This window comes from Nostoc flagelliforme FACHB-838 (genome assembly GCF_014698065.1).
In the GTDB taxonomy this organism is placed as follows: Bacteria; Cyanobacteriota; Cyanobacteriia; order Cyanobacteriales; family Nostocaceae; genus Nostoc; species Nostoc flagelliforme_B.
In genome coordinates, this window is record NZ_JACJSI010000010.1 from 1 (window position 1) to 57,064 (window position 57,064).

Here is a 57,064-nt window from a genome sequence, read left to right on the forward strand (position 1 = left end):
CATCGAAGCAAAACACCCATTGGCATTCAGGTACTGTGGCGAGGCTGGTTAAAATTGCATGACCTCTGTGAAGGTTGGCAGCTTGCAAAAGAGACTTAACGGGAAAAGTCAGAAAGATGATGAGTTGCAAATTCTGCCTTTTGACGGATGTTTGAGCCTTCCACAGGCAAAAACATAGAATTTTCTCCAGGCATCAGCATATATCCAGGTGCAGCACCCAGAGCATTCTTTTTGTCTGCATTAACAACCATCCATTGCCGATTGCTTTTGAGATCCAAATCGCGCACAGCAGCCGTTTCTTTTGTGAGTGGGGTTTCTGTAATTGCGATCGCATTTCCTAAAGGATTTTTTTCATCCATCGGTAAAGCTTTCACATTCATTTCCATCACAGAATTAGCCTGACCATCGACATCTAAATCTAGGCGATAGTTGAAAAAGTGCTGGTGATTTACTCCGAAAATATTTTTAGCAATTAGCCGACCATAGGAATCATCCTCAGATTGATTTTGGGCAGCCGTTCCCTGCGCCAATACGATACCCGTTAATTCATTTTGGACTTCCAAAGTCCCATCCTGGTGAAAGATCCAATTGATGCTGTAATCATAGTTGTCAATAGCCACCGTCATCTTCATTACTAATTCTCGACTGCGACGGACATCATTACGCTGAGTATTATATTCATAATGCTTCCACAGCATTCCGTTATCGCGCTCGTAGATACCGATAAGCCCTGGTATTTTATAAGGTTCTCCCTGCTCATTAGCAAATACAGCATTTAGCAACACGCCATTTTCGGGAATTTCCTTACCTAATTCCATCGTATTTGCTAATACACCAATGTTATATTCTCCAACATCAAAGGCATTCCTAAATGACCAATTAGGCTCAGGATCGCCATAAGGTACTACCATTTCTGAGAGGCTAGCGCGATATAAAACTGGTCGAATATTTTCGCCGTCATTGTACGCTACTTGGTACAGCATTAATCCATTACGAGGATGCATTGAATAACGAAACTTCCAACCTTGCCAGCTAATTTCATTGTCTTGAATCTGGAAACTTTGACCATTAGGTTGGAGAATCTTTAATGCTTTCAGTGATGAAAGTAATTGGTCCAAGGATTTGACATCGTAGTTCCAATTTTCTTTAGAGAAAGGTACATTTTTGCTATCAACCAAGCTAGCAACTTTAGCCGTATTTAAATTGACTGTTGCTACCACTCCTTCAATCAGACTACCGTAATAGTTCCAGCCTTTACCTTTGTAGTAAAATAAGCCGCGACAAAGACGATTACCTGTTGCTTCTTCCTGCTGGCTCAAGATTCCTGATGTCCACCAACTAATTTTGACTTGATCAAAATCAGTAATTCCCCGCCTTTGCATCGCTTTTTGCCATCGGGAATCGGCTTTGACCACTTGAGTTGCTAGTTCATATTCTGAACTGACCATTGCAGGTTGAACTGACGGTATTTCTTTCCAAGAACTTAAGGTTTTGCTTCTAAGGTCAACGATACCTTCATAGGTTTTATTGAGCGATCGCTCATAGATTACCAAAAAAGCTTTTCGCCCGAAGGCTTTACCAGGTGTAAATTTCAAAACTTCTTGTTTATCTGGTTCTTGTAAGGTAATAAGTGGAAAAGCTGCCATTTTGCTCAAAGTTTTCTCACTTTTGATCGCTGAAACAGCTGTATTAATTTCTGCCTCGGTTAGCAAACTGAGAGGGTGGGGAATTGAAGGCTGTTGAGCCGTCAATTTTTCCATTAATCCGAGTGAGATAGAAATGATGAAAATAAGAGCAATAGCTATCCAACAAAAACGTAGCCTCTTAATCATCACTTTACATTATTCCAACAAACGTATAGTTATTTATTTCTAAGCAATAGCTCAGAAACCGATAAATTAATAAACTAATGCCAAATTAATTTTCTAACAGTATCCCCAATCATAAAACCCATCAATCTAATCAATTGTTAGGTTTACATTCAAACCTGGGAACACTGTATACAAGTATTTATAAAAAATTGGAGTACACTGTCATGCAGCAAGTAAATTCAAGTGTCGCATACCTTCTTTGGTGTTTATGCTTCTTTGGTATCTGTGGTGGTCAAAGATTCTACACCGGACGGATTGGTAGTGGTTTGATATATTTCTTCACTATTGGTTTTTTTGGGATTGGTCAACTGATCGATTTGGCTCTTATTCCTGGTATGGTTGACAATCGAAATCTTTATCTGCGTGGCTTACAGGGTACTGGAACTCCCAATGTCAATCAATCAATTACGGTAAACATTGGTGATATTCCCCAACTTCAACAGTTACAAGCGATACAGCCACCAAATTTATCTACAGCTAGTCCAATGCAGAAACTGCTCAAGGCTGCAAAGGAACATAATGGTGAACTTTCCATCGCTCAAGCGGCTATGTATACTGAGCTAGAATCAGAGCATCTGAAAGAGTTGCTTCTTGAAGCAACGAAGATAGGGTACGCTGAGGTCAAGAATGATCCAAATACTGGAGCTATCCGTTATCACTTCGATGTGTAAGGTTTAAAAATCAAGTACGAAATGCAGGGGCAATTCATGAATTGCCCCTATGGTAAATCAAGACCATAATCTTCTGTTCATAACTGATCAATTATGAACTGTTAGCAATTACGCAGAAACCAACCGACGTAAAGATTCAGCACGACGTTTAGCAATAGGGTTATTTGGAGCTAATTTGAGTGCTTCTTCGTAACTTTGTAACGCCTGAGCAGTTAATTTTTTCTTTTCGTAGGCGTGACCGAGATTATTTAATCCTGTCACGTAGTCTGGTTTAGATTTGAGAGCTTCTTTGTACTGACGAATTGCTAAGTCATATTGCTCTTGGGTAAAATAAATATAGCCCAGCCCGTTGTAAATGGGGGCGATATTTTCTTCTCCCTCTTCTTCGGCAGTTTTGAGAGCTTTTTGAAACAGCACGATCGCTTGGGAATACAGTTTTTTTTCTGAATAAATACTGCCTAACTCATAATATTCTTGAGTCGTACCCTTTTCTTTCTCTAACTTCTTTCGCAACTTTGCAAAAGAGCTTTCAACCTTGCGAGTTTTGAAAATCTGGCGAAACACAGCCACGGCTGCAATTGTGAGTACAATCACCAAAATTGAGAGATAAACAACGGCTAGATCATTATCCATTGCTGCAAAGACAGATATTATAAAGTTGCTTCTGTAATCTATTCTTAGTCTATTGTTATTTGTCCTTTGTCCTTTGTCCTTTGTCCTTGGTTATTCACTAATGACAAAGAATTAATGACTAATGACAAACTTACGGTAAACCCCAATATTGGGAGCGTTGCTGGAGCCAACCTTCTTCTAAGTAACGAGCGATCGCTTGATTAACGCTTCGTCTTAACTCATCATATTGCAATCCTTTGGGCATTACTACAGACAAGGGTTCAGTTGATAGCTTGGTTGGTAGTAGCCGATATTGGGGATATTGTTGCACCCAACCGCTCAAAACGCTTGCATCTGCGGCAAAGGCGACGACGGCATTATTTTCTATTCCCTCTCGCGCTTCTTCATAAGAATTAACGCCAACTAACTCGGCACTTGGCACATAGTACCGCACTTGAGCAATGGTGCTGGAATTGTTGAGTACGGCGATTTTTTGTTTTGCCAAATCACTCAACTTCTGCATAGAAGTATCTTTTGTAACTAATACAGTGCCATCCAAATAGTAGGGAACACCGAAACTAACTATACGAGCGCGTGACTCGGTTGCTGTGACTCTAGCGATCGCAAAATCAACTTTCTTGTCTAAGACTACAGACAGGCGATCGCGATTTGCTACAGGTTGGAATCTGACAGCCTCGGCTTTACCAACCAAGTCAACTGCCAAACGCTTTGCCAAGTCAATTTCTAAGCCTTGCAAATTACCTTTAGCATCTTTAAATCCCAAAGGACGCAAGTTATCTTTAACGGCAACAGTTAGATAGCCCCGCTGCTGAATTTCTGACATTTCGGCAGCAGATGCAGTTAATCCTGTCCCCACTATGGAACAGCAAAAAATCCAAAAAATAGTGGCGGATAATACCAGATGTAACCGAGTAATTACTTGCCATCTGTTACATCTGTTATACATCCCTTGCCACCTTTATCCTTTAGCTTGATTTGCGAGTTCAGCAACTTTACCAAAGCTAGCTGGATCGAGGACTGCCAATTGTGCCAACATCTTGCGATTTAGTTGGATATCAGCTTTTTTCAAGTTACCGATCAACTGGCTATAGCTCAAGCCGTGTTGCCTAGAAGCAGCGTTGATGCGGGTGATCCAGAGACGACGAAAATCGCGCTTTTTCTTTTTGCGATCGCGGTAGGCACTCCGTAGCGCCTTCATCACTTGTTGGTTGGCAGTTCTAAACAGAGTTGAATGGGAACCGCGAAAACCTTTAGCTAGTTTGAGAATTTTATTGCGGCGCTTCCGAGCTACATTACCGCGTTTTACCCGAGTCATAACTTATTTCCTTAAAGACTTACAAATATGGGAGCATCAAGCGCACGTTAAGTTCATCGCGTTCATGTACAAGCGCACTCTGACGCATGCTACGCTTTTTGTCAGAAGATTTGTGTTCTAAAAGGTGGCTTTTGAACGCTTTACGACGGACGATTTTGCCGGTACCGGTGGCACGGAATCGCTTTGCCGCGGCTTTACGAGTCTTTAGTTTAGGCATGGTCTAGCTTTGATTCGACACGATCCATTATTATATACTATTAAAATTGCTATAACTGCAATTAAATAAAAGCATTCTGAGTCAGCGAAACGTTACGAAGGTCTAAAACGCGATTTGCTGGCAAGTTTTCGGAGCGATCACGAAGCTTCTACCAATAGTAAAAATGACTCACACCGTGCTGTGATGGTCAAACCACGGTGTGAAAAGATGGGAAAAGCCAAAGCCATTGATTATTTAATTTTTCTTAATGACGGTGACTTTGGGATCTAAAACAATTTGTGAACCATCTTTATTGACATGGTAAGTCCAAAATTGGCCTTTAACCTTGACAATTACTTCCCAGCCCTCAATGGGGTCGAATATCTGGATGCAAACTTCACCAAAGCCAAATACGCAGGAATTTCCAAAGGTTCTTGGTGTAGCTTTAGTTATTGTTAAATCAGCAATTGCTACTCCAGAACGGTTTGAAGCATCGGTCAAAATTGCATAAGAGATCGTTTTCGGCAATATCTGTAAAGCGCTCACCTTAGGATCTAAAACAATTTGTTTTCCAGATTTATCTACATGGTAAGTCCACGAATCTTGCCGAACTCTGACAACTACTTTCCAACCCTCAATGGGGTTGTATTCCCTGGTGCAGATTTCGCCAAAATTGAACTCACAAGGATTACCAAAGGTTTTCGATACCACTTGGGTAATCTGTAATTCCCGTCTAGGTACGCCAGAACGCTTGGATGCATCCCGTAAAATTTTATGAGCGATTGCTCTCGGCAAGTTGCTTGATTGCGCCTGGAGTGTTTGGGACAATTGAGTGGTGTCTAAGCGAGAAACAGCCCCAGCAGAACTGTTTTCAGTAAGCCCAAATCCCCACGATACCAAGCTTGTCAACGCTAACGTCAATACATATCCTTTCATAATCACCATTCCTTGCGATTTATGTAAATACCTGAAACCGTTATCCAGGCTCAAATTTAAAGCGTGTACTGCGAACGACTAAAACTGAACTTAATGAACCCCTCTCCAAAACTCTCCCGTACACCGGGCTACGGTGTACACACAAGTTCTAAAAACCTAGCTTGATAAGGCTTGACTCGTTCGTAAGCTGCCGCTGGGGAATGCATTCACTAAGCCTCTGACTCAATGTCTAACTGGAGGCAGCAGCCCCTAATCAGGCATTCCCATGCTGTGTATATGAACGAGATAACAATGGGAAATCGAGCTTTTTCCACTTGTGTGTACACTGTAGGTACACCGAAAGAGCCTTAAGAAGCTTCATTTCTAGTCCAAAGAAATCTGTTTTATTAATATGTCATTAATCATACAGCATTAACCACATTCCCAACTTGATCTATTTTTGGCAATGTGATCGCCTAAGCTGAAACTTCTGTGGACTTCTTCTGCTTTCAGCTAAAAAACCAGCATTTTGGTGGATAAAGAAAACTTAGTTGCTCATTTTGGATAAAGTCGAATTCACTACACATTCAGGAAACTGGCGTTTTAATGCTGGAAAAACCGGACAAGGCGCTTGTTCTTGTAAATTGTCTGGTTTACTCCAAGTAAAGGGGGCTTTCTGCGCCGCAGACATCCACAACAGAAGCTTTGCTCGTGTCATGGCAACATAGAGCAAACGATACTCTTCAGATGTTTTCAAATTCTTTGCCACCTCCCACGCCTGGCTAACATCCGGTATGACAGATTCTTCGTGGAGGGTAGCGCGAATTTGGGCCCGTGCTACTTCTGATAAGGTAAAGTCGCCTAAGAATTGGCTTTGGGGAGGAACCCAAAATCTACCAGGAATCAAGTTTTCGTGGAGAAAGGGAAGAAATACATAGTCCCAATCTAGCCCTTTGGCTTTGTGCATGGTAATAATTGTCAGTTGACCGCGACGAGTGTAACGTTCTTCTGAATCCTCGGTTTCCACTGGTTCAAACCGTTCAGAACTGACGATTTCACTTAAAGCTGAAAGCATTCCCCCCATCGAACTATTGCCAGCTATCTGCTGGTTTACCCGTTCTGCGAGTTTGTCAGCAGTTGCTAATTCTGCTTGGTCGTAATTTAAGGTCAAGGCGAGAAAGGAAATTAGCTGGTATAAGGGCAATTCCAAGCGAGCACGAAGTAAACTGCGACACAAGCGTGCAGCTTTTTGTACTGTTTCTGGCTGGAGTGGTGCTAGGGGGCCAGGATACAAAAACTCTTCTGGTAAACTAGCAAGGGTGTTGAGGTCTTGAGTAGGAATTAATTGGCGCTGTACTAACGCTTCTAGGGCGGCTTTGATGTAATCGGGAGAGTGGGGGCGATCGCAAAATTGCAATAGTGCCAAAATTTCTTGGGGGACATGGGAACGGCGATCGCGTTCTCCGACATCGTAGAGTATAATTTTATGCTCTTTGCACAAAGGTGTCAGAGCCTCCGCTAACCATCGTCCTTGGCGATTTTCTCGGACTAAAATCGCTGCACTATTTTGTGTTGGGTCTTCGCCAAATAACTCAATCACCCTTTGAGATAATAATTCAACGGTGTGATGAATATCACGCGGGGTATACAGTTCTAGCCCTCGTCCTACTGGTGCAGGGTTAGCATTGATTTGCGGATCGCCAGCTTCAACAGGACGAATTGTCTGCAAGCGAAATGGTACTTGTCGGTTGTCAGGAGTTTGTTGTTTGTTGTTGGTTGTTGCTAACCACTGACTATTGATCCATTTGAGGGCAAAGTTAGCGGCTTCAATGATAATTCTAGTACTGCGGCCAGCTTGATCCATCGTTGCCAATCGTTCGATGCGATCGCACTCTTCGCAAAATTGCCGAAAATAAATCGGATCGGCTGGAGTAAAGGTAGAGTTAATCGCCTGATTAGGGTCGCCTACTCTGACTAAATGGAGTGAGGAGTTAAGAGTTAGGAGTGAAAAATTATCTCCCCCTGTTCCCTCTTCTCTCCCATCACTTGCCAAAATTTCTAACAACTGCGTCTGTAGGGGGCTAGAATCTTGGGCTTCGTCTTCAAAGACGGCGAATACTTGGTTTTGCTCAATGCGACGGGCACTGTCGTTTTCTAAAACGCGCAGTGCAGCTAAAATCATATCGTCGTAATCAATGAAGTCACGCGATCGCATTAAGTTTTGATATTGCTCATACAATCCCGCCGCTATGCTCAAAATTGCGTATTCGTCTGTGGTTTGTTTACTCCACTCCCGCAACAATTGTGGCGATATCCCAGAACTTTTTGCTTCATGAATTACTGTATTAGCCAATTCCGGCAATACTTCTGTTCGCAACACCGATTGGCGACGCAATCTTTCTGTCTCTTCGCCGTCAAATTGATGACCTTCTAATAACCGCGAATATATATCTGGATTATTTACAATCCATTGTTCTACAGCATTTCTAATAAAGCGGTGACTTTGGGTTGGTGTAATTAAGGTGACATTTTCTAATTGCAAACCTGATAAATCAGGATGGCGACCGGCAATATTCAACGCTAAACCATGTAGAGTATAGACAAAAAAGCCGGTCTGAGGTAAAGACAATTTTTTTAAATCTTTGCGGATCTTCGCTTTAATATTGGCAGCAGCAGAACGAGTAAAAGTAACGACTACCAACTGACGGCGAAAGGATGAACGTTCATATTGACGAGCGATCGCGATCGCTGCCGCTGCCGCCATCCCAGTAGATTTACCTGCACCAGGAACGGCAGAAATAGCCAAAGGGCCAGATTGCCAGTCAGCCATTTGCTGTTGTCCAGGGCGTAGACTATTGCGGATTGCGAGAATCTTCTCGCGCAGAGAAAGAGTAGGCGATCGCTCCAACAATTCTGAGTGGAGTAATTCTTGAGCCACAGGAGCAGTAAATTTAGAGTCGGACATATAAAATTTTAGTTTTTAGATTTTAGATTTTGGATTTAATTCAAAAATCACATATATGAATAATTTTAGGTGATTATTAATCTCAAATTACTAAATTGCTGATAGTAACTAGTCTGTTTAGTTTTATTGGATTAGTAAGTAATTTCGTAGCTAGAACTTTAGTCATTATTTTTTAATTACTACAGTGCTTACTACAAATCCTAAAAAACTTTACAGACTAAAAACTCAATCATCGCAAATATTCGATTACACTAATTTATGAGGGAAAACATTTTCCAAAAGCCTGAAGTAAACGTAATGATCCTCGAATGCGAATCTTCCTCCTGATTAGCGCCCAAACAATATTCTGTTCCTTAGCTAGAAACTGAAGCCAGGTGTGGCTGTCGGCGGTAATCTGAATATCGGCTGTTCCAATATGACTATTTTCTATCTGAATTGTCTTATCTTTAATTATGACTGTTGCCTGACATTTTTCCTTTCCAGTGAATGTGAAGTGATAAATAGTATCCAGTCCTACTGATTGATTCCTTTGAAATAACAGAGGTAAACCGAAAAGAAACCCTTGAATAGAATTAGGGCGAATGCCATTGCTAACTTGCTTGACTTTCTTATGTGGAAATCTTCGTGCAACGTAATTTTGGGCATCGGAACCTGGAACAAGATAAATAGTTTCTTTTTTATCTTGTAAGGGTCGAACTACTTCTTTAACAAAGACTTTTTTATTCCTCAAAAATTGACCAATTACATCTTCCCCAGCTGGACAAGCAGCTACACAATAAGCTGCTTTATAGTTTGATTTGAAAGCAAGACTCTGCCACATTGATGCTGATTCCGAACCATTCACTTTTTGACGGTAGTCATGGGCACTTTTACTTTCGGCAATATCTTCTACCCAATCTGTAAATCCTCCCATAAACTCTCGATAATTGTGAGTGTAACAAGCTGAGAAGTTGAAATGTCCATCACCACCAATAGCTCCCACTGGACAAGCTACTACACATAATTTGCACTCCAGGCAGGGGTTATAGTCAATTGGTCTGTTATATTTAGTTACTTCAGCTTCGATCAAAATCGTCCCTAGTAAAATAAAGTTGCCAAATTTGGGATGAATAACGTTGCGGTGAATCCCCATGTGACCCAAACCTGCGGCTACAGCTACGGGTTTGTGCGAAACAACCCAAATTTTCCCTGGAAAGCGATCCATTTCCATCGGAAAACTCATTGCTGGATTTAAAGCTCGAATTCCTTTTTGTTCAAGAGTAGCAACAATCTCATGAGCAATTTGATTAACCTCATCGCCTGTAGTGTGAAATTCCACGTTGGCAATCGATCGCTCTAAACTACGGACATTCTCCCGGTTCATGCGACACACAAAGCTAACTAGTGTCTTCGTCGGTGGAAAAGCTACAAGAATATCCTGGCGTTGAGCAGCAATCTCTGGGCGATCAATCTCTACAAAGCCAACATCATCCGCTCCTAGCTCTAAGCACAGGCTACGTAGCCAATCAACATCTAAAGGAGAAGCGATCGTGGAATCATTGATAGTGCTTTGTTCACGATACTGTCTGACAGTTGGATGGTTATCAAATTTAGACATACAGGTTTCCTAATTAAAAAATACGTGTATATGCACTCTTTTGAGAAAAAAATTAGCCTTTATGCAGCAAGGATACAGTGTCGGACAAACCTGATAACAAAGTACTCCATCGTTCTTGCCCTAATTGTTCTAATACACGAGTTTGGGCTACCTCCCATAGAGGTAAAGCCTTTGTTAAAGCGGCTTGTCCTTTATCTGTTAAACTGATCACCCGCATCCGTTGATCCTGTCCTGGTTGAATCTGGAGCAATCCCTGCTTTTCTAGTGGTTTTAAATTACGTGTCAGAGTGGTTCGATCCATAACTAATTCTTGAGCTAGGCGCGTGATTGTTACTGAGCCAGCTAAGTTTATTGCAGTCAGCAAGGTGAATTGGTTAGCTAAAATCCCACTTGGTTGCAAAATCTCATCAAAAAGCTGCGTAACTGTGCGAGATGCTTTGCGGAGATTAAAACAGGTACAGGTAGCTGCAACTTTTTTGAGTAGAGCTAATTGAGTAGTTTGGTCTTGCATGGAATTAAGTATATATACACTTTTCTATCCTGTCAAGCATTAATACTATTTCACTTTAAGGTTGATACAAATAGGCAGCAGGGGGAAAGGTTTAGAGACAAATTATTTGTGTTAGATATTTCGTGAAATGGTATAAGACGAGAAATTTAGCGTTCCTTCTATCTAAGAAGTTCTGCTAGAAATAGAATTAATAATCCCCTGACAATACTCGAATCATACATTTGTTGATATTCTTGTTATAGTGAATTCTATTAAAAATGATTTGAAAATTTATTTAAATTTTCTCATATTTTTATATATTTTTATCGGAAAAAATACTGTTCCTGTTCTCTTCTTTGATGAAAAAGAAAGAGCTTAGACAAGGCATTGGGGAGCCAGTGCCTTTCTCTGCTTAACTAGAGTTAAAGCAACTGGCGGCATTGACAAAATAGAAAATTCAACTAATGCCTCGTCTAGTATGCGCTGTTGGGACAGTATTAATAGATCGCATCACGCAGTTATTACTGTCTAAAATTGAATTTATTCGTCAATCTGCCATGAATCCTTAGTTAATTCTTCATCCAAAATTTTCTTAGGACGCACGATGATAATAATTTGTCCTAGTAAGGAAATTTCTGGCTCAGTTTCAAACCATTGAAAATCTAATTGACCACCATTTTCAACAACAAAGTAGCTAGAGGCATCCCATTGTCGTTGGGCACGATCTATCACTACTACAACTGGCCCTATTTGGCTTTGGGTTTGGATAGGGAAGCGATCGCTATTCGCTAAAATAACTACTGGATCTTCTGCCGCCAACAACACTTGCCAACCTGGTAATGGTATCCAAGCTTGCTCTCCAGAAAACTTGACCATCCGAAATGGTTCAATTTCTGTCAGTATGGGCACAGCTTGCAAGTCTTGTCGTGACAATGGCAACTCGCCAACCACGGGTAAGATTCGGGGTAATTGTTCTTCAAATTCCAGGCGGTAAAAGGGTAAAATTGGCGCTGGACGCTGGGGAACAGTAGTAAAATCAGTCAGTAGCTGTTCGATTTTTTGCCTGGCTGCTGGCGTGTGAGCAAAGCGTAAACCTTTGGCAATTAGGCGCGAGCGCTGTTGTAAATCTGCATTTTGACGTGCCAGTTTCCAAACTTGATGAGCAACAGCATCACCAGGATGGGCAGAAAACCCTTCCGGTAAAGTGCGGTAATAAGAGAACTCTTTCAGGGCTTTTGCTATATCCCGTGCCTCATCAGCATCAACGTTGTGAACGAAGATGAGTTCGGCAGCGGCGGCGCGTTCTTCTTGGGTGAGCAAACGCAGTTCGTATAAAACATCACTGCCGCGTGTGGCATAGTGCGATCGCGTTGCTTCCGATACTCCAAATTTTTCCAAAGAATTGTAAACTTGAGAACCAACAACCACCTGATTTTGTTGAATCGGCTCAAATCCAGTCGCCTCAAAAATTTCTTGGGGGTTGTAACCAGTTTTTAGCAACGAGGCGATCGCGGCTCCCCATTCCACCCAGTTGCCTTGTTTTTGCCTCAGCCGTCGCAGTAACTCTTGTGCTACATCGTTGGTAACATTGTCTTCGGGATTCTGAGCGTTGGGTGGTAGATCAGTCATAATCGGAGTGCGAGCTTCAACTTGAGAGGTTAATTAACACCTCATGAGCAAGTATTATTCTAATCTATGAACTACCCAGACCTACTGCCTTGATTTTATCTGGGGAAACTTATAAGAGAAGCAGGAGGCAGGAGGAAAGAATTAGGCGACAAATTTTCTCTGTAGCGCTCAATATTAACGTTTCATAATATGCCAGATAACTCCGTATAAACCCTTGGTGATTTTCAGCTATTCTCAACTAAACTTGGTATGGAATATAACAAGAGAGTGAATATTTAAAGGAAATATCTTATGAATAATCCCAGTGTTGAAATTGATAAAGTCCAATATCAAGTAATGACTCTCGAACGACCAAAAAAGCTGAAAATCTTGGTAGTTGACGATGAGCCAGATAATCTCGATCTACTTTATCGCACATTTCGACGCGACTTTAATGTTCTCAAAGCTGATAGTGGGGTAAATGCCCTAGAAGTTTTGGCAGCAGAAGGGGAGGTAGCGGTGATTATCTCCGATCAACGAATGCCAGAAATGAAAGGAACTGAGTTTCTCAGCAAGACAGTACCTCAGTTTCCCGATACGGTAAGAATAATTCTCACCGGATTTACTGATATTGAGGATTTGGTAGAAGCGATTAATGCGGGGCAAGTTTACAAATATATTACCAAGCCTTGGGACCCAGGGGAACTGAAGGCAGTAGTGCAAAGAGCAGCAGAAACCTACGACTTACTCAAGCAGCGTACAGAAGAATTACGTCGTGCCCATGCTCAAATGGCGCTGCTGAGTGTTTTGGTACAGGTAACTCAAGCAGCTTCTAGCTTAGAGGAAACTCTTGCTCCAATTGCTAGGGCTGTGAGTGAGACTTTTGGGGCAGAAGGCTGTATCTTACAACTTACAGATGGAAATACTCTGGTTGCGACTCAAGGAACTTACAGCGATACAGGTACAATAGATAATTGGTTATCTCAAGACCCACTGACAACGGAAGCGATCGCCACTAGGCAAATGCAAGTGTCCTTAAATGTACTTAAAGACACCAAATTAGTTGATACTATTCACTACCAAAATACGGGTGTGCAAGCACACTTAGTGATCCCAATTAGCTACCGGAATCAACTTTTGGGTGTATTGTCGCTACAGTGGAAACAACCTTGCACTTTGCGGGAAGATGAATTAATGCTAATTAATTTATCAGCAGAACTAGTGGCGATCGCTCTTACTAGTTGTCATTAGTCCTTTGTCAAAAACCAATGACTAATGTCCAATGCCCAATGTTCCATGCCCCATGCCCCATACCCAATGACTAACGAAATTCAGTCCATTTTTAACCGTATAGCTCCAGTTTATGACCAATTAAACGATTGGTTGAGTCTGGGACAGCATCGAATCTGGAAGGAAATGGCAGTAAAATGGAGTGCAGCTAAACCCGGAGATACCGCATTAGATTTGTGTTGCGGTAGTGGTGATTTAGCCTTACGTTTGGCACGGCGCGTGGGAGCAACAGGTAAAGTGTACGGAGTGGATTTTTCTGCAAATCTGCTAGAAAAGGCTAAAGAACGCTCCCAAAAGCAGTACCCTCAACCTGCGTTGGCTTTGCCCGCCGTAGGCATCGCTTGGGTAGAAGCTGATGTACTCAACTTACCCTTTGACGACAACCAATTTGATGCCGCAACAATGGGCTATGGTTTAAGAAATGTTAAAGATATTTCTCGCAGTCTCCAAGAGTTATACCGGGTTTTGAAGCCGGGAGCTAAAGCCGCAATTTTAGACTTTCATCGACCGAGTAATCCTCAGCTACGTGCTTTTCAGCAGTTGTATCTGGACGGTTTCGTGGTGCCAGTTGCCAATTATTTAGGCTTAAAAGAAGAATATGCCTACATCAGTCCCAGCTTAGACCGCTTTCCCATCGGCAAAGAGCAAATAGAGTTAGCTCATCAAGTTGGTTTTGCAGTTGCCACACACTACCCCATTGTGAACGGTATGATGGGAGTGCTAGTGCTTAGTAAGTTAGGAGCTATTAGTTAAAAGTTGTGAATTATGAGTAGTGATAAATTCTCATTTAAAATTTATCATTCCTAACTCCTAACTCTTGTACAGATGAGATTAATCGCATTTGTACAGACGCGATTAATCGCGTCTCTACTGTTAACTCCTAACTCTAAGCTCAAAACTGCTAACTTTTCTAATTCTTCCCTTGGACTGGTCTCATCTTTGGCTTTATGTGTCTCCCCCGGTACTGGGTGGAATTATTGGCTATTTCACAAATGATATAGCCATCAAAATGTTGTTCCGTCCTTACCGAGCAATTTATATCGCTGGACGAAGAGTACCCTTCACCCCTGGATTGATCCCCCGCAATCAGGAACGTCTGGCTAAGAACATTTCTAATACAATCATGGGGTCACTGTTGACACCACAAGAATTGCAAAATCTGGCACGGCGTTTGTTGCAAACAGAACGCGTGCAATCAGCAATTCTCTGGTTGTTGCGGCTAGCGATTGAACAAATCAAAACAGATAAAAATCAAAAAAGTACCAAAATTGTCGCGGGAATTTTGCGGGATTTATTAGGGGAATCCTTGCCACGACTACTCAAGGTTTTAGCGCGACGTGAAGATTTTTTGGAAGCGCAAATCAATCAAATTTTTGACCAGATATTACTAGAATTTCAACTAACTGAAGAACAAGCTACGCGGCTGGCTGATTGGTTGTTGCAAGTAGTTTTACCGCCGGATCTGCTGCGCCAAACGATAGTTGATTTTTTGACCGATCGCACGATTCAAATTATTGATGAAGGCTTCCGCGAAAAAACCAGTGGAACTTATTGGGTAGTAGCAAATTTATTTGGCTTACGTAATACTCTCACCCGCCTACGAACTTTTTGTTTAGATGAAAAAGAGGCTGCTAATACTCGCTTGCAGGAATTGACTCAAGATTTGCAAATCCGCGATCGCATTAGGAAATTACTGCAAAATTTATCATTACAAAACTTGCCAATAGGTACGGTGCGCCAGCTACGAAAGACCACCCGCGAAAGTGTCCGCCATTACCTGCAAAACAGTGGGAGCGATTTTTTACAAGGATTAACTGATTCTGTTGATTGGGAAAATATTGCTGTAGTTTTGCTGAATCGTCTTAGCACTTCACCTGTTGTAAGTACTTCTTTAGAAGTTATGAGTCAAGAGTTAGCTCTAATTTTAGAGAAGTATTTGGAAAAAGATTTAGAAGTAATTGTGGCGCAAGCAATCCCAATTTTGTCGATAGATGAGGTGATAGTTGACCGTGTAAAATCAACTTCTCCGGCTGATTTAGAAGCTGCAATTGAAGGAATTGTCAAAAATGAATTGCAGGCGATTGTTACTTTAGGTGGTGTTTTGGGTTTTGTAATAGGTTTATTGCAGACAGTGTTTCTAACATTAAGTCAATATTAATTCTTGGTTTTTGGCTGGAAATTTTTATCAAATTACTATAAATTGCTCAAATTTGGAAAGGCGTGAAATTGTCTCTTTGTAAGACTTTTTGAATTCACCTTTTCTTTAATACTAGACCAGTTAAAATTGCTGTTGTCGCAGCTATATTACTCTGCAAAGTTGATCAGGAATCCCGATAATTTTCTGTGCTGTGTAATATACTTGTAGGGTCATCTGCACCGCCCAACACCACCAATGGAAATAAACTTGGATAGCGCAAAAATACTTACGTAGGCTGTTCCCATAGTCGAAGTATCTTGAACTCATGATGAGTACCACCAATAGTAAAAGTATTTTGTTGCAGGATTTCTGAGGTACAACACAGTGCGTCTACCACTTAATCAACGAGTAGCTATCTTGCTACATGAAGGAACTACTGGAACTCAGGGAAAAACGGGGTTATCTATTTTACGTTACAGCGAAGCCCCAATTGTAGCCATAATTGATCGCGAGTGTGCTGGCAAATCCCTAGCACAATTAACAGGTATCAAGCGTGATGTGCCTATTGTGACATCTGTAGCCGCAGCTCTAGAGTACCAGCCGGAAGTTTTAGTAATTGGCATTGCCCCAGGAGGTGGTGCTGTACCAGAAGATTACTGGCTGGAAATCAAAGACGCTTTAGAAGCTGGAATATCTCTGGTGAATGGTTTACATACACCAATGGCAACTATGCCAGAGTTAAATACACTACTCAAACCAGGTCAATTAATTTGGGATGTGCGTAAAGAACCGTCTAATATAAGTGTTGCTAGTGGAATGGCACGCACCCTCCCATGTCGGCGAGTCTTGACAGTGGGAACCGATATGGCGATTGGTAAAATGTCAACTAGCCTAGAGTTACATTGGGCATCAAAACTACGAGGCTGGCGTTCCAAATTCCTGGCTACAGGGCAAACTGGGGTGATGTTAGAAGGCGACGGCGTGGCTTTAGATGCAGTGCGAGTAGACTTTGCCGCCGGTGCTGTGGAACAGATAGTGATGCGCTATGGCAAAAACTACGACATTTTGCACATTGAAGGACAAGGTTCCTTGTTACATCCCAGTTCAACAGCAACTTTACCCTTAATCCGTGGTTCGCAACCAACCCAATTGGTATTAGTACATCGGGCGGGACAAGTTCATATACGCAATCATCCTCATGTACTAATTCCACTTTTACCAGAGGTGATTCGACTTTATGAAACTGTTGCTAGCGCCGGTGGTGCATTTGGAACTGTTGCTGTAGTGGGTATAGCGCTGAACACAGCCCATCTAGATGAGTCTGCGGCTAAGGAAAGCATCGCTCAAACAATAGCAGAAACGGGGCTACCTTGTACTGATGTAGTACGCTTTGATGCCAGTGTACTTGTAGATGCGGTGATGAAGAATTAGGTGGTGTAGAATGCTTTACTCTTAACACTTTTGAACTGGGGACTGGGACAATGTTGATGGAGATTCAAACTTCAAGCAAATTGAAAAAAAGTCTCTTTCCCAGTCCTAGAGATTGCTAGTGCCTGTTAGCCCGAATGCTATGGATCTTCAGGAAAAACCCATTTTGGCGGTTCCGTCATTCTTTTCCGCAGGCGTTCTTCTGCCAACTCCAGCATTTTGTCTAAGGGAGTGTCTTCAATAAATTTTGCCGCTGCCTCTCTAAACTCGATATTGGGACATTTATCCCCTAAAACACACCCGTTAACACAGGCTTGGGCACAGTCAATTTTTTGCTCCATAGTAAATTCCTCTCTAAAAATTATGAGTGTGAGCTATGATTTTTACCCCTAACTCTTCACCGGAGGCGGAGCATCTCTGACTCCGCTCTTAACTTTTTACTATCACGCATTATCCTCTAAGTAAATTTTACCTTGCCAATTGCCATCTCATTAGTCTAAATACCTACCATTTAGAAAGTTATGAGTTATGAGTTATGATTTTTACTCTTAAGGGAATTCCAGTAAAAAAACATCCTATCGTAGGAGCGCAAAGCCTTGCACCCCTAAAAATGTACAAATAATTTTGGATAATTTATTTTTTGTCAGTCCTTAATTTTTCACTCCTAACTCTTATAAAGGGCGCTCATGTCAGAACTCTTTGCTACTACTGGAACTATTGCCGCGATCGCAACTGCTGTTGTCCCCCAACAGGGTAGTGTTGGGATTGTGCGGGTGTCCGGTTCTCAAGCAATGGCAATCGCCCAAAGTCTTTTTCATGCACCAGGGCGACAAGTTTGGGAAAGTCACCGCGTTTTCTACGGTTACATTCGCCATCCCCAGACGCAACAACTAGTAGATGAAGCCCTGTTGTTGGTTATGAAAGCACCCCGTTCTTACACCCGTGAAGATGTAGTGGAATTCCATTGCCACGGGGGAATTATGGCAGTGCAGCAGGTGTTGCAACTGTGTTTGGAAAATGGCGCTAGATTAGCACAACCAGGAGAATTTACTCTCCGCGCCTTTTTGAATGGACGATTGGATTTAACTCAAGCCGAAGGTATTGCTGATTTAGTGGGAGCTAAATCACCCCAAGCTGCTCAAAGTGCCTTAGCTGGTTTACAAGGAAAATTAGCTCATCCAATCCGTCAGTTACGCGCTAACTGTTTAGATATTTTGGCAGAAATTGAAGCTCGGATTGATTTTGAGGAAGACCTTCCGCCGTTGGATGATAAAGCAATCATATCAGAAATCGATAAAATTGCCCTAGAAATAACTAGGTTATTGGCAACCAAAGACAAAGGTGAGTTGCTACGCACTGGTTTAAAAGTGGCAATTGTTGGGCGTCCGAATGTGGGTAAATCGAGTTTATTGAATGCTTGGAGCCGGAGCGATCGCGCCATTGTAACCGATTTACCCGGTACAACCCGCGATGTGGTGGAATCGCAGTTAGTTGTCGGGGGAATTCCCGTACAAGTGCTAGATACTGCGGGGATTCGGGAAACAACAGACCAAGTAGAAAAAATTGGCGTGGAGCGATCGCGTCGTGCCGCCAATGCAGCTGATTTAGTCTTGCTTACCATTGATGCTTCCGCAGGTTGGACAGAAGGCGATCAAGAAATTTACGAACAGGTAGAACACCGTCCGTTGATTATAGTAATTAACAAAATCGATTTGGTAAACAAAGATAACAGCAAAAATCCTCAATTTAAAATTGAAAGTCCAAAATCCCAGATTTTCACAGCCGCAGCCCAAAATCAAGGTATTGATGCTTTAGAAACAGCAATTTTAGAGATAGTTCAATCGGGAAAAGTGCAAGCTGCTGATATGGATTTAGCCATTAATCAAAGGCAAGGAGCAGCCTTAACTCAAGCTAAAATTTCTTTGGAACAGGTACAAGCAACCATTACCAAACAGTTCCCCCTTGATTTTTGGACAATTGACTTACGGGGTGCGATTCAATCTCTCGGAGAAATTACTGGAGAAGAAGTAACAGAATCAGTTTTAGAGAGGATTTTTAGTAAGTTTTGTATCGGGAAATAATCTCAAGTTCGGATAACATAGTTATGCTTCCTAAAGTCATTGTCCCCACTCTACCAAAGTTAGATTTTGCCTTCTTTCCGCTTGCTAAAGAATGGGTTTTCCCAAGTTTAATAATTAATTAAGCGAATATTATTATATAAACTAGAAAAAATCTTTTTTAAATTTTACTGTAGTTCAACTTAACTTACAATTGATAACTAAATGTACATCTCAATTCGTCAAGCAACCATACAAGATACGGCGATCGTTTCGGATGTGCTATTAGAAGCAGCTTTGTGGCTCCAGCAGAGTGGTATGCCTCTATGGCATGAGAGTGAGGTTTCGCCAGAAAGTATCTCTAAAGATGTTGCTAACGGCTTGTTTTTCATTGCTGAGTGGGCAGGTGAAGCAGTTGGTACAATTAAGTTTCAGCTAGAAGATTTACTTTTTTGGCCAGATATTTCTCAGGAAGAGTCAGCATTTGTACATCGCTTTGCAGTTCGACGGAATTACTCTGGTGGTAAAGTCTCTTCAGCACTTCTAGCTTGGGCTGTTGAATATGCACGAACACTTGGTAGATATTATTTACGTCTAGATTGCGATGCTTCACGTCCACACCTCAGAGCAGTATATGAACGTTTTGGTTTCCGTCATCACAGCGACAAAAAAGTTGGCGTTTATTTTGTCTCTCGCTATGAATATGAAATACCTCCACAATTTACCCTTTAATTTTTGAACCAATTAAATAAGAGTTATAAGTTATGAATTATCAATTTACAATTCATAACTTATAACTTATAACTCATAACTCATTTTCTGTAGCGATCGCTATTGGGATATTGTTAGCACTTGGCAGCTGCACTGTAAAGGTAGAACCTTCAGATAACTTACTTTTTACAGAAATAGATCCGCCACAACGCAGAAGCAATTGCTGTACTATTGTTAACCCCAACCCAGCACCACCATAATCTTCTGCTGAAGATGTACGCACACGATAAAAGCGGTCAAATATTTTGGGAATTTCGTTTTCGGCAATACCGATACCTGTGTCGCGGAATTCTAATTGGACATAATCGCCTTGAGTACGGGCACGCACCCATGCTTGACCCCCATTAGGAGTAAACTTAATGCTGTTGTGCAGCAGATTAATCACAATTTGCCTCAGACCACCACTGAGGCACCAAACAGATGGGAGTTCAGTCGGTATAGTGTAGGCTAACATAATCCCTTTTTCTTGGGCTAGAGGTTGGTAGGTACTGACTACTCCAGGCACAATATCTGAGAGACGCACCGATTCCAAAGTTGTCCCATCTAAATTCCGTTCTAGCTGCACCAGTTCTAACAAACCAGTAATCAGGGAATTCTGATGATCGCACTGCGTATTTAACATCTGTAAATAACGTTGTCGCTGGGGGGGTTTAAGATTAGGGGAATTCAATAACGAGAGTGCTGTTTTCATGTGCGTTAGAGGTATACGCAATTCCTGACATACATTATTTAGATATTCATCTTTTTGTTGCTCTTTGTTGTATAGTTCTTGATTTTGCTGCTGCAACTTAGTAGTGCGTACTGTGATGATTTGACGATTAATTTCATCTTGTCGCAGGAGTTGTTTAGCCAACAGTTGATTCATCAGTGTGGCTTGGGGCACAGCTGGACAAATAAAACTAGCAGGTATTGGGGATGATTCTGGCGCGTAGACACCTAGGGGCTTGTCGTTAGACATCGCTTGTTGGATACCATCTAATACTTGCTGAATTACTCTCCCTTCAACAGTAGTTATAATCAGCAATGGCTGGTTTTTATTAGTATTTACCTTCCCCGATGTCAGATTTTTACGTTTTTTAAGTGGTCGATGAGCCAAAATTAAACTGCAAAACTGCGGCGATAATACCATCAGAAAGTTTTCCCGTCGCAGTTGGCTGTTTGGTGGTAGGTAAACGGGGACATCATAGGGGGATGAAGGGGTATTTTCTTCCCCTGCTTCCCCATCTCCCTCTTTCCCCCTCTCGTCAATCTGGCAAGTATAAATTAAACTAGACCCACCTATCGAGGATTGATACCGGGCTAATTCTGATTGCCAAATTTTTTCTGGTGGTAACTTCACCCATAAAGTGGCTGCAATTTGCTGCTCAATTAGTAAGTCAATTTGCGCTCTCACGAGTGATAGTAGAGTAGCAGGACTGAGGGACAATGGTTTAGGAGGCGCTTGCACTCCCATGATCAGTTGATAAACAGACAGATCCTTAGCCAGAGAAACATTCATGAGTCAAGCACAAAAAGGATGAAGCAACAAGTAATTCTGTCTTCGATTTTCACCTTTATGTGTGCATTTTTTACAAAATCCCGACGGAAAAATACATTAAGTATAAAAACTCTACTTACAAGGGGGTGGGGAGTGGGGGCAGGGAGCAAGGGAGAAGAGTTTTCCCCTCTGCCTCTTTTCCATACCCCATCTCCAATGCCCAATACCCGAATTAAACTTGTATGTTCAGTCTTTCGTGTAAAGCGTCGCGTGCGTGTTCTCGGTCATCAAAATGGATTTTTTCGGTGCCGAGAATTTGATAGTCTTCGTGACCTTTACCAGCAAGCAACACTCCATCACCGGGTTGTGCTTGTAAGATAGCGGTACGAATTGCAGTAGCCCGATCGCAAATTACAGTTGGTTGTACTGTGTCAGCAATTACCGCTAAAATATCTTGCAAAATCCTTTCTGGGTCTTCAGTCCGGGGATTATCTGATGTCACCACTGCCACATCAGCTAACTCAGCCGCAATTTTACCCATTTTTGGGCGCTTAGTGCGATCGCGATCGCCACCACAACCAAACACGCAAATCAGTTTACCAGGTATAAATGGGCGTGCAGCTTTCAGCAAATTTTCTAAACTATCAGGTGTGTGGGCATAATCCACAATCACGCTAATATTTTGGTCAGCATCAATTTGTACCCGTTCCATCCGTCCGGGGACTCCGGGAAACTCAGGTATCACAGATGCAACTAACTGCAAATCTAGCCCTAAGTGTAAAACTGCTCCTACGGCTGCTAGAAGATTTTCTAAATTATATTGTCCGACTAGGGGCGATCGAAAAGCTACATCACCCTTTGGTGTATGTAATGTACCACTAACACCATTTGGCTGGTAACTTAAATCGCTCATCCATAAATCGGCGCTGTTGTCGTTGACACTGTAACTCCAAACCTGTTCGGAATTCAACGAAGCAATTAACCGCTTCCCGTAAGAATCATCAGCATTAATTATTGCTCGTCCCTTGAGATAATCAGGGCTAAATAACAACGCTTTGGCGGCAAAGTAATCTTCCATGTCGGTGTGATAATCAAGATGGTCTTGGGTAAGATTACTGAATACCGCCACCTCAAATTGACAACCCAACACTCTACCTTGAGCCAAAGCGTGAGAACTTACTTCCATCACCCCAAACTCACTACCAGCCTTTACAGCCTCTGCTAGCTGCTGTTGCAGTTCCACCGCAAAGGGCGTAGTGTGGGCAGCAGTTTGCTCAAAACCTGCCCAACGAGTGTAGAGAGTTCCCATTAAAGCTGTAGCTAGATTAGCTTTGATGAGCAGAAATTCAATTAGATGAGTAGTTGTAGTTTTGCCATTTGTACCAGTTACACCTACCAGCTTGAGTTTTCGCCCCGGATAACCGTAAAAAGCACTGGCTATCTGGGCACAAGCTTGAGTTATGTTACTTGCACTAATGACCACAGCCTCATTTGTGGGAGGATTTTTTTGTGCAGCTTCGGGAGAAACGATCGCAGCTACAGCCCCGGATGCGATCGCACTTTGCCAAAATTCCCCACCATCAACGCGCGTTCCTGGCATCCCAATAAACAAATCTCCCGCACTACAAGCATGGGAATTCGTCTTCAAACCCCTAACTTCCACATCCTCCATCGGATGGCTAGGCAATTTTTCAACACTGTCTACCGCCGTTAGTAATTCCCGCAATTTCATTTTGTGAACCTCGTCACCTTCTTGATCTTGCGCTTATTCTGCATTATTTTTCTCTAATTGGCTAAATACTTACGCAACATTTGCTCCAACTGCTGCACACTAGCACGAGGAGAAGGACGAGGCAATGGTGCTTCTATAATTTCTCCCTCCGTGCCCTTGGCGTCTTGGCGGTTCGATAAATAAAGTACTGGCACCTCATACTCATACGCACTAAACCAATCTTCACGAGTCGTAATATCCCTAACTTCCAACTCGAAACTAAGATTTTGGATTTGTTCTAACTTTTCTTGCAAACCTTCACATAAATGACAGCCAGGTTTACTGTATAAAATTAATCGCATTTGTTAATTAATTACAATGAACACTATTTTACATATCACCAAAAGCGAACAATGGGAAGAAGCAAAAATTCTCGGAACCTATCGGGATGATACGTTAGAGTCGGAAGGATTTATCCACTGTTCGACACCAGCACAAGTTATCTGGGTTGCAAATCGTTTTTTTGTGAATCAAAAGGGTTTGGTAATTCTTTGCATTGATTCTGATCGAGTTAAAGCTGAAATTCGTTATGAAGCTGCGGAGGTAGATAATTTATTTCCTCATATTTATGGTGAGTTAAATATTGATGCTGTGTTTCAGGTTGTTGATTTTGAGGCGGGGGAAGATGGATTTTTTGTGTTGCCGAAAGAGGTTATAAGTTTAGAATAACGACCGCAAAGGAAGAGAGATGGAAAGAGAAGGCTTTAGTGTAGGTGAATATGTTGATCAAATGGCGTTGTTGTTGGATTTGCAGCTAAGGGATGAGTATCGAGATGGTGTGGTGGGAAATTTTGAGAGAATTAGTGCGATCGCTAATCTGGTAAATTCTTTTCCTCTAGGGGAGGATATTGAAGTTGCACCAGTTTTTGAACCATGAATGATGCTGTATCGATAGCTGCTGCTGTGCGTGAAGGTAAAGTTAGCGCGGTGGAAGTTACTAAGGCTGCGATCGCACGAATAGCAGCGCGGGATAATCAACTTAATTGTTTTACGGCTGTGACTGCTGAAACGGCTTTAACAGATGCAGCCCGCATTGACAGGGAAATTGCCCAAGGTAATAATCCTGGAACGCTTGCTGGAGTGCCTTTTGCGGTGAAAAATCTCTTCGATATCGCTGGTTTAACAACTCTGGCAGGGTCGAAAATCAATGCAGAGAACCCAGCAGCTAGTCAAGATGCAACAGCAGTAGCAAAGCTGAAACAAGTGGGTGCTGTGCTGGTTGGCGCTTTGAATATGGATGAGTACGCTTATGGGTTTGTGACGGAAAATTCCCATTACGGTGCTACTCACAACCCCCATGATTTACAGCGAGTTGCTGGTGGTTCATCGGGTGGTTCGGCGGCGGCTGTTGCTGCTGGGTTAGTACCGTTGACGCTGGGTTCTGATACAAATGGTTCGATTCGTGTTCCGGCGGCGTTGTGTGGCGTTTTTGGTTTTAAGTCGACTTACGGTAGGTTATCTCGTGCTGGGGTAGCTTTATTTTCTAGCAGTTTTGACCACGTTGGTCCTTTTGCGCGTTCGGTACAGGATATCGCCACGGTGTTTGATGTGCTTCAGGGAGAAGATGATCGCGATCCCATTTGCACTAAGCGTCCGCCTGAATTGGTTTTACCACAACTTGAACAAGATATTTCTGATATAAGAATTGCGATCGCTGCTGATTATTTCACCAAAGGCGCAGAACCGGAAGCTTTAGCAGCAGTGCAAAAGATAGCTGATGCAATAGAAGTCACTGAATACGTAACCATACCAGAAGCACACCGCGCCCGTGCAGCAGCGTTTGTGATTACAGCTAGCGAGGGCGCAAATCTGCATTTGGATAAATTGCGATGTCGTCCTCAAGATTTTGATGCAGCAACACGCGATCGCTTTTTGGCTGGGGCGTTAATTCCTAGTAGCTGGTATCTGCAAGCACAACGCTTTAGAAAATGGTACCGCGATCGCGTTCGGGAAGTTTTTCAAAATGTGGATGTAATTCTTGCCCCAACTACACCAATTTCTGCACCGCTAATTGGTCAATCAACTATGATTTTAGATGGCGAAGAAATTCTTGTTCGTCCTCATTTAGGGTTATTCACTCAACCATTATCTTTCATTGGTTTACCCGTTTTATCAGTACCGATTCAGCGCCCAAATAAATTACCTTTAGGTGTGCAATTAATAGCAGCACCATATAATGAAACGTTAATTTTACAGGTTGCGGCTGCGTTAGAGGTAAAGGGTGTAGTTGGAGTAAAAATCTTAGTATAAAATACGTGAATATTGTTGTTTTTATAAAATTAAATTATACTCCCTGAAAAGCTTTTGGGTAAACAACTTTTCCCTTATATCTTTGGTGATAGTTTTGCAGTGGTTTGACCATGAAAACATCCTCCGGGACTGGAAAGGGAGACTCAATATCATAACCGATTGATGACTCAAAACCAAAACGAGTATAGAAATGTGGATGACCTAATACAATTACTATAGGTTCTCTTCTTTCATCTGCTAGTTCTAACCCTACTTTTATTAGTGCGCTACCAATACCCTGTCTTTGAAACTTTGAATGAACTGCCAAAGGTGCTAAACCGAGTACCTGTAGTGTTTCTTCACTCACCAGATCAATGTAGCTGAATAAAATATGACCGACTACAACATTTTCAACCTCTGCAACCAGAGAAAGTTCTGAAATATAGCAGTCAGAACGGCGAATTTCCTCCACAAGTTTCGCCTCGTTTTCTTGCCCAAAGGCTAATGTATTCACCTCAGCTATTACTGTATAGTCTGACAGAGTTTCACAACGAATATGCATGATTTGAAAAGCAATTCTTTAATAATCCAGTTTGGTCGATATTCTACAGGAATCTCTATTTTTTACAAAAATGTTAAGAGTGCGGCAATGCTAAATCAATCGATAAGCTCTGATGCAAGTAAAAAAATAAACCGTATTATAGTGAGGCGATTAGCATAAAATTTTACCCCTCAAAACTTTTCAAAGAACATTTAATGGTTATTCCCAGTCAAAGACTGGGAACAAGGCAATTCCTAACTCCTAACTTTTACACCTTCCCCGCCACCACCGAGTTTTTAACCAAAAGTTCCACGGCTGCTTGATATTGCAGATCCGCTTCGGTGCCAATCTGTTCGCGGTTAATAGCTGCTTGGGAAATCACCTTATCTGGCTTAATACCTAGTTTGTTAATATCCCGGTGTTGAGGAGTTTCATACTTAGCAATTGTAACTGCCAAGCCAGAACCATCTGATAATTCAAACAAGGATTGAATTAAGCCCTTGCCAAAGGTGGTTTCGCCTACCAACTGAGCACGACCATTATCTTGGAGTGCGCCAGCGAGAATTTCACTTGCACTAGCAGTTCCTTGATTGACCAAAATCACCAGAGGATCTTTCGTCAGGGCTGGCCCAAGAGCTTCAAAACTACCCTGAATGCCTTGTCGGTTAACGGTGTAAACGATAGTGCCGGAATCTAACCACAGACGGGCGATTTCAATTCCTGATTGCAATAACCCCCCAGGATTATTTCGCAAATCCAAAATGTAGGCAGCAGCGCCTTTTTTTTCTAGACTAGAAATAGCGTGTGCCAATTCCGTTGAGGCGTTGGCATTAAATTGTGTAAGACGTAGGTAGCCAATAGGTGTACCCTCGGTTGAAACACGCAAATCTGAAACCACAGGGTTAAGAGCAATGCGATCGCGTGTCAGCCTAATTTCCATTTCTGTTTCTCCCTCCCGTTCGATGAGGAGAGTAACAAGGCTGCCACTCGGCCCACGCATTCTGGTCGCAGCTTCATCAAGTGTAAGATTTTCTGTAGAAACGCCTTCAATTTTGAGAATGCGATCGCGTGGTCTAATCCCCGCTTTATCTGCTGGTGAACCTGCTATGGGAGTAACTACTTCCAACTTCCCATTCTCAGAATTCAAAGCAATTTGTAATCCCACCCCAGTCAGTTCGCCAGAAGTATTGACCTGTAAGCTGCGGTACTGTTCTGGATCTAAAAACCGGGTAAAAGGATCGTCGAGGCTCTTGAGCATCTTACCAATAGCCGTATAAGTGGCATTTGAGTCTGCCAGCGGCTTCTCCAGAATTTTTTGCCGGACTGCCGCCCAGTTTTGATGATTAAATGTCTCATCTAGATAAGTGCGATTAACAATTCGCCACACTTCCGAAACCAGCTTTTGTTCCCCCGTCAAAGCCATCGCTGGCTGAGTAAGCGTACCCAACGCCAACCAAAACGCCATTAACAATGAAAATCCAACCCGAAAGACTTGTTTGTTCATGAACCCCATTATCAATTCCACCTCAACCCAAATTGCCTAGATAATGCCCACTTGCTCTGTTGTTGATGAAATCTATCTCTCGATTATGTTACTTTTTTTATAGAAGTGGTGCATTTTTCTCATCAAGTTGTTCAGTCAACTGATGCATCGTATCCACTCACCAAAGGATAAAATCTACTTTGTGTCCACCATTTTCTGTGTAGGGGCGTAAAGAGATCGCAATATATTCCATCTTTACAGAGTGTAAAGTTTCTGAAGTCTCTTAGCACGCCAAAAGCTGAAAAGCAAACAAAAAAACTCCCCTTTACTAAAATCCCAAAAATGCTAATTGGGAGAGAAGTCTGAGTGAAGCTTTTGCCGATTCAGAACTTCGGGATTTATCAACCGCAACCGACTTTTAGGAACTTGAGATTGTATGGCCAACGTTTCCGACTGGTTTGAGGAACGCCTAGAGATTCAGGCACTCGCTGAAGACGTCACTAGCAAGTACGTCCCTCCTCACGTCAATATCTTTTACTGCCTGGGTGGAATTACCCTGGTTTGCTTTCTCATCCAGTTTGCTACTGGATTTGCCATGACGTTCTACTACAGACCAACAGTTACTGAAGCTTTCTCCTCAGTAGAGTACATCATGAATGAAGTAAACTTCGGTTGGCTAATTCGCTCCATCCATCGCTGGTCTGCCAGCATGATGGTATTGATGATGATTTTGCATACCTTCCGGGTTTATCTGACTGGTGGTTTCAAAAAGCCCCGCGAATTGACCTGGATAAGTGGTGTCATCCTAGCTGTGATTACAGTTTCCTTTGGAGTCACCGGCTATTCCTTACCTTGGGATCAAGTCGGCTATTGGGCTGTAAAAATCGTTAGCGGCGTACCAGAAGCAATTCCTGTAGTTGGCGTTCTGATTTCCGACTTGCTGCGCGGCGGTTCCAGTGTTGGTCAAGCAACACTAACTCGTTACTACAGCGCACACACCTTTGTCCTGCCTTGGTTGATCGCAGTCTTCATGCTGTTTCACTTCTTGATGATCCGCAAACAAGGCATTTCCGGGCCTTTGTAATCTCAGTTATTAGCCAAAAGCAACGTTTATCAGTTTTCAGATGAAGTTGTTTGTTTTAAACTTATGAAGCACGAAAAATTAATTGTACATAAGTTCCAAAAAACAAACACTTGTATCTGAAGCCTAAAGCTGTAGAAACTCTCCAGGCGGCTGACCGTAACAAAGGCTTTTTGCCGCCTGCTAGATTTGCCTAGTAGCTGATAGCTTTCACAAATGCTTTAATTTAACTTAAGCAGGAGAGCAAATTTCAAAATGTCTACACAAAAAAAACCTGACCTGAGCGATCCTCAGTTAAGAGCCAAACTAGCTAAAGGCATGGGTCACAACTACTATGGTGAACCCGCTTGGCCTAATGACCTACTTTACGTTTTTCCAATCGTGATCATGGGTTCCTTCGCGGCGATTGTGGCTCTAGCTGTGCTAGATCCCGCAATGACCGGTGAACCAGCAAATCCTTTCGCAACACCATTGGAAATTTTGCCAGAGTGGTATTTGTATCCAGTCTTCCAAATTTTGCGATCGCTTCCTAACAAACTTTTAGGAGTGTTAGCAATGGGTTCAGTACCAGTAGGGCTAATCCTCGTTCCCTTTATTGAGAACGTTAATAAGTTTCAAAACCCCTTCCGTCGTCCAGTTGCAACCACAGTGTTCCTCTTTGGTACCCTTGTAACCTTGTGGCTGGGTATTGGTGCTGCCTTGCCATTGGATAAATCTTTGACTTTAGGATTATTCTAAGTTAATCACTACAAAGTGCTTTGACGCCTGTAAGTTTCAAGAGCATATTGTAGATATGCTTTTGAAAACCATCAACAGGCGTCAATTTTAACAGTGATAATTCAAGAGGTCAGAAGCCAGAATGGGCTAAACGCCCCGCTACCACTAACAGAATTGAACTAGGGACTGCGGACTGGGACAATTTTCATGGGGATTCAAACCCCAACCAAATTGGAAAAAAGACTCTTTCCCAGTTCCCAGTCCCAAAGCTAACATTCCTCCCCAGCAAGCTAAAGCTTGTTCGTGTAGCGTCTCCTAGAGAGCATCTGAATAAACGGGTTCAAGTCACCCACGAAATATACTTTTTTTAGTGGTTAACAAGACAGTGGTGGTCTGAAACCTCGGTCTATTGAATTCTGTATTCTTCTTCAATCGTTCAGATTGCATCTGGAATTTGAAGTTTTGGATGTAAAAACGATTACAAAATCTCAAATCACCAAAATTCAAGAAATACAAACATTTCTAACTTACTTAAGGTAAGTTGCTAGTTACAACTCTCGAAATGCCAAAATTGTTCATGTTTTGTATTTTGGTACACAGAATATGTAAATTTAGATTTTTCTATGTCAGAGAAATTTTGCGAATAGGGCAAAATTTAATAACTAGCAACTTGGGTTTATTTACATTCAAGTCAAAGTTAATGCTTAGTATAGTGCAGCAAGACCATCTGATGGTTAAGAGCGAACTCAGACTCTTAAACCAGGTGCAAGAATGGTTTGAGCAATTTTGTCTGCAACATTTGTCTCGACTTGGCTGGTCAAAAACCCAACTTGATCGCCTCAATTTAGCATTAGCAGAAGGCTTTACCAACGCTGTTCGTCACGCTCATCATGCTTTACCGCCGGAAACAACCATTGAGATTAACGTTTATCTGTGGATTGACCGACTAGAGATTAGAATTTGGGATTATGGAAAACCTTTCAATCCTGATGCGATCGCAGAGCCAGCCCCAGGTACTCTGCAAGTAGGTGGGTATGGATGGTTTCTCCTCCGGCGGTTGGCTGACCGTGTTGTATACGAACGGGGTGCAGATGGTAGAAATTGTTTGCTCATTGTTAAATACTCTGTAGAAGCACAAAAGTAAAATAGTCAAAGCTAAAGGAAGATAAGAACACTTCTTATAGCAACTTTGGCTTTTAAGTAGAGGCAAAGCGTAGGGAAGAAGTACCAGTAGGGTTGAAGGGCTTGCCTTTTGTGCAAGACGCAGTGTGTAGCTTGACTATACTTAGGAGTACAACAAACAAAACTTCTTCTATGGTCGCCGCTGTGCTAAGGGAGATTTTGCTGCAAGTTGAGTCACTCATTTTAAAGCAGAATCAAGAGCAGAAAGGTTGTTGCTCAAATCCATTGTTATTTGATTGATAAAAGTATACTTCTTTTTGAAAATTATTTGCGTTGTAGTAATATGTTTTTTACGTAAAATTGCTTAGTGATCATGATTTTTTTGTAAAATCTTAAAGAATATTTTTGTATAAAAAGAATTAATGAATATAGTAAAGATAACATTCGAGTTACACTAGCTTCCTTGTTAATATTTGTCAGCAGTGTTGAGAGTCTTAATTTTTGTTCTCCAACAAGTGCCATTTAGTGCTTAAAGAGATAGAGAAAATAGGGGACAAAAGATGACTAAGACAGCCCTAATTACAGGAATTACTGGTCAAGATGGCTACTATCTCAGCCATTTGCTCCTCAACCGTGGTTATCGGGTTGTTGGATTAGTACCCCCGCATCGACAACCTAATTTGACAAAACTGGGAACACTAGCAAATCAGGTAGAAATTTTTACAGTTGAGTTGAGAGATAATGCGGCGCTGTTGACCGCAGTTGAACAATTGCGTCCCCAAGAAATTTACAATTTGGCGGCTCCCAGTTTTGTACCCGACTCCTGGAACGATCCATTGGGAACTCTGGATTTGATAACTGGCACCGCTACCAGGCTCTTGGAAGCAGTACGAAAAGTTGGTTTATCTACCAGATTTTATCAAGCCAGCAGTTCAGAAATGTTTGGCGATGTATTTGTTTCACCTCAAGATGAGGAAACTCCTTTTCGCCCTAAAAATCCCTATGCTGCGGCCAAGATGCACGCCCACTGGACAATGGTGCATCATAGACAGCGCTATGGACTATTTGCCTGTAGTGGAATTTTATATAATCATGAGTCTCCTCTACGCGCACCCCAGTTTGTTACACGCAAAGTTTCTTTAGCGGCTGCATCGATTAAATTGGGTTTAACTGACACTTTAGAAATGGGTAATCTGGATGCTAAACGTGATTGGGGTTTTGCGAGTGATTACGCAGAAGGCATGTGCTTAATGTTGCAATTTGATGAACCGGAAGAATATGTGATTGGCACTGGTAAACTGCACAGTGTCAGAGAACTAGTTGCTACAGCCTTTGAGTCTGTCGGATTGCATTGGAAAAAGTACGTAGTATTAAATACCAATTTATTGCGACAAGATGAGCATTTTCAACTAGTAGCCAACCCTAGTAAAGCTAAAAGAAACCTTGGCTGGGAACCGCAAGTCAGCTTTGAGGAACTTTTAGAAAAAATGGTAAAAACAGATTTGGAGCGGTTAAAAAGCGGTGCGTAGGATGAAGTCCTTGCCGCAGGCATCGCCCCTTTACCGCAAGTGTAAATAATTTAAGATGCACATTACTACAGTGACAGAAACCCTCAATTTAGGTGATAAAGTTAACAAACAAACTAACCATGTCTTCGTGTTTTTAGAAATTTTTGCTCACGAAGGTGGTATTCAATCATATATAAAAGATATTTTTCGCGCCTATCTAGGATTAAGCCAAGGTTACAAAGCAGAAGTCTTTTTGCTGCGAGATAGTCCTGATAGCTTAAATCCATTTGAAGACGAGAACTTAAAATTTCATTACTTTAAAAATCAGTCCCCCTATTTGGGGAGATTGCAAATGGCAGCAGCTTTACTTAAGTGTCTGTTGCAAAGCCGTCCACAGCAAGTTTTCTGCGGTCATATTAACTTAGCAGTATTAATCCAAACTCTTTGCCAGCCCTTGGGGATTCCTTACACCGTGCTAACTTACGGTAAAGAAGTCTGGGAACCGTTAAAAAATCAAGAACGTCGCGCCCTGACATCAGCAGCTGGAATTTGGACAATTAGTCGTTACAGCCGCGATCGCGCTTGTGTTGCTAATAGTTTAAACCCCAAAATGGTACAGATGATGCCTTGTGCAATTGATGGGGATAAATTCACACCTGGTTCCAAGCAGCCAGAATTAGTGCAGAAGTATGGCTTAACTGGTGCTAAGGTGTTAATGACAGTAGCGCGGTTATGGTCAGGAGATATTTACAAGGGTGTAGATGTCACAATTCGCGCATTACCACAAATCGCCCAAGTTTTCCCAGAAGTGAAATATTTGGTAATTGGTCGTGGTGATGACCAACCACGATTGGCACAGTTAGCAAAAGATTTGGGTGTGAGCGATCGCGTCGTATTTGCTGGTTTTGTTGCTACAGAAGAATTAATTGAACATTACCGCCTTGCTGATGCCTATATTATGCCTTCGCAAGAAGGCTTTGGCATTGTTTATCTGGAGGCAATGGCTTGTGGAGTGCCGGTGTTATCCGGTGACGATGATGGCTCTGCTGACCCCTTGCAGGATGGTAAACTGGGATGGCGAGTACCACACCGCAATCCTGTTGCTGTAGCAGCAGCTTGTATATATATGCTCCAAGGGGATGATCAGCGATGTGATCGAAAGTGGCTGCGAGAACAAGCGATCGCTCTGTTTGGCATAGATGCCTTTCAACAGCACTTGCAAAAAATGCTTCTATCCCCAGTAATGAAGTCTATTTGAGTCCAAATGACCAATGACCAATAACAAATGACTAAAATCGCTATCCTAGAAGGAGAGCAGGACGACATTTAAAAAATGAGCTTTAAGTCATTTCAATTGAATCTTTTAAATCTCCGGCCTTGGCTCACCCTGCTGGCAGTTGTTTGGTTGCTGGCATCACTGGGCTTGGGTTGGTTGGTTAATTCGTTGCTAATCATTGTCGGGTTGCTGTTTTTAGCACCCATTGTGGCTTTTTTTGGCTTTCGTTGGTGGCTGCAACGCAACTTGGTTGCCGATCAGTGTCCCGTCTGTAGATATGAATTTACGGGTTTAAACAACAGTCAGTTACAGTGTCCCAACTGTGGGGAGTCGTTGTTAGTACAAAATAGTCATTTTCAGCGCTTCACGCCAGAAGGCACAATTGATGTCACTGCTGTTGAAGTTCCGGCTAAATCACTTGAAGATTAGTAAAGAGTCATTGGTCATTAGTAAAAGACAAATGACTCATGACTATTTATTTTTTTGCGAAATTGAGAGGGTAGAAGTAAACTGTTGCTGGGATAGTTCGCCCAAATACAGGGAGTATGTTCCTGGTGTCCAGAAACCAGAAAGTTCTGGCTTGCCTCCAGAGTAGCTATCTGCCATTACACAAAAGCGTCCTCCTGGCCCGTCGATTAAAAGCGTTGGCTTCCCTTGACTCTCTACTGTTAATCGCAAATAAGGTAGTGGCTCTGTAATCTGGATAACTTGATTAGGTCCAGTGGTAATATTGCCACAATTACTTTTGACAGTTCCCCCAGACTTTCCTTTTAAAACCAGTGGATCTGGTTGAAAATTGCGATTAATTTCGATTGTTAGTGTCTGTGCTAAATTCGCCTCAGTGAAAACCAAACTCATCGCCAAAGCTGTTGGAACAATTGCAAGTAGCCTAAGCGTCTTCATTTTAGTTAATGCTCCAGATTTTTTAGAGCAATATTGTTATACTTTCTAATTTAATTGACGGCAGCAGTCCATCTTGGTTCCAAAAGCCGCCGTATAAAGTAATACCATTTAGTTAAGGATTATTTGTGAAGATTTGATGTGGAGACATTGCATTACAACGTCTCCACATCATAAATAGTGGTGTCTGGAAGGCAAGCAAGAAAAAAAACAGCATTTTTCCCTGTTTAGAAAGTTCTTGCACACACAGACATTAGCTAAAATCACTAAGACAACCACCAAAAATAGAATTTGGTTAGTCTGTTGTCTGTTCTTGAAGAAGTATGCTAGCTGAGGTAGAAAAAATTGATGAATCCTCAACCAGAAGAAGACTTACAGCGTCGCCTCAATAAGTTGGAGGCAGAAATTAATTCCTCGCCTGGGGTGGTTTCACAAAAACCAAAACAAACGCCTCAATCTGTTTTTGCCAGCTTCAACTTGCAACTGGAGCGATTTAAGATTTGGTTCAACAGCTTATCTGGGGCGAAAAAACTGGTAGTTTTGGGTGTGACGGTGCTAGTAGGCTTGGCGATGCTGCAAGCAGTGTTTAAACTAGTTGCATCTGTAATCACTCTGGCGCTTTTGGCAGTCTTAGTGTATGTTGGATACAAATTTTTTGTATCTGGTAGCTTTAAACGTAAGCAATAAGCTGATATGCATTTATTTTGCATTCTGCTCGAAGGGATGAAAGTCAGGAGCCAGAATACAAACGGCTTCTGACTTACAGAGGATTTCAAGGAAGGTAAAGTACACAAGCGAAGTGTCAAAGCTAGGTATAAAACCTGTTTTACTTCAGAATTCAGGAGTAATAATTCTGAATTCTGCTGTATAACTCCTAAATCCTATTTCAATATGTTTTTCTTTTTGCTGATTAGCTGAGTCTATTTTAATTGTGCCGATCGCGGCGTAGATAGAAATAATATCAAAGGGAATTATACGATGACATCACCAATTGTCAGGAGAAGTAATCAATCTGGTCAGTCAAAAAAACCGGAAAGAGCCAATTCAGTGTTGCTAGCAAGTAGACGTTTTGCTGCTTGGGCGGCTGAAATCACACTAGTAGTTACTAGCGGGTTGATTCCCTTCGGCATTGGTGTCTATACCAATTCTAGAAGCGATCTGAATCGAGTACCGCTTAACCCCGTGTTGGTAGTAACAGAAAGAGCGATCGCTAGACCCCTGGCTCTGCCTGTAAGCTATGGCATCCGTAACGTAGCATGGCCAACTAATATTTTGTGGACAATTGCCTTGTTAGCGCCTATAACTCTCTCATGGTGGCAATTGTATTTACTAGCTAAGACTGGCAGCACAATCCCTAAACGTTGGTTCAAAGTGCGGGTTGTCAACGAGCAAGGGAAACCCCCCGGATTGGGGGCAGTTGTAATTAGAGAAGGATTTGGGCGTTGGACTGTACCCATTTCCATCGCCTATCTACTGTGGCGCTACAGCTTTGCTTTTCCGAATTTAGGATTATTCACATTTTTATCTTTGTTAATGATTGTGGGTGAAGGGATAGGTTTACCGTCGCGCCGGGGGCGTCGCGCACTCCACGATCAACTCGCAGGCACTTATACAATAGATGCACTCTTAGCTAGTAACAGACAAGCTCAGTCTGCTGGCGGTAATGATGAAGCAGAAGAATGGCAAGAGGGAGAAGAATTAGCAGCAGATCAAACCAATCAGTCGCCTAATCTGTGGCGGCGAATACAGCAAAATCCTAATCTGACCATGTTTGGGATAGGGCTGACGAGTATGACTGCTGTGTTGGCAACTTTAATCGGCACTCAAGTTTATATCCAAATTCAACAATCCCAGCGAGCAACCCAGAAAATCAACAGGGAACAGTTCGACGAACTTCGCAACCAATTGACTCCTAACTCTGGGGCGACTAATGAGCAACGCCAAAGTGCAATTCTGGCTATGGGTGGTATTAATGATCCACAGTCCATTAAATATCTGGCGGATCTCTTAGTTAGCGAAACCAACCCCAGCGTCCTGGATACCATTCAACAAGCTTTAACAACTGTCGGGCCCCAAGCCATCCCGGAATTAAAAAATAAGAATCAGTTTTTGGTTAGCGAACTGGAGTCTATAGGTAGCAGTGCAGCCCAAGAGCGGGAATTACGGCAAGGGCGGCTACAAAGAAACCAACGAACAATCAATAAGATTCTCTCTGTTTACAGTGGTAAAATCCAGGGTATTGACCTGAGTAGCACCCAATTAGGTCAAAGCGGTACTCCGGGAAGTTCTTTCTTCAACTTGGTACTAGACAACCTTGATTTATCAGGAGTTAAGTTTAAATCTGCAAATCTTAACCAAGCCAGCTTTAAAGGTAGCCGCTTTCGAGGTGCAGGTGAAGATGGACGCTGGGATACTTACGACGATGTAATGGCTGATTTAAGCCAAGCTCAGTTGCAGCAAGCCAATCTGACTGATGCTAACCTCAGTCGCGTCTTGATGAACCGTACCGATTTGAGCCGCGCCACTCTCAACAGAGCCAATTTATCCAATGCGCGTCTATATGACGCTAAACTCAACAGCACCCAACTAGTTGGAGCTGATCTACGAAACGCAGTTTTGGAAAGAGCCAGCTTGACTGGGGCTGATTTAGGCGATGCTAAATTGAACGAAGCCAATCTGTACGCAGCGCGTTTAGGTCGCGTGACTGCTATTGGAACGCAATTATCCTTTGCCAACTTAACTAACAGTGATTGGCAAGGGGCAGATTTATCAGGAGCCTATTTGGATCGTGCTAATCTCAGTAATGCTAACCTCAGCGCCACTCGTTTAGCTGGTGCTGTTTTGCGTTCTGCCCAGATGGAAAACGCTAACTTGCAAAATGCCGACCTAAGCCTTGCAGATTTACGGGGGGCAAATGTTGCCGGGGCAGATTTTAAAGGGGCAATTATCGCCCCTAGCAAACAAGATCCAGCAGATCAATTTGTCCAAACCCCAGATTTAGGCTCAGTATCTGCCGTAGTCCAAGGCGTTGATTTTTCTCAAGCCAAAAATTTAGATTCTAAGCAATTAGCGTACATTTGTACTCAAGGAGGCATTCATCCCCGTTGCCCGTAGAATGGAGGGGGAGCAGAGGGGCAGGGGAAGGGAAGAAGCAGAGGGAGCAGGGGGAGCAGGGGGAGCAGGGGAAGCAGGGGAAGATGAGGAAGACAAGGCGAATAACCAATGCCCAATGCCCCATGCCCAATGACAAATGACAAATGACAGATTGGTGTGAGGAGTTGGTTATGAAGTGTGTTCAATATTTGGTTTCAGTTTTGGGGGCTGGCTTGGTCTTAAGTCTGGCGAGTATTAAACCAGCACAAGCTCAAGTAGCTTATGGCAGTTATATCGGTATAGGCCCCGCTATTGGTTTTACCGATGGTATTCAATTGGGGGGGGTGATAGCGGGACGTTACAAGCTTTTGGAAGCGCCACTTTCACTCCGCGCCCAAGTGTTAATTGGTAATAATACCGCAGTTGTGCCAACGGTTTCTTACGATTTTCCCCTTAACTGGCAAGCTGATGCCTACCTGGGCGCTGGGTTGGTTTTGGCTGGTGGTGGTGGTTCTTCTCCTGTGGGGGACAAAATTAGTTTTGCTTTACAACCGGGCATTGATTATATGATCCCAAATAGCAATACTGTGCTTTTTGGCAACGCCATTATTGCTTTTGATGCTTACCGTGATAGCGGTGGTACAGCTATCTCTGTACAAGGTGGTGTTGGTTTGAGATTTTAATCGATCTCCCGCTTTAAGCGATCGCTATCCCTAAGAAGCGTTAAACTTCATTGCAAATTAAGAAGTTAGTCCAAACAACGTGATAGTTTTTGGTCATGAAGAGAGACAGCATAGGATTAACATAGGAGAACACAGTGGCAATGGAATCAAATTTATTAAAAGATGCGGGCGTAGATGAAGTGAATCAAGATTTCAGTGAATATGTTGCCAACCTGCAACTTCACATGACTCTGCAAGCTCGCAATCTTGTTCCAACCCTGAAACAAACACTGGTAGATAGTCGCCAGCAATTACTCCATGAAACCCAAGCCCACTTTGAAAAGCTAGTTTCTCGACAAGGGCTATAAAATATATACAAATTTTAATCAAAATTCAAATAAAATAAGGGCAGATGTTGTTGGGTCAATGCCAATGGTGTTCTCACAAGGTCTGCTTTTTCTGATTTTTTAAGTATTAAGTTACTAAAATCACCCTTTTGGCACAATAGTAGAGAGCAGAAACTAGTTAAGATTATTGCAGCAGTTCCTTGCTTTGAAGAGCAGTTAGTTAAGGCTAAATGGCGGCTCAAATAAAAAATGACCTCATTACTTCCCAGAAACCTCAGCGTTGTTATCCGACCAGTCCAATACCGGGATCTGGACGGCATTGAGCGCATAACTCAAGAGTCATTCGCAGCCCTTTCTCCCAAAGGAGCAGGTTTTGCCATCAGCCAGATGCAAAGGCTGCGTCGCTGGTATGGATTACTCAAATTTTTGAGTTGGTTTCCTAACCCGCTCCAGTATCGCCTCTGTGCTTATATTGCAGAGCAAGGGCGGATGCTTTTAGGAATGATTCAAGTATCACCTTTTAACCGGACACGCAGTACTTGGCGGATTGATCAAGTGCTATTAGAGCGTGGTGTCGATAAACAAGGAATTGGATCGCAACTTTTGCGTCATTGCTTTGAATCGATTTTGGAAGCTCGCACTTGGCTACTGGAAGTTAACATCAATGACATTGAGGCGCTGGCATTATATAGACAAAATGGATTCCAGCGTCTGGCGGAAATGACATACTGGGAAATTGGGCCAGAATTACTGGCTGAATTGGCACAAGCAGAGCCAGACTTGCCCAACCTGTTGCCAGTGAGTAATGCTGATGCCCAGTTGCTATATCAACTAGATACCGCATCAATGCCACCTTTGGTGCGTCAGGTTTTTGACCGTAACACCCGCGACTTTAAAACCAGTTTGTTTGGCGCTTTAACTGATGCAGTCAAGCAATGGCTGACTAAAACAGAAGTAGTCAGTGGTTACGTATTTGAACCCCAGCGCAAAGCTGCGATCGGCTATTTTCAGGTACAGCTTGACCGTAAGGGTGAAGTTCCCCATAGTGCAACGCTGACTGTTCATCCTGCTTATACTTGGCTGTACCCAGAATTACTATCTCAACTAGCTCGTATTGCCCAAGATTTTCCCCAGCAAGGGTTACAGCTAGCCTCCTCAGACTATCAGGCAGAGCGAGAAGAGTATCTGGAGCGAATTGGAGCAAAACGCATAGAACATACATTAGTTATGTCTCGCTCTGTGTGGCACAAGCTACGGGAGTCTAAATTTGTCTCCTTAGAAGGAATTCAGTGGACTGATATGTTGCAAGGTTTACAACCAGCACGTAAACCTATCCCAGGTGGAATGTCATGGATACAACCAGGAAAGCTGCCATCGTCGGATAAACCATTGCCAAGTAAGTCAGAACCGATTAATTTTTCGGTAAAAAACCCTAGCATGGAAGCATCGCCGATTTCTGAATCAGCAGATGCACAGCAGGAGAATTAATTGTGATATCCCAAGAGCAACCAAAACCTTTTATTTCAGCGTTAGGGCTAGATTTTGGTCGCAAGCGGATTGGTGTCGCCGGGTGCGATCGCACGGGTTTAATTGCCACGGGAATCACCACAATTGAGCGTACATCTTTTGAGCAGGATGTCGAGCAAATCCGCCAAATAGCTAGTGAACGGGAGGTGCAAGTTCTAGTTATGGGCTTACCTTATTCAATGGATGGCTCACTAGGATTTCAAGCCCGTCAAGTTCAGAAATTTACTAAAAGACTTGCTAGAGCATTGAACCTGCCTGTGGAATATATGGATGAGCGATTAACTTCATATCAAGCAGAGCAACTGTTGATAGCTGAAAACCGCTCCCCATCACGCCATAAAGGTTTGATTGACCGCAAGGCAGCCGCTTTGATTTTGCAACAATGGCTGGATGTTAAGCGTGCCAGTTCCCGCAGTTCAGTTGTGGCTATTGAATATTGATACCTTTTAACATGATATTCTGAAAACGATTAGCCAGCTGTTGTATCTATGTTTAAAGCTATTTGCTTGACATAATATGTCATTAAAAAATAGTTAAGCGATTTCCAAACTTGCTGGTATTTATTAAATTTCTACATTTGGCTATGTTTTCCTCTCCATTCTCTGAAGAAAATGATAACGCTCATGCGGGTTCCATCACTTTAACCGATGACAAAGGGCGATCGCTCGACTGTTATGTAGAGCATCGACTTGAGGTTGATGAGCAAGAATATGTTTTGCTTCTTCCTGTAGACTCACCTGTAGAGATTTTTTCTTGGGAAGGTGACGGTGAAGAAGAAGAAGCGGTTCTGGTAGAAGATGATGCCATTATTGAGCAAATTTTTGCTAATGCCCAAGCTGTATTATCTGAGCAGAACCTGATATTGAAGAACACAGCTTATGCTTTGACAGTTGAAGGTGATTTACCGCCAGTTGAAGAATCAGAACTCTTTACCTTAGAAATCGAAGACGAAGGGGAAGATTTAGAGCCAGAACAATTACAGCTACTCGCTAGCTTCTATGATGAAGATCAAGAGTATGCAATTTATACACCCCTCGATCCCCTGTTGTTTTTTGCGCGGATAACGAAAACAGGTGAACCTGAATTACTCTCTCCAGAGGAGTTTCGCAAAGTGCAGCCTCTGTTAGAAGAACATCTTTTTAATGAAGTGGAATAAGATTAAAAATTCAAAATGTAACGTTTTCATTTTGAATTTTTTAATTGAAAGTTTTCATTGTAATCAAAATCTAGCTAAACCTTTTACCATGTCCCATTCAATGTGGAAGCAATGAATCATTGACACTAAATTGGGACAGTTAGTATTGCTTAAGATTCTGAAAAAAGCAGTTTCGTAGGGATTTTAATTCCATTATCCGTCTTGAAAAGTTTGCTACGGAGGGAAACCCTCCTTACAACTTTCCGCAAAAGCCAAAATTGGGATGAGGTGCTGAGAATGGCTTATAGCGACTTTACATTAAGTAAATTTAAAAAGTCATTCAGCATCCACGTTGATGAAGAAACTGATTTATGTGCCGACATAGAACCTTTACAGCCAAGCGAAAAACTCATAAATTCTTTAGAAGAAACGGCAGAACTGGCTTTAGCAATTAATACTCAAAAAGCTCGTTCAGAAATGATTATCACTCCGATTTTGTTGGAGATAAGACGCAGGGCTAATTATCCAATTAGTTTATTTTCAGGAACAGATTTTAATGTAGATGCCGAAAAAGGTCTAAATGGCTATTGTGATTTTATCATCAGCCGTGCTAAAGAGCAATTAACAATTAATGTGCCTGTGGTGGTTATTATTGAAGCTAAAAATGAAAATATTAAAGGTGGATTAGGCCAATGTGCAGCGACAATGTTGGCAGCACAATTGTTTAATCAACGAGAAGGAAATGATATTAGGAAAATTTATGGCGCGGTAACAACGGGGGAGATTTAGAAGTTTTTGAAGTTAGAAGAAAACGATATACTTATTGATTTAAATAATTATTACATTAAAGAGATCGATAAGATTCTAGGGATTTTATCTCAAAGTGTTCAGGGAGATATACCAGAATCGAGTTCGACTAACTAAACTATATTGGGTTATGCTCATTTGTCTGAGCTATTTAATTTTGACTGGTGACTATGGCCTGGAACAATCTTTTACAGCCTGATTTGATTTTAGAAGGTTCAGTGTTGAACCTAACACCAGATATTATCCAAAAATACGGGCTGAAAGGGCTGGTATTGGATGTAGATGAAACTTTGGTACCCTTTACAGTAGGAATAGCTTCTCCAGAACTACGGCAGTGGGTGGAGCAAATTCGCACCTGTACTGCATTGTGCTTGGTGAGTAACAACTTAAGTGAAGCGCGAATTGGTGGAATTGCGCGATCGCTCAATTTACCTTACTACTTAGGTGCAGCCAAGCCTTCCCGACGCAAAATTAGGGCAGCACTTAGGGGAATGGATCTTCCAGTGCATCAAGTAGGGATGGTAGGCGATCGCTTATTTACGGATGTCATAGCAGGTAATCGCCTGGGAATGTTTACCATTCTAGTTGAACCGATTGTCCATGCTGACGCAGCACTCCGCTCTCATCCCATCCGCAACTTTGAAGTTTGGATATCTGAAATTCTGGGAGCCTCTATTACCCCCAAGAAAAAGAAAATTCACAAAAGTTGAGAAATCGTCAGGAAAGTAAACCTAAAGAAATCATTAAGGAATCTTAATGTGATTCAAAAATCGGGGATCATAAGTATTAATAATATGGGGTCAGCCAAATAAAGACCCTAACTCATACTAAGTAAATATACACCCGTAAAGCGTCAGCCTTCACTATAGAGGGATTGGCGCTTTACAATTTCTTTAGTCATTTGTCCTACCCTGCGGAAAGCTGCTGGCGCGTCTATGTCATTCGTTAGTTGCTAATGAACAATGACCGATAACCAATGACTAATGATTAATGACTAATGACTAATGACTAATGACCAATGCCTAAAACAATTGTTGTCAAAATCGGTACTTCCAGCCTAACCCAACCAGAAACGGGACAATTAGCACTTTCTACCATCGCTACCTTGGCGGAAACACTCTGCAATTTAAGACGCCAAGGACATCGGGTGATTTTGGTTTCCTCTGGTGCTGTTGGGGTGGGTTGTGCGCGGTTGGGTTTAACTGAACGTCCCAAAGCGATCGCACTCAAACAGGCAGTAGCAGCAGTTGGACAAGGCAGATTAATTCGGATATACGATGATTTATTTACTACTCTGCAACAAGCGATCGCTCAAGTATTATTGACACGCAGTGATTTAGTACAGCGCAGTCGCTATCTCAATGCCTACAACACCTTTCAGGAACTACTGGGACTGGGAGTGATCCCCATAGTCAATGAAAATGATACCGTAGCCATAGATGAACTAAAATTTGGTGATAATGACACCCTTTCGGCATTGGTTGCCAGCCTAGTAGAAGCAGATTGGCTATTTTTGCTTACCGATGTCGATAGGTTGTACTCAGCCGATCCGCGTTCCGTACCAGATGCGCGACCGATTTCTCTAGTTAGTAGCATTAAAGAATTAACAGAATTACAGATACAAACAGGTTCCCAAGGTTCCCAGTGGGGTACTGGTGGGATGGTGACAAAAATTTCGGCTGCGAGGATTGCGATCGCTGCGGGAGTTCGTACCGTAATTACCCAAGGGCGATTTCCCCGGAATATCGAAAAAATTATCCAAGGTGAACTGATTGGGACGCATTTTGAACCACAACCTGAACCAACTTCGGCGCGTAAACGTTGGATAGCTTACGGACTTGTACCTGCGGGTAAATTGTATTTAGATGAAGGTGCGATCGCGGCAGTTTCTCTAGCGGGTAAATCGTTATTAGCTGCTGGAATTAAGCTAGTAGAAGGAGAGTTTGATACACAAGATGCAGTGCAATTGTGTGACACAAACGGTAACGAAATTGCCAGGGGACTTGTGAATTACAACAGCAATGAACTGCAAAAGATTCGCGGCTGTCATTCACGAGAAATTTCCACAATTTTAGGCTATGCCGGTGCAGAAACGGTGATTCATCGGGATAATTTGGTTTTGACTTGAAATAGAAATGAGATAAATTTTGTGGCTACTAACTGAGAGAGTAAAAAATATTATGGCTAAAACGTTAGAAAATGCTGTTAGAGGATGTTTGAAAAGTCCTCTTCACGGTAACAAAACGTTTAGATCCCCCTAAATCCACGCCAGTTGCTCATGGGGGAAACCCCCAAGACCGCACTGGCTCCCCTTAAAAAGGGGGACTTTGAAGGGCTTTTGCCCCCGCTTTTTAAGGGGGGTTGGGGGAATCAATGAGTGCCTAAAATCACAGCTAACTACTTTTCAAACAACCTCTTAACTTACCAGAAGAACAACGGTTCTTTCGACATGGGTTAAGTTGAGAACAACCACTTATCTATACCGCTTCTGGATTGAGTGCAATACAGACCTAACAAGAACAGCCACCTAAAAGCTAGCCTTAGGGAGTAAAATTCAAAGCCTCTCACTTTTTAGGAGAGAGGTTTGGAGTGAGGTCAAAGCGTATTACTTTCATTCAAGAACCGCTATAGAAGCAGCATTTCCCGTTGCTACCGCCAGCTTCGTTCCGCCAAAATCGAGAGCTAAACTAAATTTCATAGATTTTTATTGATACCTCCTTTGAATTATTACAATACGTGGTCTATTTCTCAAGAAAGATGTTTATAAGCAAAATAAATTCAACACTAAACAAAACACCATAATAATTTAGTAACTTATGACTCCCGATGAACTCAATCCACTCATCGATTTCTCTCATGCCAAAGAACCTCCTCGCTCTTTGGATATTGATAAAGGTAAAGAGGCAGATCCTATTGAACCAAAAGAAGTTAGTGGACAGAGTAAGCAAAACCCCACCCCTGATGATTTGAATCGCCAAGATGAAGATCCAAGAATCGGGGGTAGTCAAATAATCAGTGGCAATATTTCAGCTGGTTAAATAATTGGCATAGTTAAGTCACTCACCTTTTTGTGAGTTAAGTACTCCATCAACAAACTGTTGTAACCGTCCATAATGTGAACCTTTCCAATAAATGCGATCGCAGTCTTGGCAACGCTGGAACTCATCAACCTGCGATCGCACATTTTCTGGCACTTGATCAATAATGGATTGCTTATCTACAGGTTCTAATAATCCATTACAACGCAAACACCGTTTAAATGGTGAGATTAATTTAAATAAGTCGAAGCGTTGCAGTACTTCTAAGATTTGTTCTTGAGGGTTAGTGTTTCTTACGTAATACCCATGCGTTACCAAACTACGCATCAATAAACCTTTATCACGAGTCAAGAGAATCCGCGCTTGGCTATAGGATATTTGGGCTAATTTCTCATCCTCGTAGTCATTGCGGTATAAAGTATCAAAGCCTAAAAGTCGTAAAGATGTCGCCAGCTTGCCTAAATGAATATCTAAAACAAAGCGGATAAGATTGAGTGGTTTTGGCAGAACAGAAATACTTGGTATAATAACACTCCTAGCTGAAATTGGATAAACATTGATAATATCTCCATCCGAAACAATGTAAGAAAAATTTACATATTCCCCATTAACATTTATAAAATCAACTTCTGGATGAGGGACACCCAACGACTCAATCATGTCCTTAATTGAGGCTCTCTCCTCAAAAAAATGATCGATTCTCACTTGCTTGTGATGCCGTGGTAAAAAATGATTCAATTCTGCATGAAAACAGAAATATGCGATCGCCATACTTAAAAATCTTTGGATTACTAGGAGATGCTGTATCCCCTTACTGACAACAATTTGTCACAATTGCAAAGCTTTATCTATTGTATTGAAAAAATCAATGCTTGCTCAAGTGAGCTATTTCCGCTATTAAGATGCCCGTTAACCTTGATTTAACTAACCTTCTAGAGGCGAAAAACCCTAAAGAAATTAGAAAAATTCTCAAAAACTTGCATTTATTATTGAGTTCAGTTACAGTCAAGACAGAGGCATATAATCAAACCCTGACATGAGCTTCAGGAAGTTAGATTAGGTAAAAGGGTAAATAGCAGGTTTGTTAATGTTGATGTTAGTGACGCTGCTAATAATTAGTCACTAATTTTGCTCATTAACTTATTGTGCATGAAGTACGGGGCACAAAGCATTTACCCCTAATTTAATTGTTTTTATTTTTTTTTAACGTAATTGACAATTATTCTCAATATGTATACATGGATAAATACATTAAAAGCAGATAAAAAAGTTTTAAAACAGTACTGGCTTACCAAAGTACTATCTGTTTATCAGATGTTCTCGCATCTACTTTTAGGAATATGTTTCTCGCAAAAGCAACATAAAATTATATGTTTATATGTAAAAACAACAACTGTAACTAGCTATGTAAAAAAATTCAGCAAAACTTTAAATAACTATGTTGCTGCTAGCAATCTTTTTGATTGTAATATCAGTTACATCTATATTGTAAGCAAGTTGATTGCCTGTTACTCTCTAAGCGATGTCTGACGACAAGCTGCTGACGCTCCTTCTCTGCGAGACGCTACGCGAACGTCGCTACCGCTTCGCTAATGCATCTACGTAAAAGATTGAACATATTTGATTTTGTGAAAGAAACCAACTTCACAAAAGCCGAGCTTCAGCAAGTAAAAATTTACAAGATACCAAACAACAATAAAACTAGATACAAAATTAACGCCGCGTATACGGAAAAATCTATTTTGATGCTGTTTATCTCTATTGTGGACACTTTATTAACCGGAAAGACCTTGATCAGTAATGATGTTATAAAGTGGATACCTAGTTTTAACTAGGAAATGAATATTGTTCTTTTTTATCTCCTTCAGCCAAGGATATTGTAGCTAAGAACACAATTGTATTTTGTAATACCTTTCGTCCATAAAATACGCTAATGAGTACAGTGAGATGAATACTTTTTTTTGTTCTGACGATTCACAGCAAGTAGGAGAAGATGTTATTGGTAGCGCCACCAATTATCAAACTTATATTTTAGTTGAGTGTCCTTTACCTTGGACATCAGAAGCCTTTAATTCCAAATGGGTACCCCAGAATTTAAGGGTTTTGGTAGAGGAAGTGAAGCGTGCTAAACTACCGATTAGATTTCTTTTAATTGCTAATGATGTATCACACAAGGTAAATCACACTACGCTTCTGATTTATCAAAAAGAAGAGGGTTTAAGTAATGGATACTATAAAAAAGAGTTTAAGCTAGCAAATATTGAGCAAGTAGCAGCAGTTGTCCAAAAATGGTTATGGGGTATCAGTTCTAATTCTGAGATAGAAACCAGTGTAACTAGAGATATTTTAGTTTGTACCCACGGTAGCCATGATAAATGTTGTGCCAGATATGGCGCTCCCTTTTACTTCAATGTAACAGCAAGGAACGCTGATTTATGCTTGGATAATGTGCGAATTTGGAAATCATCACACTTTGGCGGACATCGGTTTGCACCAACAATTATAGACTTGCCAGAAGGTAGATATTACGGTCGTATAGATATAGATTCATTTAGATCGGTTTTGACTCGGACTGGCGATATTCAATGCTTAAATAAAGTCTATCGAGGCTGGGGAATTCTGCCTGCTGCACTTCAGGTTTTGGAAAGAGAACTAATGCTTTGTAATGGATGGGATTGGTTTAATTACAAAGTTGCAGGCAAAATTTTGGAGCAAAGCTTAGATAATAATACTATTCTGGGTGAGCTAAGTTTTGAACAACCTTCTGGTTCTCTCTATACTTACCAGGCTAAACTTGTGAGAGATGAAACCAAGACTCAACAACTGAAGAGTTCATGCAATGCTACACGAGAGTTGGTAGTTACTAAATATGCTGTGGGTAGTCTTTGGCTTACTTCTAGTAAGGTGATGAGTTATAGTACTTAAAAGAGGAGAGTTTTTAAACGCAGAGGGACGCAAAGGGAAGCGCAGAGGTACGCGGAGTATTGCTGTATTTAGTATCACGCTGCACAAATTATTAATAAAATCTCTGCGTAGCTTTGCGTTTCCCTCTGCGCCCCTTTGCGTTCGAATTGCGAATCAAAATTAAGTCATATTTAAGACTCTTCGCAAAAGTACTTGGTCTTCTAATTTGGCCTTTAAACGACCATTTTCGATATCTCGAATCCAGCTTTGGCTTTTACCTGTAAGCTTCGCCAATTCTCTTTGGGAGAGATTCAAATTTTTTCGCGCTTGCAAAATCTGTTCACCCAGCAAATCGTTTGTAGCTTTGGGCTTTCTTTTGGCTTTAGCAGTTCTTGTTTTCTTTTTTTCTGATTCTGAGATTTGCTGTTCCCATTCTGGTGGGAGTTCAAAAGCTAAAATCCGCGCATTCATTAAGAGATTCCATTTACCACGGGGGCCTGTGTCTGTGAGGCGAGTTTCAGCGCCACCGTCATTAGTCCAAAATTCCAATGCTTCATCTGGATCTTCAGGAAGATCAATTAACTTCGCCCATAAAGGTTGAATTTCTGGCGGATAGGTAACTGGATCGAAAAGTGGTTTCATTCCATAGTGATTGAGAATTTCCAAATCACTTTCAAAAGTTCGCAGCAGACGTTTGCGTTCTTCCCGTTGTCTGGATGCAAGAGTAACTTTTTCTTCACCGTAAGCAATACGCAGCAAAGTAGGAATCGTAATGCGTTGTTCCTTGCCCATTTTGGTTTTAAACAGTAACCATAGCATTAGTCGGACTGCACCTTCATGTTGCTGCCAAATGCTCATAACTGTGGTTAGCAGCGTTTTGGGAAGACTGCCGTATTGATAGAATGCGGTTCGCTCTTTACATGCTTGTTTGTTTAAGAAATATTGTGCCCATAAGCCTGCTTTTACTTTAAAAGTTAGCCCAATAAGATATTTGCATCCAAGATTGTCTTCTTGAAAGTGATGCTGAATATCTACTAAGTGCCATAAGCGGCTACCTGTAATAGAGAATCCGTTAATTCGACCTTGTTGAGGCCAGTCAATGGAGATAACCAGAGAGCAAGCTTGCTGCACAAGATTTTTCATTAAAGCTAGCTTGGCAGCTTTGCTTAAATCTTTGCGTTTCTCCATCCCCAAATATTTCTCGATTTGTCGCTCATCGATCGCAAATTCTTGCTCCCAAGGTTGCTCTAAAGCTGTAGCATAACCTGCGAAAATTAGATGTATGCAAGCGGCTCTGATGTCAAGCGCCTCAATTGCTGCTATATCTGTGGCCTTGTCGTTAACTTTGAATGGATCTTGAATATGGAAAGCGATCGCACCTCGTCCCTGATTGATTTGTCGGCTGTAACTGATATAGCCTTCTTCATCGGTTTCCCAATGTAGAGATGTTCGCTGCGCTAGTACATTACAAGCTTCCCAAATTGCAATCGCTGAAGCAAATGGATTATTCTTGCCGTTAGAAAACAAGTCTAAACTGCTAGCATCTCTCGGTTCAACTTTGCATCTCCCCTTTTTCGCCTGCCAAGGAATGGGAGACTTCGTTGGACAAGCTATTACACATTGCGGTTCTGAATAATAGCCTTCACAATTATTACAAAGACCAGGATCAACCCAATATTCATTGTCCTCTATTCTAATTGCACCCGTAGGACACTGGGGGCGGCAGTTGTCACATCCAACGCAACTGTTGTTAGGAATTGTATAAGGCATTTGGCTCTTTTCCCACTCTAATCGTTGAGATGTCTGGCTCAGGTCTCCCCTGGATGAGTCCTGTTAATTCATGACTCGCTACCACATTATCTTTCTGGCGAGAATAATCTTTTCTCACCACACTTACTCCCCACATCTATATTTTTTGCATCCAATTGGAAGCTATTTAAGGCTTTAAAACCGAGCCGGATAAAACTTATTTGTTAACTATACATTTCATAAAAATAATGATTAATTTGTTCGTGTCGAGCTTGAAAAAAGCTTAACATTTATTTAAATTTCCATTTAATGAACCTTTTGTCTTTGACCATAAACTGTTTTTGGAAAATATTGAAGTCTGCCATAATTGGATTTCATCTGATTTATTAATGATTTTAATATTTAATGTAGGATAATATTCTGCTACTAAGTTTACAATTCCTTCATAATCAGCTTTACTTTCTTTAAATAAACAAATAATATCTTTTGTCATCATTTATCTAAATAGATTAATTAAAGATAAATTAGCATTTACTGGCTTTTAAAATACATATTGCATATATGAAAATGTAATTTATGAACATTTGTTTTAGTATAAGTTAATACTATTTGCATACATTTATCTGCCTAATTGTAAAAATACTTGAAAAAGAATATCATCACTCTTATAGAGATATTTGTATCTGCTAGAAATAATAATTATCCATATACAGTAGTAAGTAGCTACTTTAGCCCCCTACAACTAGACAATTATTATCAATAATTTCTATCTATACTTTGAAATCAAAAACAATCTAGTTTTGTGTTCAAAGTCATCGGAATTTGATGACTAAAAAGTGATTTTTGAATATAAACGAATAAAAGATTAGGATAATATGATGATTAATGCACAAACAGATTGAAAGGCAAAATTGCCGAAGGATTATTCATGGCACAGCTAACAGGTTTGACATTTGGCGGTAAGGCTTGGACACCAAAATTTGCTCAAGAAATTGACAAGGACAAATGTATCGGTTGTGGCAGATGCGTTAAAGTATGCGGTTACAATGTGCTAGGTTTAAAGGCGCTCAATGAAGAAGGTGAATTTGTAGAAGATGAAGATGATGAAGAAATTGAACGCAAAGTAATGGCAGTTACTTCTCCAGAAAACTGTATTGGTTGTGAAGCGTGTTCACGGATTTGCCCCAAAAATTGCTACACGCATGTTGCATTAAACAATTAAGGTTTTTGAAGTTAGTCAAAATTGTTGTTAATTCAAGGAGGCACTGTTTAGAGAAAGCGCAAATGTGCTAGGCAAGGTAACTTGAGGGGAATATTAAATATTTACTGTAACTAATAAAAAGTTCACGGTAAACAAATCCGTAAATCGCAAAATGTCAGTTATTAACAAAATTAAACTTGCTGCTAATATAGCCTAATCAATATTAGGTCTAACAGTGCCCTCTTGGAACAACTAGCTTTTCTGGGAGCAGGGGGCTAACTTTTTCATAGGAGTTAAAATATAATTTGTAATTTTCTGGGGGAAAGATATGGAAAAAATCTGGAAGTTTCCCCCATTTTTTATGGCTGCACGTTAGAAAGTTAATAAGTGAAAAGGGAATAGGGAATAGGGAATAGGGAATGGAGAAAGAACAAGGGAATAGGGTACAGGTTACAAGGAATAGATGAATTCCTATTACCTGTAACCTGTAACCTCTCCCCTAATACCTAATACCAGAAAATCACACCTTTAAAGACTGTTTACACAGGTAGCATGTATGGAACAAGTTCCTGTTTCACTATGGACTCTGGTTGCTGGGATAGTAGTTACAGCAATCAGTATTTGGATTGGTCAGAATAACACTCTGATGCCGGTGCAAGCATCGTTACAAGCACCTTTGGTAGACGGGTTTTTCAACGTCATGTTTACCATTGCGATCGCACTCTTCTTAGTGGTAGAAGGAACAATTGTACTTTTTTTGATTCAGTTTCGTCGTCGTCGCGGTGACGATACCGATGGCGTGCGAGTGGAAGGGAACGTTCCCTTAGAAATCTTTTGGACAGCAATTCCAACAGTGATTGTTCTCGGCTTGGGCATCTACAGTGTAGATGTTTTTAACCGAATGGGCGGCTTTGAGCCTGCGGGTCATCCTCATTCAGCAACTCGTGTTGCTCATCAGCCGGGAAGTGCTATTGCAGCTACATTAAGCGATACTGAAGCAACAACTGCCCCAACGATCGCCCCGACAATTGGGATTGGCGCGTCTCCTCAAACTCTAAACAAACCAGCCGATTTAGTTGTTGATGTCAAAGGCATACAGTACGCCTGGATATTTAATTACCCCGATAGTGGCATTACTTCTGGGGAATTGCACATACCCGTCGGTGCTGATGTCCAACTCAACCTTTCAGCACAAGATGTAATTCATTCATTCTGGGTTCCAAACTTCCGCTTGAAACAAGATGCACTTCCCGGTATCCCTACCGAACTACGATTTGTCGCCACCAAACCAGGTACATATCCCGTAGTTTGCGCTGAGTTGTGCGGTGGTTATCACGGTTCAATGCGGACAGAGGTAATTGTCCACACACCAGAAGAATATGAAAGCTGGCGGACAGAAAACCAGATTGCTCAACAGCAAAATTTAAATCAAGTCGTTGCAATTAATCCAGCCGACTTATCAACATCAGAGTTTCTCGCTCCTCACACCCATGATATGGGAATTAGTGCAGCAACTTTAGAGTCATTGGTTATTGGTCATTAGTCATTAGTCATTGGTCATTGGTCATGAGTCATTAGTCATTAGTCATTGGTCATTAGTTATTCGTAACGGACAGATGACAACGGACAAATGACAACGGACAACGGACAACGGACAAAAGACAAAGAACAAATGACAAATGACAACGGACAAAGGACAAAAATATGACACAGGTAGAATTTCCACGGAATACTCCACCAGAAGGAAAGAAACCGGAAATGGTGGCTGGCCACACCTCCCATCCGAAGGCGTGGAAATGGCAGGACTATTTTACATTTAATGTTGACCACAAAGTTATTGGTATTCAATACCTAGTAACAGCGTTTGTGTTCTATCTCATCGGCGGACTGATGGCGATCGCTCTGCGTGTCGAATTAGCAACACCAGAATCAGACGTACTCGACCCCAATCTGTATAACGCTTTCATGACCAATCACGGGACGATCATGATCTTCCTGTGGATTGTCCCTAGCGCTATTGGCGGATTTGGTAACTATTTAGTGCCATTGATGGTTGGTGCTAGGGATATGGCTTTCCCGAAGCTGAACGCGATCGCTTTTTGGTTAAACCCACCAGCCGGATTACTTATATTAGGTAGTTTCATTTTTGGCGGTTCGCAATCTGGTTGGACAGCTTACCCACCTTTGAGCTTGGTGACAGCGCCAATTGCTCAAACTATGTGGATACTTGCGATCGTCTTAGTGGGAACTTCTTCAATTTTGGGTTCACTGAACTTTGTGATCACCATTTTGATGATGAAGGTTTCTAGCATGAAATGGGATCAAGTTCCTCTATTTTGCTGGGCAATCTTGGCAACCTCCATCCTGGCGCTTCTCTCCACACCTGTATTAGCAGCCGGTTTAGTTCTGTTGTTATTTGACCTCAACTTTGGCACCTCCTTCTTTAAACCAGATGCAGGTGGTAACGTTGTAATTTATCAACACTTATTCTGGTTTTATTCTCACCCGGCAGTATATTTAATGATTCTGCCCATCTTCGGCATCATGTCGGAGGTAATTCCAGTTCACGCCCGTAAGCCAATTTTTGGTTATAAAGCGATCGCTTATTCTAGTGTAGCCATCTGCGTTGTCGGTTTGTTCGTCTGGGTACACCACATGTTCACCAGTGGCACACCCGGCTGGATGCGGATGTTCTTCACTATCTCCACTCTTATAGTTGCAGTTCCGACTGGCGTGAAGATTTTTGCTTGGGTTGCTACCCTTTGGGGTGGTAAAATCCGCTTCACAGGTGCGATGCTTTTCGCCATTGGCTTGTTGTCCATGTTTGTCATGGGCGGCTTAAGTGGTGTGACGATGGGAACAGCCCCCTTTGATGTTCACGTTCACGACACATATTATGTAGTTGGACATTTCCATTACGTTCTGTTTGGCGGTTCCGTGTTTGGCATTTATGCCGGTATTTATCACTGGTTCCCCAAAATGACCGGACGAATGCTGAATGAAAGCTTGGCACGTATTCACTTTGCCCTTACCTTCATCGGTACTAATCTGACCTTTTTACCCATGCACGAGTTGGGTTTACAAGGAATGCCCCGACGAGTGGCAATGTATGACCCCCAATTTATTGACCTCAATCAAATTTGTACCTTTGGTTCATTTGTCTTGGGGATATCGGTAATTCCTTTCGCCATCAACATGATCTACAGTTGGCTGAAAGGGCCTTTGGCTGGTGATAATCCTTGGCAAGCTTTGACTTTAGAATGGACAACTAGCTCACCACCTGCAATTGAAAACTGGGAAGTGTTGCCGGTTGTCACTCATGGCCCTTATGACTACGGTCATGGTCATAGTAATGAAGTACAGCCATCTGCAACGCCGGAAGCTAGTGCTTAGTTAGTAGAGTGAGTAATGCGATCGCTCTCAAGCTGACTGCAATTTCTAGTCATTTGATTTGAGAACTCGAAACTTCAAGCTTGGAACTCGAAAGGCCAAGTTCTGAACTCGGAACTTCAGCCTTAGAACTCGAAACTTCAGCTTCGGAACTCGGAACTTCAGCTTCGGAACTCGGAACTTCAGCTTCGGAACTCGGAACTTGAGCCTCAGAACTCGGAACTTGAGCCTCAGAACTCGGAACTTGAGCCTCAGAACTCGGAACTTGAGCCTCAGAACTCGGAACTTGAGCTTCGGAACTCGGAACTCGGAATTTTGAGAATTCTTGAACAAGTGAAGAGTTCAGGACTTACGCAAAATTATGAAAAAACGAACCGCATACTCCTACGGAGAAGCAAGCTACGCGTAGCGTCTCGTAGAGAAGGGCGCATTCGCGCAGCGTCTCGTCAGAGAAGGACACGAAGTAATAAGAGTTTCAGAGAGTTCTTGCGTAAGTCCTAGAGTTAATACTATTTCACTTTAATAATGATACAAATACGCTGGTAAGGGCATGGCAATGCCATGCCCCTACGAGAAATCTATATGTATCAGGATTTTTGTGAATTGGTATAAGTTAAACAAGGATTTTGGATGAAGAATGAAAATTTTGCCGCTTCAGACTTCATTCTTCATTCAAGCTTCCACAACAGACACAGTGGATAATATTGTCAAAAAATCTATGACTATAGCTACAACCACAAGCGAAGATCACAGTGCAGGACACGAAGAACATCCAGATTTAAGAGTCTGGGGACTGTTGACGTTCCTCGCTTCTGAATCCCTAATGTTTGGGGGATTTTTTGCCACTTACTTATTTTTCCGTGGTACTACAGCAGTTTGGCCTCCAGAAGGGAGTGAAGTAGAATTACTCGTGCCGACGATTAACACCATTATTCTGGTGTCTAGTAGTTTCGTCATTCACTTCGGTGATAAGGCGATTAAAAAGAATAACGTCAAGGGAATGCAACTGTGGTATGCGATTACCGCAATTATGGGTGCAATTTTCTTAGGTGGTCAAGTTTATGAATACTCAACATTAGGATACGGACTGACTACCAACGTCTTCGCCAACTGCTTTTATATCATGACTGGGTTCCACGGTTTGCACGTTTTTGTAGGACTGTTATTGATATTACGTGTATTGTGGCGATCGCGTCTTCCCGGTGAATATTCTGCAACCAATCATACTTTCATCGAAATGACAGAAATTTACTGGCACTTCGTAGACATTATTTGGATTGTTTTATTCACCCTAGTGTACGTTCTAACTTTGTTTTAAAGGGGAGTGGGGAGTAGGGAGTAGGGAGTGGTGAATATTCCTACTTCCTACTTTCTATTGCTATTCTTGTATTTACCTTAGTATACGTTATCACTTTGTTTTAAATAGCGTATGTAACACTCCCTCATGTCCCCCACTCCCCATTTCCTACTCCCCACTCCCTAATAAATTTATTATGCAAGCTGATACAAAGAAATTCTCATGGTTCCAGGTTCCAGAGGACATCAAAAACCTATTAATTTTAGCTGCACAAAATTGGGAAAACACATCAGAATCAGAAAAATATATTCAACAAGCTTTAGAAAAAACTGGTGAAAATACAGATGTGTTAGTAGCAGCATATAGATTTTTCTATTATAAAAATAATTATTCTCTTGCATTACAAACAACGACTAAATTATTAGATAAAATTAAAGAAATAGAAAACTTGCCTGATGACTGGGAGCAACTTAAGCCCATATTAGTCAATCGCAAAGAAGACCCACAAATTCGATTGTACTTAAATGCTTATGCTGCTTCTGGATTAGTACTAGCAAAGTTAGGAGCAATTGAGCAAGCAAAAGAAATCAGCGCCAAAGTCAAACAGATAGACGAAAAGCATGATTTTGGAGCCGGAATTCTCCTGGATATTTTGACACGTCCAGCAGAAGAAGATGATTAATTAGTCAATGCACTTCTGGACAAGAAAGAGTGGGGAGTGGGGCAGAGGGGAGAAAAACTCTTAACTCCTAACTCCTAACTCAGCACTCAGCACTTAGCACTGTTTTGCCCAATGCCCTTTTGGTGAAAAATCATGAACAATTGGTTATCTACCATATCATATTCCCTATTAGGAGCAGCTACTGATAGCAACTCTATCTTTCCTCCTATCACCATACCTACTAAAGTTCCTGGAGATAATAAGATTCCTAATGTCTCTCCGATCATTATCATCCAATCTTCTCAGCTATCAATTTAAAAGTTATGAAAGGTAGGGATTGGCTGCTAACGGGGGACGGTCAGTATCAAGGCTGTAAATCTGTAAGAGCATGGGATTTGTTGAGAGAAAATTACCGCCTTTATCGCTTTTTAACTGAGGTGGAAGATGTTCTCAATAGTGTGGATGACGAAAGCAGTCGTCTACCAGAAATCCGAATGCTCGTAAGGCGCTTGATTGTAAATTCCTACTGGGTGCGAAGTCAACGTTTAGAGCCTTCGCCCAAAACAGGAACCTCTGTTTTACTCCTATATGATGAATTGGGTTTTCCGTTGACTGTGCAAACAGTAACGTTTGCACCTGGAACCCGATCAAACATTCATAATCATGGGACGTGGGGAATAGTGGCGGTGTTACAAGGCCAGGAGAAAAATAGTTTTTGGCGACGCACTCCTAGCCCAGAATTTCAGGACAAAATTGAGCAGACGGGAGAAGTAACTCTATTTCCAGGGGATATTATTAGCTTCACTCCCGATGCAATTCACAGTGTAGAAGCAGTGGGCAATGAACCAACTGTGACTTTTAATATCTACGGTGAAACTGCTCCAAATGAGAGATTTGAGTTTGACCCAGTTAAGTGTAGTGCTAAAAACTTTTAGCATCACGCGGTAGAGGCACACAAATGTGCGCCCCTAAAAACGAATAGTATTCTACTAAGAGGTAGTTGAATGGCAAGGGTAATTTTTTATAGCAAACCAGGCTGTAAAGGTGGTACTAAGCAAAAAGTTTTGCTAACAGCTGCTGGTCATGAGGTGATACCACAGAACCTGCTAACAGAATCTTGGACAGTTGAACGGTTGCGCTCATTTTTTGGCGATCGCCCCGTGGCCGAATGGTTTAATCCTTCCGCCCCCAAGATAAAATCTGG

55 protein-coding genes and 1 pseudogene (1 of these 56 cut by a window edge) are annotated in these 57,064 nt (G+C 41.8%); 35 read left to right on the top strand and 21 right to left on the bottom strand.

Annotated features, from left to right (window positions below; all coding sequences use genetic code 11):
* Window positions 1-95: 95 nt before the first annotated feature.
* Window positions 96-1,832, bottom strand: a complete 1,737-nt coding sequence (locus H6G97_RS07500; protein ID WP_242054840.1) for a primary-amine oxidase — start codon at window positions 1,830-1,832, stop codon at window positions 96-98.
* Window positions 1,833-2,035: 203 nt separating this feature from the next.
* Between H6G97_RS07500 and H6G97_RS07505 the strand changes: the two genes are divergently transcribed.
* Window positions 2,036-2,542: a TM2 domain-containing protein gene (locus tag H6G97_RS07505; protein WP_190940039.1), complete on the top strand. Its 507-nt coding sequence runs from the start codon at window positions 2,036-2,038 to the stop codon at window positions 2,540-2,542.
* Window positions 2,543-2,650: 108 nt separating this feature from the next.
* Here the strand turns inward: H6G97_RS07505 and H6G97_RS07510 are convergent, their stop codons facing one another.
* From H6G97_RS07510 to H6G97_RS07550, 9 genes are all read right to left on the bottom strand, one after another.
* On the bottom strand, window positions 2,651-3,175 hold the full coding sequence (locus H6G97_RS07510) for a tetratricopeptide repeat protein (protein WP_190940040.1): 525 nt from the start codon (window positions 3,173-3,175) through the stop codon (window positions 2,651-2,653).
* 130 nt (window positions 3,176-3,305) lie between these two features.
* The gene (locus tag H6G97_RS07515; protein WP_190940041.1) at window positions 3,306-4,121 is read right to left on the bottom strand and encodes a transporter substrate-binding domain-containing protein; all 816 of its coding nucleotides are present in this window, start codon (window positions 4,119-4,121) and stop codon (window positions 3,306-3,308) included.
* 12 nt (window positions 4,122-4,133) lie between these two features.
* Window positions 4,134-4,490 carry a 50S ribosomal protein L20 gene (gene rplT, locus H6G97_RS07520; RefSeq protein ID WP_069069781.1) on the bottom strand — a complete coding sequence of 119 codons (357 nt, stop codon included), beginning with the start codon at window positions 4,488-4,490 and terminating at the stop codon, window positions 4,134-4,136.
* Window positions 4,491-4,509: 19 nt separating this feature from the next.
* Window positions 4,510-4,707, bottom strand: coding sequence for a 50S ribosomal protein L35 (rpmI, locus tag H6G97_RS07525; RefSeq protein ID WP_109007939.1), 198 nt, complete (start codon window positions 4,705-4,707; stop codon window positions 4,510-4,512).
* A 234-nt stretch (window positions 4,708-4,941) separates the two neighbouring features.
* Window positions 4,942-5,622 (bottom strand): hypothetical protein, encoded by a 681-nt coding sequence (locus H6G97_RS07530; RefSeq protein WP_242054838.1) that lies wholly within the window; start codon window positions 5,620-5,622, stop codon window positions 4,942-4,944.
* Window positions 5,623-6,148: 526 nt separating this feature from the next.
* Window positions 6,149-8,566, bottom strand: coding sequence for an ATP-dependent helicase (locus tag H6G97_RS07535; protein ID WP_190940043.1), 2,418 nt, complete (start codon window positions 8,564-8,566; stop codon window positions 6,149-6,151).
* Between the two features lie 256 nt (window positions 8,567-8,822).
* On the bottom strand, window positions 8,823-10,163 hold the full coding sequence (locus tag H6G97_RS07540) for an SCP2 sterol-binding domain-containing protein (RefSeq protein ID WP_190940044.1): 1,341 nt from the start codon (window positions 10,161-10,163) through the stop codon (window positions 8,823-8,825).
* A 52-nt stretch (window positions 10,164-10,215) separates the two neighbouring features.
* Window positions 10,216-10,674, bottom strand: coding sequence for a MarR family winged helix-turn-helix transcriptional regulator (locus H6G97_RS07545; protein ID WP_190940045.1), 459 nt, complete (start codon window positions 10,672-10,674; stop codon window positions 10,216-10,218).
* Window positions 10,675-11,193: 519 nt separating this feature from the next.
* A complete protein-coding gene (locus H6G97_RS07550; RefSeq protein ID WP_190940046.1) occupies window positions 11,194-12,282 on the bottom strand; it encodes a RuBisCO accumulation factor 1 in 1,089 nt (362 codons plus the stop codon).
* Window positions 12,283-12,573: 291 nt separating this feature from the next.
* Between H6G97_RS07550 and H6G97_RS07555 the strand changes: the two genes are divergently transcribed.
* From H6G97_RS07555 to H6G97_RS07570, 4 genes are all read left to right on the top strand, one after another.
* Window positions 12,574-13,512 (top strand): response regulator, encoded by a 939-nt coding sequence (locus H6G97_RS07555; RefSeq protein WP_190940047.1) that lies wholly within the window; start codon window positions 12,574-12,576, stop codon window positions 13,510-13,512.
* 66 nt (window positions 13,513-13,578) lie between these two features.
* The gene (gene ubiE / locus H6G97_RS07560) at window positions 13,579-14,304 is read left to right on the top strand and encodes a bifunctional demethylmenaquinone methyltransferase/2-methoxy-6-polyprenyl-1,4-benzoquinol methylase UbiE (RefSeq protein WP_190940150.1); all 726 of its coding nucleotides are present in this window, start codon (window positions 13,579-13,581) and stop codon (window positions 14,302-14,304) included.
* A 169-nt stretch (window positions 14,305-14,473) separates the two neighbouring features.
* On the top strand, window positions 14,474-15,709 hold the full coding sequence (locus H6G97_RS07565; RefSeq protein ID WP_190940048.1) for a DUF445 domain-containing protein: 1,236 nt from the start codon (window positions 14,474-14,476) through the stop codon (window positions 15,707-15,709).
* A gap of 363 nt (window positions 15,710-16,072) precedes the next feature.
* Complete coding sequence (locus tag H6G97_RS07570) at window positions 16,073-17,119, top strand: DUF1611 domain-containing protein (protein ID WP_190940049.1); 1,047 nt, start codon at window positions 16,073-16,075, stop codon at window positions 17,117-17,119.
* A gap of 137 nt (window positions 17,120-17,256) precedes the next feature.
* Here the strand turns inward: H6G97_RS07570 and H6G97_RS07575 are convergent, their stop codons facing one another.
* Entirely contained in the window at window positions 17,257-17,457 is a 201-nt protein-coding gene (locus H6G97_RS07575; protein ID WP_190940050.1) for a hypothetical protein, read from the bottom strand.
* Between the two features lie 345 nt (window positions 17,458-17,802).
* Between H6G97_RS07575 and mnmE the strand changes: the two genes are divergently transcribed.
* Together mnmE and H6G97_RS07585 are read left to right on the top strand one after the other, a co-directional pair.
* On the top strand, window positions 17,803-19,197 hold the full coding sequence (gene mnmE, locus H6G97_RS07580; RefSeq protein ID WP_190940051.1) for a tRNA uridine-5-carboxymethylaminomethyl(34) synthesis GTPase MnmE: 1,395 nt from the start codon (window positions 17,803-17,805) through the stop codon (window positions 19,195-19,197).
* 201 nt (window positions 19,198-19,398) lie between these two features.
* Window positions 19,399-19,905, top strand: coding sequence for a GNAT family N-acetyltransferase (locus tag H6G97_RS07585; RefSeq protein ID WP_190940052.1), 507 nt, complete (start codon window positions 19,399-19,401; stop codon window positions 19,903-19,905).
* Window positions 19,906-19,978: 73 nt separating this feature from the next.
* Here H6G97_RS07585 and H6G97_RS07590 read toward each other — a convergent pair whose 3' ends face one another.
* From H6G97_RS07590 to H6G97_RS07600, 3 genes are all read right to left on the bottom strand, one after another.
* Window positions 19,979-21,442 carry a DICT sensory domain-containing protein gene (locus H6G97_RS07590; protein WP_190940053.1) on the bottom strand — a complete coding sequence of 488 codons (1,464 nt, stop codon included), beginning with the start codon at window positions 21,440-21,442 and terminating at the stop codon, window positions 19,979-19,981.
* A 211-nt stretch (window positions 21,443-21,653) separates the two neighbouring features.
* On the bottom strand, window positions 21,654-23,153 hold the full coding sequence (locus H6G97_RS07595; protein WP_190940054.1) for a UDP-N-acetylmuramoyl-L-alanyl-D-glutamate--2,6-diaminopimelate ligase: 1,500 nt from the start codon (window positions 23,151-23,153) through the stop codon (window positions 21,654-21,656).
* A 53-nt stretch (window positions 23,154-23,206) separates the two neighbouring features.
* Complete coding sequence (locus H6G97_RS07600; RefSeq protein ID WP_190940055.1) at window positions 23,207-23,494, bottom strand: glutaredoxin family protein; 288 nt, start codon at window positions 23,492-23,494, stop codon at window positions 23,207-23,209.
* 16 nt (window positions 23,495-23,510) lie between these two features.
* Between H6G97_RS07600 and H6G97_RS07605 the strand changes: the two genes are divergently transcribed.
* The 3 genes from H6G97_RS07605 to H6G97_RS07615 are packed head-to-tail and all read left to right on the top strand — an operon-like array spanning window position 23,511 to window position 25,442.
* On the top strand, window positions 23,511-23,861 hold the full coding sequence (locus H6G97_RS07605; protein ID WP_190940056.1) for a DUF952 domain-containing protein: 351 nt from the start codon (window positions 23,511-23,513) through the stop codon (window positions 23,859-23,861).
* Window positions 23,862-23,880: 19 nt separating this feature from the next.
* Window positions 23,881-24,069, top strand: coding sequence for a DUF4089 domain-containing protein (locus H6G97_RS07610; RefSeq protein WP_190940057.1), 189 nt, complete (start codon window positions 23,881-23,883; stop codon window positions 24,067-24,069).
* Window positions 24,066-25,442, top strand: coding sequence for an AtzE family amidohydrolase (locus tag H6G97_RS07615; protein ID WP_190940058.1), 1,377 nt, complete (start codon window positions 24,066-24,068; stop codon window positions 25,440-25,442). Before H6G97_RS07610 ends, H6G97_RS07615 begins: the two co-directional genes overlap by 4 nt.
* Window positions 25,443-25,476: 34 nt before the next feature.
* Here H6G97_RS07615 and H6G97_RS07620 read toward each other — a convergent pair whose 3' ends face one another.
* Together H6G97_RS07620 and ctpA are read right to left on the bottom strand one after the other, a co-directional pair.
* Complete coding sequence (locus H6G97_RS07620) at window positions 25,477-25,983, bottom strand: GNAT family N-acetyltransferase (RefSeq protein WP_190940059.1); 507 nt, start codon at window positions 25,981-25,983, stop codon at window positions 25,477-25,479.
* 247 nt (window positions 25,984-26,230) lie between these two features.
* Window positions 26,231-27,475, bottom strand: a complete 1,245-nt coding sequence (ctpA, locus tag H6G97_RS07625) for a carboxyl-terminal processing protease CtpA (RefSeq protein ID WP_190940060.1) — start codon at window positions 27,473-27,475, stop codon at window positions 26,231-26,233.
* Window positions 27,476-27,881: 406 nt separating this feature from the next.
* Between ctpA and petB the strand changes: the two genes are divergently transcribed.
* The 6 genes from petB to H6G97_RS07655 all read left to right on the top strand — a co-directional run bounded on the left by petB (window position 27,882) and on the right by H6G97_RS07655 (window position 33,578).
* Entirely contained in the window at window positions 27,882-28,529 is a 648-nt protein-coding gene (gene petB / locus H6G97_RS07630; RefSeq protein WP_094332660.1) for a cytochrome b6, read from the top strand.
* A 252-nt stretch (window positions 28,530-28,781) separates the two neighbouring features.
* Complete coding sequence (petD, locus tag H6G97_RS07635; RefSeq protein ID WP_069068452.1) at window positions 28,782-29,264, top strand: cytochrome b6-f complex subunit IV; 483 nt, start codon at window positions 28,782-28,784, stop codon at window positions 29,262-29,264.
* 679 nt (window positions 29,265-29,943) lie between these two features.
* Window positions 29,944-30,387: an ATP-binding protein gene (locus H6G97_RS07640; RefSeq protein WP_190940061.1), complete on the top strand. Its 444-nt coding sequence runs from the start codon at window positions 29,944-29,946 to the stop codon at window positions 30,385-30,387.
* Between the two features lie 538 nt (window positions 30,388-30,925).
* Window positions 30,926-31,894, top strand: a complete 969-nt coding sequence (locus H6G97_RS07645; RefSeq protein WP_190940062.1) for a GDP-mannose 4,6-dehydratase — start codon at window positions 30,926-30,928, stop codon at window positions 31,892-31,894.
* A gap of 55 nt (window positions 31,895-31,949) precedes the next feature.
* Complete coding sequence (locus H6G97_RS07650; protein ID WP_190940063.1) at window positions 31,950-33,131, top strand: glycosyltransferase family 4 protein; 1,182 nt, start codon at window positions 31,950-31,952, stop codon at window positions 33,129-33,131.
* Window positions 33,132-33,206: 75 nt separating this feature from the next.
* Window positions 33,207-33,578, top strand: a complete 372-nt coding sequence (locus H6G97_RS07655; RefSeq protein ID WP_163931695.1) for a hypothetical protein — start codon at window positions 33,207-33,209, stop codon at window positions 33,576-33,578.
* A 42-nt stretch (window positions 33,579-33,620) separates the two neighbouring features.
* Here H6G97_RS07655 and H6G97_RS07660 read toward each other — a convergent pair whose 3' ends face one another.
* On the bottom strand, window positions 33,621-34,052 hold the full coding sequence (locus H6G97_RS07660; protein ID WP_190940064.1) for a hypothetical protein: 432 nt from the start codon (window positions 34,050-34,052) through the stop codon (window positions 33,621-33,623).
* A 345-nt stretch (window positions 34,053-34,397) separates the two neighbouring features.
* Between H6G97_RS07660 and H6G97_RS07665 the strand changes: the two genes are divergently transcribed.
* The 11 genes and pseudogenes from H6G97_RS07665 (at window position 34,398) to H6G97_RS07715 (ending at window position 44,658) form a co-directional block, all read left to right on the top strand.
* Window positions 34,398-34,736 (top strand): hypothetical protein, encoded by a 339-nt coding sequence (locus H6G97_RS07665; protein WP_190940065.1) that lies wholly within the window; start codon window positions 34,398-34,400, stop codon window positions 34,734-34,736.
* Window positions 34,737-35,027: 291 nt separating this feature from the next.
* A complete protein-coding gene (locus H6G97_RS07670) occupies window positions 35,028-37,163 on the top strand; it encodes a pentapeptide repeat-containing protein (protein WP_190940066.1) in 2,136 nt (711 codons plus the stop codon).
* Between the two features lie 170 nt (window positions 37,164-37,333).
* Window positions 37,334-37,825: a hypothetical protein gene (locus H6G97_RS07675; protein WP_190940067.1), complete on the top strand. Its 492-nt coding sequence runs from the start codon at window positions 37,334-37,336 to the stop codon at window positions 37,823-37,825.
* A gap of 140 nt (window positions 37,826-37,965) precedes the next feature.
* Window positions 37,966-38,172 carry a hypothetical protein gene (locus H6G97_RS07680; protein WP_190940068.1) on the top strand — a complete coding sequence of 69 codons (207 nt, stop codon included), beginning with the start codon at window positions 37,966-37,968 and terminating at the stop codon, window positions 38,170-38,172.
* Window positions 38,173-38,400: 228 nt separating this feature from the next.
* Entirely contained in the window at window positions 38,401-39,639 is a 1,239-nt protein-coding gene (locus H6G97_RS07685) for a GNAT family N-acetyltransferase (RefSeq protein WP_190940069.1), read from the top strand.
* Window positions 39,640-39,641: 2 nt separating this feature from the next.
* The gene (ruvX, locus tag H6G97_RS07690; protein ID WP_190940070.1) at window positions 39,642-40,118 is read left to right on the top strand and encodes a Holliday junction resolvase RuvX; all 477 of its coding nucleotides are present in this window, start codon (window positions 39,642-39,644) and stop codon (window positions 40,116-40,118) included.
* A gap of 143 nt (window positions 40,119-40,261) precedes the next feature.
* On the top strand, window positions 40,262-40,834 hold the full coding sequence (locus H6G97_RS07695) for a DUF3727 domain-containing protein (RefSeq protein ID WP_190940071.1): 573 nt from the start codon (window positions 40,262-40,264) through the stop codon (window positions 40,832-40,834).
* Window positions 40,835-41,110: 276 nt separating this feature from the next.
* Window positions 41,111-41,737, top strand: a pseudogene (locus tag H6G97_RS07700) (hypothetical protein).
* Between the two features lie 53 nt (window positions 41,738-41,790).
* On the top strand, window positions 41,791-42,330 hold the full coding sequence (locus H6G97_RS07705; RefSeq protein WP_190940072.1) for a YqeG family HAD IIIA-type phosphatase: 540 nt from the start codon (window positions 41,791-41,793) through the stop codon (window positions 42,328-42,330).
* A gap of 308 nt (window positions 42,331-42,638) precedes the next feature.
* Window positions 42,639-43,748: a glutamate 5-kinase gene (proB, locus tag H6G97_RS07710; RefSeq protein ID WP_190940073.1), complete on the top strand. Its 1,110-nt coding sequence runs from the start codon at window positions 42,639-42,641 to the stop codon at window positions 43,746-43,748.
* A gap of 688 nt (window positions 43,749-44,436) precedes the next feature.
* Window positions 44,437-44,658, top strand: a complete 222-nt coding sequence (locus H6G97_RS07715; RefSeq protein WP_190940074.1) for a hypothetical protein — start codon at window positions 44,437-44,439, stop codon at window positions 44,656-44,658.
* Window positions 44,659-44,676: 18 nt separating this feature from the next.
* Here H6G97_RS07715 and H6G97_RS07720 read toward each other — a convergent pair whose 3' ends face one another.
* On the bottom strand, window positions 44,677-45,429 hold the full coding sequence (locus H6G97_RS07720; protein ID WP_190940075.1) for a Mut7-C RNAse domain-containing protein: 753 nt from the start codon (window positions 45,427-45,429) through the stop codon (window positions 44,677-44,679).
* Window positions 45,430-46,605: 1,176 nt separating this feature from the next.
* Between H6G97_RS07720 and H6G97_RS07725 the strand changes: the two genes are divergently transcribed.
* Entirely contained in the window at window positions 46,606-47,583 is a 978-nt protein-coding gene (locus H6G97_RS07725) for a sucrase ferredoxin (RefSeq protein WP_190940076.1), read from the top strand.
* 159 nt (window positions 47,584-47,742) lie between these two features.
* Here the strand turns inward: H6G97_RS07725 and H6G97_RS07730 are convergent, their stop codons facing one another.
* Together H6G97_RS07730 and H6G97_RS07735 are read right to left on the bottom strand one after the other, a co-directional pair.
* Window positions 47,743-49,332 carry a helix-turn-helix domain-containing protein gene (locus H6G97_RS07730; RefSeq protein WP_190940077.1) on the bottom strand — a complete coding sequence of 530 codons (1,590 nt, stop codon included), beginning with the start codon at window positions 49,330-49,332 and terminating at the stop codon, window positions 47,743-47,745.
* Window positions 49,333-49,594: 262 nt separating this feature from the next.
* Entirely contained in the window at window positions 49,595-49,807 is a 213-nt protein-coding gene (locus H6G97_RS07735; protein WP_190940078.1) for a hypothetical protein, read from the bottom strand.
* A gap of 432 nt (window positions 49,808-50,239) precedes the next feature.
* Here H6G97_RS07735 and fdxB point away from each other — a divergent pair, with 432 nt between their 5' ends.
* The 5 genes from fdxB to H6G97_RS07760 all read left to right on the top strand — a co-directional run bounded on the left by fdxB (window position 50,240) and on the right by H6G97_RS07760 (window position 55,881).
* Window positions 50,240-50,533 carry a ferredoxin III, nif-specific gene (gene fdxB / locus H6G97_RS07740; protein ID WP_190730863.1) on the top strand — a complete coding sequence of 98 codons (294 nt, stop codon included), beginning with the start codon at window positions 50,240-50,242 and terminating at the stop codon, window positions 50,531-50,533.
* 535 nt (window positions 50,534-51,068) lie between these two features.
* Window positions 51,069-52,055: a cytochrome c oxidase subunit II gene (locus H6G97_RS07745; protein ID WP_190940079.1), complete on the top strand. Its 987-nt coding sequence runs from the start codon at window positions 51,069-51,071 to the stop codon at window positions 52,053-52,055.
* Window positions 52,056-52,216: 161 nt separating this feature from the next.
* Complete coding sequence (ctaD, locus tag H6G97_RS07750; RefSeq protein ID WP_190940080.1) at window positions 52,217-53,905, top strand: cytochrome c oxidase subunit I; 1,689 nt, start codon at window positions 52,217-52,219, stop codon at window positions 53,903-53,905.
* A gap of 715 nt (window positions 53,906-54,620) precedes the next feature.
* A complete protein-coding gene (locus tag H6G97_RS07755; protein ID WP_190889997.1) occupies window positions 54,621-55,220 on the top strand; it encodes a cytochrome c oxidase subunit 3 in 600 nt (199 codons plus the stop codon).
* Window positions 55,221-55,395: 175 nt separating this feature from the next.
* A complete protein-coding gene (locus H6G97_RS07760; RefSeq protein ID WP_190940081.1) occupies window positions 55,396-55,881 on the top strand; it encodes a hypothetical protein in 486 nt (161 codons plus the stop codon).
* An 86-nt stretch (window positions 55,882-55,967) separates the two neighbouring features.
* On the opposite strand, the gene H6G97_RS07765 is transcribed toward H6G97_RS07760, so the two are convergent.
* Entirely contained in the window at window positions 55,968-56,153 is a 186-nt protein-coding gene (locus tag H6G97_RS07765) for a hypothetical protein (protein ID WP_190940082.1), read from the bottom strand.
* 30 nt (window positions 56,154-56,183) lie between these two features.
* Here H6G97_RS07765 and H6G97_RS07770 point away from each other — a divergent pair, with 30 nt between their 5' ends.
* Complete coding sequence (locus tag H6G97_RS07770; protein WP_190940083.1) at window positions 56,184-56,795, top strand: cysteine dioxygenase family protein; 612 nt, start codon at window positions 56,184-56,186, stop codon at window positions 56,793-56,795.
* 69 nt (window positions 56,796-56,864) lie between these two features.
* Window positions 56,865-57,064: the 5' portion of an ArsC/Spx/MgsR family protein gene (locus tag H6G97_RS07775; protein ID WP_190940084.1), read on the top strand. It continues 292 nt past the right edge of the window; only the first 200 of its 492 coding nucleotides appear in the window; it begins with the start codon at window positions 56,865-56,867; its stop codon lies off the right edge, out of view.

What these genes read in the sequence shown, in the direction of transcription:
- H6G97_RS07705 (WP_190940072.1), top strand. Translation starts at nt 41,791, where the DNA reads ATGGCCTGGAACAATCTTTTACAGCCTGATTTGATTTTAGAAGGTTCA.
- H6G97_RS07660 (WP_190940064.1), bottom strand. Translation starts at nt 34,052, where the DNA reads ATGAAGACGCTTAGGCTACTTGCAATTGTTCCAACAGCTTTGGCGATG.
- H6G97_RS07770 (WP_190940083.1), top strand. Translation starts at nt 56,184, where the DNA reads ATGAAAGGTAGGGATTGGCTGCTAACGGGGGACGGTCAGTATCAAGGC.
- H6G97_RS07745 (WP_190940079.1), top strand. Translation starts at nt 51,069, where the DNA reads ATGGAACAAGTTCCTGTTTCACTATGGACTCTGGTTGCTGGGATAGTA.
- H6G97_RS07765 (WP_190940082.1), bottom strand. Translation starts at nt 56,153, where the DNA reads ATGATAATGATCGGAGAGACATTAGGAATCTTATTATCTCCAGGAACT.
- H6G97_RS07715 (WP_190940074.1), top strand. Translation starts at nt 44,437, where the DNA reads ATGACTCCCGATGAACTCAATCCACTCATCGATTTCTCTCATGCCAAA.
- H6G97_RS07695 (WP_190940071.1), top strand. Translation starts at nt 40,262, where the DNA reads ATGTTTTCCTCTCCATTCTCTGAAGAAAATGATAACGCTCATGCGGGT.
- H6G97_RS07535 (WP_190940043.1), bottom strand. Translation starts at nt 8,566, where the DNA reads ATGTCCGACTCTAAATTTACTGCTCCTGTGGCTCAAGAATTACTCCAC.
- petD (WP_069068452.1), top strand. Translation starts at nt 28,782, where the DNA reads ATGTCTACACAAAAAAAACCTGACCTGAGCGATCCTCAGTTAAGAGCC.
- H6G97_RS07545 (WP_190940045.1), bottom strand. Translation starts at nt 10,674, where the DNA reads ATGCAAGACCAAACTACTCAATTAGCTCTACTCAAAAAAGTTGCAGCT.
- rplT (WP_069069781.1), bottom strand. Translation starts at nt 4,490, where the DNA reads ATGACTCGGGTAAAACGCGGTAATGTAGCTCGGAAGCGCCGCAATAAA.
- H6G97_RS07760 (WP_190940081.1), top strand. Translation starts at nt 55,396, where the DNA reads ATGCAAGCTGATACAAAGAAATTCTCATGGTTCCAGGTTCCAGAGGAC.
- ctpA (WP_190940060.1), bottom strand. Translation starts at nt 27,475, where the DNA reads ATGGGGTTCATGAACAAACAAGTCTTTCGGGTTGGATTTTCATTGTTA.
- H6G97_RS07615 (WP_190940058.1), top strand. Translation starts at nt 24,066, where the DNA reads ATGAATGATGCTGTATCGATAGCTGCTGCTGTGCGTGAAGGTAAAGTT.
- H6G97_RS07590 (WP_190940053.1), bottom strand. Translation starts at nt 21,442, where the DNA reads ATGAATGTTTCTCTGGCTAAGGATCTGTCTGTTTATCAACTGATCATG.
- H6G97_RS07685 (WP_190940069.1), top strand. Translation starts at nt 38,401, where the DNA reads ATGACCTCATTACTTCCCAGAAACCTCAGCGTTGTTATCCGACCAGTC.
- H6G97_RS07720 (WP_190940075.1), bottom strand. Translation starts at nt 45,429, where the DNA reads ATGGCGATCGCATATTTCTGTTTTCATGCAGAATTGAATCATTTTTTA.
- H6G97_RS07600 (WP_190940055.1), bottom strand. Translation starts at nt 23,494, where the DNA reads ATGCGATTAATTTTATACAGTAAACCTGGCTGTCATTTATGTGAAGGT.
- H6G97_RS07610 (WP_190940057.1), top strand. Translation starts at nt 23,881, where the DNA reads ATGGAAAGAGAAGGCTTTAGTGTAGGTGAATATGTTGATCAAATGGCG.
- H6G97_RS07670 (WP_190940066.1), top strand. Translation starts at nt 35,028, where the DNA reads ATGACATCACCAATTGTCAGGAGAAGTAATCAATCTGGTCAGTCAAAA.
- H6G97_RS07665 (WP_190940065.1), top strand. Translation starts at nt 34,398, where the DNA reads ATGAATCCTCAACCAGAAGAAGACTTACAGCGTCGCCTCAATAAGTTG.
- H6G97_RS07550 (WP_190940046.1), bottom strand. Translation starts at nt 12,282, where the DNA reads ATGACTGATCTACCACCCAACGCTCAGAATCCCGAAGACAATGTTACC.
- H6G97_RS07505 (WP_190940039.1), top strand. Translation starts at nt 2,036, where the DNA reads ATGCAGCAAGTAAATTCAAGTGTCGCATACCTTCTTTGGTGTTTATGC.
- H6G97_RS07755 (WP_190889997.1), top strand. Translation starts at nt 54,621, where the DNA reads ATGACTATAGCTACAACCACAAGCGAAGATCACAGTGCAGGACACGAA.
- H6G97_RS07515 (WP_190940041.1), bottom strand. Translation starts at nt 4,121, where the DNA reads ATGTATAACAGATGTAACAGATGGCAAGTAATTACTCGGTTACATCTG.
- H6G97_RS07575 (WP_190940050.1), bottom strand. Translation starts at nt 17,457, where the DNA reads ATGGAGCAAAAAATTGACTGTGCCCAAGCCTGTGTTAACGGGTGTGTT.
- H6G97_RS07640 (WP_190940061.1), top strand. Translation starts at nt 29,944, where the DNA reads ATGCTTAGTATAGTGCAGCAAGACCATCTGATGGTTAAGAGCGAACTC.
- H6G97_RS07620 (WP_190940059.1), bottom strand. Translation starts at nt 25,983, where the DNA reads ATGCATATTCGTTGTGAAACTCTGTCAGACTATACAGTAATAGCTGAG.
- H6G97_RS07650 (WP_190940063.1), top strand. Translation starts at nt 31,950, where the DNA reads ATGCACATTACTACAGTGACAGAAACCCTCAATTTAGGTGATAAAGTT.
- H6G97_RS07655 (WP_163931695.1), top strand. Translation starts at nt 33,207, where the DNA reads ATGAGCTTTAAGTCATTTCAATTGAATCTTTTAAATCTCCGGCCTTGG.
- H6G97_RS07675 (WP_190940067.1), top strand. Translation starts at nt 37,334, where the DNA reads ATGAAGTGTGTTCAATATTTGGTTTCAGTTTTGGGGGCTGGCTTGGTC.
- H6G97_RS07510 (WP_190940040.1), bottom strand. Translation starts at nt 3,175, where the DNA reads ATGGATAATGATCTAGCCGTTGTTTATCTCTCAATTTTGGTGATTGTA.
- fdxB (WP_190730863.1), top strand. Translation starts at nt 50,240, where the DNA reads ATGGCACAGCTAACAGGTTTGACATTTGGCGGTAAGGCTTGGACACCA.
- H6G97_RS07680 (WP_190940068.1), top strand. Translation starts at nt 37,966, where the DNA reads ATGGAATCAAATTTATTAAAAGATGCGGGCGTAGATGAAGTGAATCAA.
- H6G97_RS07500 (WP_242054840.1), bottom strand. Translation starts at nt 1,832, where the DNA reads ATGATTAAGAGGCTACGTTTTTGTTGGATAGCTATTGCTCTTATTTTC.
- rpmI (WP_109007939.1), bottom strand. Translation starts at nt 4,707, where the DNA reads ATGCCTAAACTAAAGACTCGTAAAGCCGCGGCAAAGCGATTCCGTGCC.
- H6G97_RS07555 (WP_190940047.1), top strand. Translation starts at nt 12,574, where the DNA reads ATGAATAATCCCAGTGTTGAAATTGATAAAGTCCAATATCAAGTAATG.
- ctaD (WP_190940080.1), top strand. Translation starts at nt 52,217, where the DNA reads ATGACACAGGTAGAATTTCCACGGAATACTCCACCAGAAGGAAAGAAA.
- H6G97_RS07605 (WP_190940056.1), top strand. Translation starts at nt 23,511, where the DNA reads ATGAACACTATTTTACATATCACCAAAAGCGAACAATGGGAAGAAGCA.
- H6G97_RS07645 (WP_190940062.1), top strand. Translation starts at nt 30,926, where the DNA reads ATGACTAAGACAGCCCTAATTACAGGAATTACTGGTCAAGATGGCTAC.
- H6G97_RS07730 (WP_190940077.1), bottom strand. Translation starts at nt 49,332, where the DNA reads ATGCCTTATACAATTCCTAACAACAGTTGCGTTGGATGTGACAACTGC.
- ubiE (WP_190940150.1), top strand. Translation starts at nt 13,579, where the DNA reads ATGACTAACGAAATTCAGTCCATTTTTAACCGTATAGCTCCAGTTTAT.
- H6G97_RS07725 (WP_190940076.1), top strand. Translation starts at nt 46,606, where the DNA reads ATGAATACTTTTTTTTGTTCTGACGATTCACAGCAAGTAGGAGAAGAT.
- H6G97_RS07540 (WP_190940044.1), bottom strand. Translation starts at nt 10,163, where the DNA reads ATGTCTAAATTTGATAACCATCCAACTGTCAGACAGTATCGTGAACAA.
- H6G97_RS07735 (WP_190940078.1), bottom strand. Translation starts at nt 49,807, where the DNA reads ATGATGACAAAAGATATTATTTGTTTATTTAAAGAAAGTAAAGCTGAT.
- H6G97_RS07595 (WP_190940054.1), bottom strand. Translation starts at nt 23,153, where the DNA reads ATGAAATTGCGGGAATTACTAACGGCGGTAGACAGTGTTGAAAAATTG.
- H6G97_RS07585 (WP_190940052.1), top strand. Translation starts at nt 19,399, where the DNA reads ATGTACATCTCAATTCGTCAAGCAACCATACAAGATACGGCGATCGTT.
- mnmE (WP_190940051.1), top strand. Translation starts at nt 17,803, where the DNA reads ATGTCAGAACTCTTTGCTACTACTGGAACTATTGCCGCGATCGCAACT.
- H6G97_RS07530 (WP_242054838.1), bottom strand. Translation starts at nt 5,622, where the DNA reads ATGAAAGGATATGTATTGACGTTAGCGTTGACAAGCTTGGTATCGTGG.
- petB (WP_094332660.1), top strand. Translation starts at nt 27,882, where the DNA reads ATGGCCAACGTTTCCGACTGGTTTGAGGAACGCCTAGAGATTCAGGCA.
- proB (WP_190940073.1), top strand. Translation starts at nt 42,639, where the DNA reads ATGCCTAAAACAATTGTTGTCAAAATCGGTACTTCCAGCCTAACCCAA.